Source organism: Micromonospora sp. NPDC001898, assembly GCF_042891255.1.
In the GTDB taxonomy this organism is placed as follows: domain Bacteria; phylum Actinomycetota; class Actinomycetes; order Mycobacteriales; family Micromonosporaceae; genus Micromonospora.
Window position 1 is genome coordinate 25,666 of the sequence record NZ_JBIATC010000008.1, and the last position, 55,188, is coordinate 80,853.

The 55,188-nt window shown below is 71.4% G+C and carries 43 protein-coding genes, 2 tRNA genes and 1 pseudogene; 20 read left to right on the plus strand and 26 right to left on the minus strand.

Annotated elements, in window-relative coordinates:
* A pseudogene (locus ACFYZF_RS18815) lies at positions 1 to 2,053 on the minus strand (hypothetical protein); the annotation flags it as partial.
* A gap of 200 nt (positions 2,054 to 2,253) precedes the next feature.
* On the opposite strand from ACFYZF_RS18815, the gene ACFYZF_RS18820 reads away from it, so the two are divergent.
* On the plus strand, positions 2,254 to 3,066 hold the full coding sequence (locus ACFYZF_RS18820; protein WP_387022244.1) for a tyrosine-type recombinase/integrase: 813 nt from the start codon (positions 2,254 to 2,256) through the stop codon (positions 3,064 to 3,066).
* A gap of 61 nt (positions 3,067 to 3,127) precedes the next feature.
* Here ACFYZF_RS18820 and ACFYZF_RS18825 read toward each other — a convergent pair.
* The 6 genes from ACFYZF_RS18825 to gyrB form a co-directional block, all read right to left on the minus strand.
* Positions 3,128 to 3,203 (minus strand) — tRNA-Ala (locus ACFYZF_RS18825).
* 43 nt (positions 3,204 to 3,246) lie between these two features.
* Complete coding sequence (locus ACFYZF_RS18830; RefSeq protein ID WP_350880278.1) at positions 3,247 to 3,375, minus strand: DLW-39 family protein; 129 nt, start codon at positions 3,373 to 3,375, stop codon at positions 3,247 to 3,249.
* A gap of 43 nt (positions 3,376 to 3,418) precedes the next feature.
* Positions 3,419 to 3,492: transfer RNA gene (locus ACFYZF_RS18835), tRNA-Ile, on the minus strand.
* 152 nt (positions 3,493 to 3,644) lie between these two features.
* Positions 3,645 to 4,565: a DUF3566 domain-containing protein gene (locus tag ACFYZF_RS18840; protein WP_387022247.1), complete on the minus strand. Its 921-nt coding sequence runs from the start codon at positions 4,563 to 4,565 to the stop codon at positions 3,645 to 3,647.
* Positions 4,566 to 4,568: 3 nt separating this feature from the next.
* Positions 4,569 to 8,351 (minus strand): intein-containing DNA gyrase subunit A, encoded by a 3,783-nt coding sequence (gyrA, locus tag ACFYZF_RS18845; RefSeq protein ID WP_387022249.1) that lies wholly within the window; start codon positions 8,349 to 8,351, stop codon positions 4,569 to 4,571.
* 130 nt (positions 8,352 to 8,481) lie between these two features.
* On the minus strand, positions 8,482 to 10,428 hold the full coding sequence (gene gyrB, locus ACFYZF_RS18850; RefSeq protein ID WP_387022252.1) for a DNA topoisomerase (ATP-hydrolyzing) subunit B: 1,947 nt from the start codon (positions 10,426 to 10,428) through the stop codon (positions 8,482 to 8,484).
* Between the two features lie 529 nt (positions 10,429 to 10,957).
* Between gyrB and ACFYZF_RS18855 the strand changes: the two genes are divergently transcribed.
* Positions 10,958 to 11,512 carry a hypothetical protein gene (locus ACFYZF_RS18855; RefSeq protein WP_387022254.1) on the plus strand — a complete coding sequence of 185 codons (555 nt, stop codon included), beginning with the start codon at positions 10,958 to 10,960 and terminating at the stop codon, positions 11,510 to 11,512.
* On the opposite strand, the gene ACFYZF_RS18860 is transcribed toward ACFYZF_RS18855, so the two are convergent.
* Positions 11,497 to 11,979: a MarR family winged helix-turn-helix transcriptional regulator gene (locus ACFYZF_RS18860; RefSeq protein WP_387022256.1), complete on the minus strand. Its 483-nt coding sequence runs from the start codon at positions 11,977 to 11,979 to the stop codon at positions 11,497 to 11,499. The genes ACFYZF_RS18855 and ACFYZF_RS18860 overlap by 16 nt on opposite strands.
* 103 nt (positions 11,980 to 12,082) lie before the next feature.
* On the opposite strand from ACFYZF_RS18860, the gene ACFYZF_RS18865 reads away from it, so the two are divergent.
* Positions 12,083 to 12,310 carry a hypothetical protein gene (locus ACFYZF_RS18865; protein WP_387022259.1) on the plus strand — a complete coding sequence of 76 codons (228 nt, stop codon included), beginning with the start codon at positions 12,083 to 12,085 and terminating at the stop codon, positions 12,308 to 12,310.
* Between the two features lie 3 nt (positions 12,311 to 12,313).
* Here ACFYZF_RS18865 and ACFYZF_RS18870 read toward each other — a convergent pair whose 3' ends face one another.
* From ACFYZF_RS18870 to dnaA, 5 genes are all read right to left on the minus strand, one after another.
* Entirely contained in the window at positions 12,314 to 12,886 is a 573-nt protein-coding gene (locus tag ACFYZF_RS18870) for a DUF721 domain-containing protein (RefSeq protein ID WP_387022262.1), read from the minus strand.
* A 160-nt stretch (positions 12,887 to 13,046) separates the two neighbouring features.
* Complete coding sequence (gene recF, locus ACFYZF_RS18875) at positions 13,047 to 14,180, minus strand: DNA replication/repair protein RecF (protein ID WP_387022263.1); 1,134 nt, start codon at positions 14,178 to 14,180, stop codon at positions 13,047 to 13,049.
* Positions 14,181 to 14,196: 16 nt separating this feature from the next.
* The gene (gene gnd, locus ACFYZF_RS18880; RefSeq protein WP_387022265.1) at positions 14,197 to 15,069 is read right to left on the minus strand and encodes a phosphogluconate dehydrogenase (NAD(+)-dependent, decarboxylating); all 873 of its coding nucleotides are present in this window, start codon (positions 15,067 to 15,069) and stop codon (positions 14,197 to 14,199) included.
* Positions 15,070 to 15,110: 41 nt separating this feature from the next.
* Complete coding sequence (gene dnaN, locus ACFYZF_RS18885; protein ID WP_387022268.1) at positions 15,111 to 16,244, minus strand: DNA polymerase III subunit beta; 1,134 nt, start codon at positions 16,242 to 16,244, stop codon at positions 15,111 to 15,113.
* Between the two features lie 858 nt (positions 16,245 to 17,102).
* Positions 17,103 to 18,974, minus strand: a complete 1,872-nt coding sequence (gene dnaA / locus ACFYZF_RS18890; RefSeq protein ID WP_387022271.1) for a chromosomal replication initiator protein DnaA — start codon at positions 18,972 to 18,974, stop codon at positions 17,103 to 17,105.
* A gap of 584 nt (positions 18,975 to 19,558) precedes the next feature.
* Between dnaA and rpmH the strand changes: the two genes are divergently transcribed.
* The 9 genes from rpmH (at position 19,559) to ACFYZF_RS18935 (ending at position 28,847) form a co-directional block, all read left to right on the plus strand.
* Positions 19,559 to 19,696 (plus strand): 50S ribosomal protein L34, encoded by a 138-nt coding sequence (gene rpmH / locus ACFYZF_RS18895; RefSeq protein WP_088959667.1) that lies wholly within the window; start codon positions 19,559 to 19,561, stop codon positions 19,694 to 19,696.
* Between the two features lie 35 nt (positions 19,697 to 19,731).
* Entirely contained in the window at positions 19,732 to 20,148 is a 417-nt protein-coding gene (rnpA, locus tag ACFYZF_RS18900) for a ribonuclease P protein component (protein ID WP_387022274.1), read from the plus strand.
* A complete protein-coding gene (gene yidD, locus ACFYZF_RS18905) occupies positions 20,145 to 20,432 on the plus strand; it encodes a membrane protein insertion efficiency factor YidD (protein WP_387022277.1) in 288 nt (95 codons plus the stop codon). The genes rnpA and yidD overlap by 4 nt, the downstream gene beginning before the upstream one ends.
* A 3-nt stretch (positions 20,433 to 20,435) precedes the next feature.
* Positions 20,436 to 21,431, plus strand: coding sequence for a membrane protein insertase YidC (gene yidC / locus ACFYZF_RS18910; protein WP_387022280.1), 996 nt, complete (start codon positions 20,436 to 20,438; stop codon positions 21,429 to 21,431).
* A 217-nt stretch (positions 21,432 to 21,648) separates the two neighbouring features.
* Positions 21,649 to 22,242, plus strand: a complete 594-nt coding sequence (locus tag ACFYZF_RS18915; protein WP_387022282.1) for a protein jag — start codon at positions 21,649 to 21,651, stop codon at positions 22,240 to 22,242.
* 244 nt (positions 22,243 to 22,486) lie between these two features.
* Positions 22,487 to 23,239 (plus strand): 16S rRNA (guanine(527)-N(7))-methyltransferase RsmG, encoded by a 753-nt coding sequence (gene rsmG, locus ACFYZF_RS18920; protein WP_387022776.1) that lies wholly within the window; start codon positions 22,487 to 22,489, stop codon positions 23,237 to 23,239.
* Between the two features lie 270 nt (positions 23,240 to 23,509).
* Positions 23,510 to 24,865, plus strand: coding sequence for an AAA family ATPase (locus ACFYZF_RS18925; RefSeq protein WP_387022285.1), 1,356 nt, complete (start codon positions 23,510 to 23,512; stop codon positions 24,863 to 24,865).
* 27 nt (positions 24,866 to 24,892) lie between these two features.
* Positions 24,893 to 25,954 carry a ParB/RepB/Spo0J family partition protein gene (locus ACFYZF_RS18930; protein WP_387022288.1) on the plus strand — a complete coding sequence of 354 codons (1,062 nt, stop codon included), beginning with the start codon at positions 24,893 to 24,895 and terminating at the stop codon, positions 25,952 to 25,954.
* 2,152 nt (positions 25,955 to 28,106) lie between these two features.
* Positions 28,107 to 28,847 (plus strand): hypothetical protein, encoded by a 741-nt coding sequence (locus tag ACFYZF_RS18935; protein WP_387022291.1) that lies wholly within the window; start codon positions 28,107 to 28,109, stop codon positions 28,845 to 28,847.
* A gap of 96 nt (positions 28,848 to 28,943) precedes the next feature.
* Here ACFYZF_RS18935 and ACFYZF_RS18940 read toward each other — a convergent pair whose 3' ends face one another.
* Positions 28,944 to 29,936 carry a D-alanine--D-alanine ligase gene (locus ACFYZF_RS18940; RefSeq protein ID WP_387022293.1) on the minus strand — a complete coding sequence of 331 codons (993 nt, stop codon included), beginning with the start codon at positions 29,934 to 29,936 and terminating at the stop codon, positions 28,944 to 28,946.
* Between the two features lie 7 nt (positions 29,937 to 29,943).
* Complete coding sequence (locus tag ACFYZF_RS18945; RefSeq protein WP_387022296.1) at positions 29,944 to 31,257, minus strand: PLP-dependent aminotransferase family protein; 1,314 nt, start codon at positions 31,255 to 31,257, stop codon at positions 29,944 to 29,946.
* A 299-nt stretch (positions 31,258 to 31,556) separates the two neighbouring features.
* On the opposite strand from ACFYZF_RS18945, the gene ACFYZF_RS18950 reads away from it, so the two are divergent.
* Positions 31,557 to 32,222 (plus strand): GNAT family N-acetyltransferase, encoded by a 666-nt coding sequence (locus tag ACFYZF_RS18950; RefSeq protein ID WP_387022299.1) that lies wholly within the window; start codon positions 31,557 to 31,559, stop codon positions 32,220 to 32,222.
* A 112-nt stretch (positions 32,223 to 32,334) separates the two neighbouring features.
* Here the strand turns inward: ACFYZF_RS18950 and ACFYZF_RS18955 are convergent, their stop codons facing one another.
* From ACFYZF_RS18955 to murJ, 7 genes are all read right to left on the minus strand, one after another.
* Complete coding sequence (locus ACFYZF_RS18955; RefSeq protein WP_387022302.1) at positions 32,335 to 33,504, minus strand: N-acetylmuramoyl-L-alanine amidase; 1,170 nt, start codon at positions 33,502 to 33,504, stop codon at positions 32,335 to 32,337.
* A 221-nt stretch (positions 33,505 to 33,725) separates the two neighbouring features.
* Entirely contained in the window at positions 33,726 to 34,049 is a 324-nt protein-coding gene (trxA, locus tag ACFYZF_RS18960) for a thioredoxin (RefSeq protein ID WP_161688721.1), read from the minus strand.
* A gap of 80 nt (positions 34,050 to 34,129) precedes the next feature.
* Complete coding sequence (gene trxB / locus ACFYZF_RS18965; RefSeq protein ID WP_387022306.1) at positions 34,130 to 35,083, minus strand: thioredoxin-disulfide reductase; 954 nt, start codon at positions 35,081 to 35,083, stop codon at positions 34,130 to 34,132.
* 219 nt (positions 35,084 to 35,302) lie between these two features.
* The gene (locus ACFYZF_RS18970) at positions 35,303 to 36,307 is read right to left on the minus strand and encodes a hypothetical protein (RefSeq protein WP_387022309.1); all 1,005 of its coding nucleotides are present in this window, start codon (positions 36,305 to 36,307) and stop codon (positions 35,303 to 35,305) included.
* Positions 36,304 to 37,185 (minus strand): RNA polymerase sigma factor SigM, encoded by an 882-nt coding sequence (sigM, locus tag ACFYZF_RS18975; RefSeq protein ID WP_387022778.1) that lies wholly within the window; start codon positions 37,183 to 37,185, stop codon positions 36,304 to 36,306. Before sigM ends, ACFYZF_RS18970 begins: the two co-directional genes overlap by 4 nt.
* 43 nt (positions 37,186 to 37,228) lie before the next feature.
* Complete coding sequence (locus ACFYZF_RS18980; protein WP_387022312.1) at positions 37,229 to 38,830, minus strand: protein kinase family protein; 1,602 nt, start codon at positions 38,828 to 38,830, stop codon at positions 37,229 to 37,231.
* Positions 38,831 to 39,291: 461 nt separating this feature from the next.
* Complete coding sequence (gene murJ, locus ACFYZF_RS18985; RefSeq protein ID WP_387022315.1) at positions 39,292 to 41,037, minus strand: murein biosynthesis integral membrane protein MurJ; 1,746 nt, start codon at positions 41,035 to 41,037, stop codon at positions 39,292 to 39,294.
* 128 nt (positions 41,038 to 41,165) lie between these two features.
* On the opposite strand from murJ, the gene ACFYZF_RS18990 reads away from it, so the two are divergent.
* Both ACFYZF_RS18990 and ACFYZF_RS18995 read left to right on the plus strand, forming a co-directional pair.
* Complete coding sequence (locus ACFYZF_RS18990) at positions 41,166 to 42,626, plus strand: CCA tRNA nucleotidyltransferase (protein WP_387022318.1); 1,461 nt, start codon at positions 41,166 to 41,168, stop codon at positions 42,624 to 42,626.
* 232 nt (positions 42,627 to 42,858) lie between these two features.
* Complete coding sequence (locus ACFYZF_RS18995; RefSeq protein ID WP_387022320.1) at positions 42,859 to 44,928, plus strand: S8 family serine peptidase; 2,070 nt, start codon at positions 42,859 to 42,861, stop codon at positions 44,926 to 44,928.
* 135 nt (positions 44,929 to 45,063) lie between these two features.
* Here the strand turns inward: ACFYZF_RS18995 and ACFYZF_RS19000 are convergent, their stop codons facing one another.
* From ACFYZF_RS19000 to ACFYZF_RS19015, 4 genes are all read right to left on the minus strand, one after another.
* Positions 45,064 to 46,590: a flotillin family protein gene (locus ACFYZF_RS19000; RefSeq protein ID WP_387022323.1), complete on the minus strand. Its 1,527-nt coding sequence runs from the start codon at positions 46,588 to 46,590 to the stop codon at positions 45,064 to 45,066.
* Between the two features lie 51 nt (positions 46,591 to 46,641).
* Positions 46,642 to 47,154 (minus strand): NfeD family protein, encoded by a 513-nt coding sequence (locus ACFYZF_RS19005; protein WP_387022325.1) that lies wholly within the window; start codon positions 47,152 to 47,154, stop codon positions 46,642 to 46,644.
* Positions 47,155 to 47,289: 135 nt separating this feature from the next.
* Positions 47,290 to 48,390, minus strand: a complete 1,101-nt coding sequence (locus ACFYZF_RS19010) for a hypothetical protein (protein ID WP_387022328.1) — start codon at positions 48,388 to 48,390, stop codon at positions 47,290 to 47,292.
* A complete protein-coding gene (locus ACFYZF_RS19015; RefSeq protein ID WP_387022331.1) occupies positions 48,387 to 48,908 on the minus strand; it encodes a SigE family RNA polymerase sigma factor in 522 nt (173 codons plus the stop codon). Before ACFYZF_RS19015 ends, ACFYZF_RS19010 begins: the two co-directional genes overlap by 4 nt.
* A 100-nt stretch (positions 48,909 to 49,008) precedes the next feature.
* Here ACFYZF_RS19015 and ACFYZF_RS19020 point away from each other — a divergent pair, with 100 nt between their 5' ends.
* The 5 genes from ACFYZF_RS19020 to ACFYZF_RS19040 all read left to right on the plus strand — a co-directional run bounded on the left by ACFYZF_RS19020 (position 49,009) and on the right by ACFYZF_RS19040 (position 55,006).
* On the plus strand, positions 49,009 to 49,485 hold the full coding sequence (locus ACFYZF_RS19020) for a methylated-DNA--[protein]-cysteine S-methyltransferase (RefSeq protein ID WP_387022334.1): 477 nt from the start codon (positions 49,009 to 49,011) through the stop codon (positions 49,483 to 49,485).
* A gap of 213 nt (positions 49,486 to 49,698) precedes the next feature.
* The gene (locus ACFYZF_RS19025; RefSeq protein ID WP_387022337.1) at positions 49,699 to 50,472 is read left to right on the plus strand and encodes a hypothetical protein; all 774 of its coding nucleotides are present in this window, start codon (positions 49,699 to 49,701) and stop codon (positions 50,470 to 50,472) included.
* A complete protein-coding gene (locus tag ACFYZF_RS19030; RefSeq protein ID WP_387022340.1) occupies positions 50,465 to 52,573 on the plus strand; it encodes a hypothetical protein in 2,109 nt (702 codons plus the stop codon). Before ACFYZF_RS19025 ends, ACFYZF_RS19030 begins: the two co-directional genes overlap by 8 nt.
* A 38-nt stretch (positions 52,574 to 52,611) precedes the next feature.
* Positions 52,612 to 53,610, plus strand: coding sequence for a hypothetical protein (locus ACFYZF_RS19035; protein ID WP_387022342.1), 999 nt, complete (start codon positions 52,612 to 52,614; stop codon positions 53,608 to 53,610).
* A gap of 91 nt (positions 53,611 to 53,701) precedes the next feature.
* The gene (locus tag ACFYZF_RS19040) at positions 53,702 to 55,006 is read left to right on the plus strand and encodes a DUF4407 domain-containing protein (RefSeq protein WP_387022345.1); all 1,305 of its coding nucleotides are present in this window, start codon (positions 53,702 to 53,704) and stop codon (positions 55,004 to 55,006) included.
* Positions 55,007 to 55,188: the final 182 nt, after the last annotated feature.

Below are 55,188 nucleotides of genomic sequence, written 5' to 3' on the forward strand. Positions count from 1 at the left end.
AGGCGTCACGGTTACCAGCGGCCAACTCCCGGTACAGGTCGACGGCCTCCTGACTGGCGGCCAGCGCCTCACCCCGCCGCCCCACCTCCGCCAACTGGACCGCGTGGTTGTTCACCGATCCGGCGAGGTCGGGAAGGTAGGCGTCACGGTTACCAACGGCCAACTCCCGATACAGGTCGACGGCCTCCTGACTGACGGCCAGCGCCTCGACACGCCGCCCCACCTCCCCCAACCGGACCGCGTGGTTGTTCACCGACGCGGCGAGGTTGGGAAGGTAGGCGTCACGGTTACCAGCGGCCAACTCCCGGTACAGGTCGACGGCCTCCTGACTGGCGGCCAGCGCCTCACCCCGCCGCCCCACCTCCGCCAACCGGACCGCGTGGTTGTTCACCGATCCGGCGAGGTCGGGAAGGTAGGCGTCACGGTTACCAACGGCCAACTCCCGGCGCAGGTCGACGGCCTCCTGACTGGCGGCCAGCGCCTCACCCCGCCGCCCCACCTCCGCCAACCGGTTCGCGTGGTTGTTCAGTAAGATCGCTCGGTCATTTGGCTCGGTCGCCCCTGCTGCGGCGTGCAGGGCGTGGGTGGTCAATGCGAGCGCGATCGGGCTGAACTCGATCGACGGGTACGGCACCCGGCGGGCTGTGCGCTGGGCCCAGTCAGGGTCGAGTTCAGCCGTGGTGAGCAGGGCTGTGGCCCGGGGTGCGAGGATTCCGGGGAACTGGAGGCCGACCTGGAGCACCGCCTCGGTCATCACCGGCAGATCCGCGGTCAGCGCCACGTCGATCATCTCCGTGGCGTCAGGCTGGTGGGTTCGGGCACGGCTCAGGACCGTCAACGCCTGCATCACCTGACCGGGAGCCAACCCGTGCAGCATCCTGCTGCGCTCGGCCGAGGTGCTTTCCCGCAGGACCGCGACCGCGAGGTCCTCAGCGAGCAGGTCCGGCTGCAACGTCCCCAACCCACCACCCGTCCCCGCCACCGGGTACAGACCGGACAACCAGTCCACATACCCATCCACCACCTCCGGCAGGGCCCCGCCCAGGCCAGGCACCCGGCGGACCAGGTCCGTGGCCTGCTCACGATCGTCCGCGCCCAGCAGCGCCGCCACGGCGACCAGCCGCCGCAACACGGCGCCGGCAGCGGGCTTACCCGCACCTGGTAGCCCGTCGCAGCGAGCCCGGTGCCGCCAGTACCGGGCCTCATGACCCAGCACCTCAGCCAGCACGTCGTACCGGTCATCACCACGCGGCCCACCCAACACCGCCAGCAAAGCCTGCGCATGCAACCGCAACACCGGAACATCCATACCAACCGGACCCAAGAGAACATCATCCACAGGACGGCGACGCAGCCGACCAGCGAACGCCACCACCGCCTCAGCCACGATCTCCTGCGGGGTGTGATCCTCAATGCGAGCCGGCACCTCGACCACGTTCGATGGCACGGTCAACGCGTCCACCAGATGCGCCTGCGGCGGGTATGCCGCCGACAGCGACGACCACCACAACCCCGCTGACCGGGCCAGCAACAACACCCGCACACCACCGGCCCGCTGCGCGACACACAACAGGTGCGCCAACGCCTGCGGGTCACGGGCCTCGGCGTAATCCACCGTCAGCAGCAACCGGCCCGGCCGGTCACCCGCCTCAAGCAGCCCGACGATCGCCGCCTCCCGGTCGGGTGCCACCGGCCAACACGTCCAGCCCGTCAACCGGCCGGCGAAGTGCCCCGCCAACCGGGTCTTACCCACCCCACCCGCACCCACCAACAGCCGCACCACGCTCGCCGCCGGATCCGCGCACCACCTGTCCAACTCCGCGAGCAGCCACCCACGACCCACGAACCCGACCACCGCCTCCTGCGGACGCAACAGCGACACCACCGACTCCGGCAGCTCCGCCACCAACGCCCCCGCGACCACCCGATCCCGCTGCTCACCCCGCTCCCACGCGGCCCGAGCCCGCTCCAGCACCGACGGCGCGAACGCTGACACCACCGCCGCCGTCGCGCCCGCGACCAAAGTCCACCGCAGCTTGTCATCGGTGACCAACGCCCACACCGCCGCCGCCACGACCACTGCGGGAGCCAATGCCACCCACCAGTAGCGCCGGACCCACCTCACCCCATCCCAAAGCACACCCGCACAATACTGAAGGTGATCGAACCGACACACGGCCGATCGCCCGGGAATGGCATTCGCTCACCGGCATGTGCGTGCGCTGCCACCGCGCGCCGAAATCCTCGTTGAAGTTGTACTTCGAGCTGCTAGACGCCGTCTTGAGCGCGGCGGTGACCGACAAGATCATTCCCGACAATCCCTGTGATGGAGTGAAGCTCGCCCAGGTGCTGCGGGGCGTGTCTCGCGTTCCGAAGTGGGTGCCGACTGAGGATGAGGTGCTTGCACTGCTGGATGCGGTTCCCAACCGGTACAGGGCTGCGGTGTGGTTGGGCGCCGGGCAGGGCTGCCGGTTCGGCGAGATGCTGGGGATGGAGGCCGGCACTCGTTGTGTCGACGGCGGGCGCGGGGAGCTGCACGTCGTCCAGCAGCTGCGCTATGCGCCGCAGGAGTACGGCGGTGTCTACCTGTGCGGACCGAAGTCCGGCTCGTCGGGCACCATCGATCTTGATCCGTTCGTGGGCCAGATGCTGGCCGATCACGTCCGGGACTTCCCACCCGTGCCGGTGGAGATGGTCGACATCACGTCCGGTGAGCCCGTGCGGAGGACAGTGCCGTTGCTGTTCACCACCACGCGGGGCAACGCCTTCACCGACCGCACATGGTCCCGGGAGTGGGCCGGGTGGCGCGATGCCGCTGGTTGGCCCCAGAAGAACGGCGGGTTCCACGCTCTGCGGCACTTCTTCGCCACAACGCTGATCACCAACCACGTCGAGCCGCAGGAGGTGCAGCGGCTGCTTCGACACCGGACGCTGCGGATCACGTTGGAGACCTACGTGCACCGGCTGCCGAAGCGGGACCGGCCCAGCGGGGTCATCGGCTTGGTCCTGAACTCGGCGGCCCAGCGTGCCGACAGGGCCGTCACGCAATGCCAAGATCAAAGGTGACCTGTACCCAGCTTGTACCCGATGATCTTGCGCTTGCATTTGCCCTGGTCAAGGGCGACTTTGGTGGAGCCCAGGGGACTCGAACCCCTAACCCCTGCCTTGCAAAGGCAGTGCTCTGCCAGTTGAGCTAGGGCCCCGAGGGCGGGCGAAGCCGCCGGGAGCTGAGTGTCGGAGAAATGATCAGCGCAGGTCAGGGGCGGTGGTCGCCTCATGCCACAGGGCACGCTCGTCGTTCGAAACCTTGATTTTCCTGACCACCACGGCGGCCACGCCGACAATGCCGGCCAGAATCAGAAGCTTCTTGAACATGGGGCGACCCCTTGCGCTCGACAGCCGTCGGAACCATGTGCGGTGGGGCTAGCTGGAATCGAACCAGCGACCTCAGAGTTATCAGCTCTGCGCTCTAACCGACTGAGCTATAGCCCCGCGTGGCGACGGCCAAGGTTAACGCATCCGCCCGCCGCGCCCCAAATCGGGGGCCGGTGACGAGTCCGTGCTCGCCGTACCCCCCTGAAACTACCCGGACGCACGACGCCGGGGCGACCGCTTTACGCGGCGCGCCCCGGCGTCGGGTGCGATCAGTCCCGCTCGGCGAGCGTCAGCTCGATCCCGCCGACCAGGTCGGCGCAGACGTTGTAGACGAACGCGCCGAGGGTGGCGAGCGCGGTGAACAGGACGACGTTGACCAGACCGATCAGGGCGGAGCTGAGGATCACGCCCTTGGCGGTGATCTGGAAGCCGCTCGTGCTCTGCCCACCGGCGTTGACCAGGTCGCTCAGGCTCTCGTTGACACTCTGGAACACACCCATCGCGTCCAGCGCCAGGTAGAGCACCGAGGTGGCGACCACCACCACGATGAAGAGCACCACGGAGACGGCGAAGGCGAACTTCATCACGGACCAGGGGTCGATCCGCTTGAGGTTCAGCCGGGCCCGCCGCGGCCCGCGGGACGCGGCGGAGCTGACCGAGGTACGCGCGGCACGTACCGCTTCACCGACCCGGGCAGCACCGACGGCCGAGGCCGACGACCCGGCGACCCCCGGCGGCAGCCCGCCGCCGTTGGCGGGGCGCCCCCCCGCGCTCGGACGGGTGCCGTCCGGGCGCGGGTTGGCCGTGCCGCCACCGACACGCGGCAGTGTGCCGGTGGCGGCGCTGCCGGTCGACTGGCCGCTTCCTGTCCGGATCGGCGCTGTCGTCCCCGGGCGGGCGGCGCTGCCTGTCCCCGCGGCCGGAGCGGCCGGAGCGGCCACGGAGGTGGGCGCGTCGACGTCGGATGTCTCCGTCTTGTCACCGGCCCCCGAGTCGTCGCCGGGGGTTTCCGGCGGCGGCGCCATACCCGGAGCCCGGGTGAACTTCGGGGCAGGCGCGTCGGCGGGGACCGTCGCCCGGCCCACGGCCGCGCGGCCGGTCGCTGGTGCGCCGCCCTTCGCGGCGGCCTCCTCGTCGACCGGGTTGGCCGAGGTCCCCTTGTTCCCCGACTTCGCCTGTGTCTCCGTCATCAACTAGTCCTGTTCGTCAGGCTCGTCGGCATTGCGAGCAATCGCCACGATAGTCACGCCGTCCGGGAGGTCCATCAGCTTGACCCCCATTGTGTTCCGGTCACGCGTACGGCGTACAGGCTTCACCGGAGTCCGGATGACGCCACCGTTGCTGGTGATCGCGAACAGCTCGTCGTCCGGGTCGATCACCACAGCGCCGACCAGACCACCGCGTCGCTCGGTGATCTTCGCAGTCAGCACGCCCTTACCTCCCCGGCCCTGGACCGGGTATTCCTCGATCGGGGTACGTTTCGCGTATCCCCCGTTCGTGGCCACCAGCACGTCCAGCCCCTCACGCACGACCTCCATCGCGAGCAGGACGTCGTCGTCGCTGAACCGCATGCCGATCACGCCCGACGTGGCCCGGCCCATCGGCCGCAGCGCCTCGTCGGTGGCGTTGAAGCGGATCGCCTGGGCGTTCTTGGAGACCAGCAGCAAATCGTCGGACGGGGCGACCAGGGCAGCACCGACCAACTCGTCCTCATCGCGCAGGTTGATCGCGATGATTCCGCCGGAACGGTTGGAGTCGAACTCCTCGAGCCGCGTCTTCTTCACCAGGCCGTTCTTCGTGGCCAGTACCAGGTAGGGGGCCACCTGGTAGTTCGGAATTTCAATGATCTGCGCGATCTGCTCGTCCGGTAGGAAAGCGAGCAGATTGGCCACGTGCTGGCCCTTGGCTACCCTACTGGCTTCCGGAAGCTCGTACGCCTTGGCCCGGTACACGCGACCCTTGTTCGTGAGGAACAGGATCCAGTCGTGGGTCGAGCAGACGAAGAAGTGGCTGACGATGTCGTCCTGCCGCAGCGTGGCCCCGCTGACGCCCTTGCCGCCGCGGCGCTGGGAGCGGTACAGATCGACCTTGGTCCGCTTCGCGTACCCGGTGCGGGTGATGGTGACCACCACGTCCTCGCGGGCGATGAGGTCCTCCATCGAGACCTCCCCGTCGAACGGCAGGATCTTCGTCCGCCGCTCGTCGCCCCACTTCGCGATGATCTCGCCGAGCTCCTCCGAGACGATCCGCCGCTGCCGCTCCGGCTTGGCCAGGATGTCCTTGAGATCGGCGATCTCGATCTCGAGCTTGGCCAGGTCGTCGAGGATCCGCTGCCGCTCCAGGGCGGCGAGCCGGCGCAGCTGCATGTCCAGGATCGCGGTGGCCTGGATCTCGTCGATCTCCAGCAGCCGGATCAGGCCCTGCCGGGCGTCCTCGACGGTCGGCGACCGCCGGATCAGGGCGATCACCTCGTCGAGGGCGTCCAGCGCCTTCGACAGGCCGCGCAGGATGTGCGCCCGCTCCTCGGCCTTGCGCAGCCGGAACGCGGTCCGCCGCCGGATCACCTCGATCTGGTGCTCGACGTAGTACCGCAGGAACTGGGCCAGGTTCAGCGTGCGCGGCACGCCGTCGACCAGCGCCAGCATGTTGGCGCCGAAGGTCTCCTGGAGCTGGGTGTGCTTGTAGAGGTTGTTGAGCACCACCTTGGCGACCGCGTCGCGCTTGAGCACGAGCACGATCCGCATTCCGGTACGCCCGGAGGACTCGTCCCGGATGTCGGCGATGCCGGCGAGCTTGCCCTCCTTGATCAGCTCGGCGATCCGCTCGGCGAGGTTGTCGGGGTTGACCTGGTAGGGCAACTCGCTGACCACCAGGCAGGGTCGGCCCCGCTTGTCCTCCTCGACCTCCACCACGGCCCGCATCCGGATCGACCCACGGCCCGTCCGGTACGCGTCCTGGATGGCCTGGGTGCCGACGATCAGGCCATGGGTGGGGAAGTCCGGGCCCTTGACGATCTCGATTAGCGCGTCGAGGGTGGTCGCCTCGTCGACTTCCGGGTTCTCCAGGCACCACTGCACGGCCGCGCCGATCTCGCGCAGGTTGTGCGGCGGGATCTTGGTGGCCATGCCGACCGCGATGCCCTCGGAGCCGTTGATCAGCAGGTTCGGGATGCGGGACGGCAGGATGGTGGGCTCCTTGGCCCGGCCGTCGTAGTTGTCCTGGAGGTCGACGGTGTCCTCGTCGATGTCCCGCAGCATCTCCATCGCCAGCGGGTCGAGCTTGCACTCCGTGTTGTGGCTGACGAAGCCGTCGGAGACGAACGAGTGGTCGTCCGTGTCCACCCGAATGCTGTAGACCGGCCGCACCCCGGCGTCGGTGACGCTGGTCACCTCGGCGTAGTAGAACCGACCGTCGACCAGGGGCTCGACCACGTCGAGCACCTCGGTGTTCGTGATCCGGGCAGCGATCTCCTCGCGGTCCCGCTCCCAACGCTCGATCCGGTCGACGTTGTGCCGGCGCAGCCAGTCGCGCTCGGTCCACCGGCTCGCACCGTGCTCGCGGATGAAGTCGCCGACCAGCGGGACGTGATCGCTGGAGAGCGCGGTGCTGGTGGCCGGGACGGCGGCCAGCTCCGACTCCAGCTTGGCCTGCTTGCGGCCGAGGAAACCGACGTGGGCTGCGAAGATGCGGGCATCCCGCCGGTGGGTGACGACGACCTTGATCTCGCCGTCGTCGTACCGGCACTGCCGGCTGACCACACCGAACTCCAGCAGGAGCTGCTGCACCTCGCGGGCCAGCCGCTCGCTGCGAGTGGAGTACGAGACCTGAATGGTGTTGCGGGGCAGCATCGACGACGACCCGTCGCCCTCGAAGAGCGCCTGGAGGAAGGCCCGCTTGATCGCCGCCGGCCCCTGCCAGACGAACTCCGGCACGAACTTCTCTGCGCTCCGCGCGCCGACCAGTTCACCGAGGATGCTCGCCCGAAGCGCGGAAAGGTTCTGGACGTCGATCTCGTGCAGCAGGCTGCCGGAGGCGATGGTGCGCTGGCTGACGTAGCGCGGGCCGCCGACGGCGAGGTCGTAGGCCGCGAGGACCCGGATGAAGAATTCCCGGTCGACGTTGTTGAAGCCGGCCCGCTCCTCGGACACCCAGCCCTCGCTGACGAAGGCGCCGGCGAGGACGGCGGCCTCGACGTGCTCCAGCATCGGGTAGCCGATCTCGTCCGGCACCGTGCGCTGGAGAACCACCCGGTCGCCCGGGGAAATCTCGGCGAGCAGCTTCCAGAGCAGGGTCGGCACGCCGGCCACGTCCACCAGGCAGAGCACCGGGTGGTTGTGGGTGCCGGCCAGCTCGTACCCCTCGCGGGTGCGCAGCCGCAGCGTGGGGTGCTCGCCGGAGTGGAAGAACTTGGAGGCGCGGACCAGGTCGCCGTTGCGGTCGCGGACCTTGAGCTCGACGTCGGTCTCACTGCCCGGTGTCGCGTCGGGGACGAGGTCGCCGATCCGCACGCTGCCGTTGGCGGCACGAATACGGACATCTCCGGTCAGACAATATCTCATCGCCGCAGCAGGATCGTTACCGGGCGAGCCGAAGTTGCCGTTGCCGTCGACCAGCGGGTAGCGCAGCGACCAGGGCTGCGCCATCCGGACCAGCGCGTCGTAGATGGCCGAGTCGCCGTGCGGGTGGAACTGGCCCATCACGTCGCCGACGACCCGGGAGCACTTGACGTAGCCACGGTCCGGCCGGTAGCCGGAGTCGAACATGGCGTAGAGGATCTTGCGGTGGACCGGCTTGAGCCCGTCCCGGACGTCCGGCAGCGCCCGCCCGACGATGACGCTCATCGCGTAGTCGAGGTAGGAGCGCTGCATCTCCACCTCGAGCCCTACCGGCTCGATGCGGTCATGCGCCACGACTGCGGCGGCAGCGGCCTCGGGGACCTCGGGCTCGCTCGGGGTGGACTCGGGGGTATCGGTCACTGTTAACCCTTATCAGAATCAGAGTCGGTTTCGTGCTGTGGATAACCGCTGTGGAAACCGGCCAGGCTGTGGATAACCCTGTGGATCGGCGGACCGCCCGGTGGACGACCGGGGCGGCCCGCCGAGTCCGTCAGATGTCCAGGAAGCGGACGTCCTTGGCGTTGCGCTGGATGAACGAGCGACGCGCCTCGACGTTCTCACCCATCAGCACGCTGAACAGCTCGTCCGCGGTCGCCGCGTCGTCGAGCGTGACCTGCCGCAGGGTGCGGGTGCCCGGGTTCATCGTGGTCTCCCAGAGCTCGGGATAGTTCATCTCGCCGAGACCCTTGAACCGCTGGATGTCGTCCGGCTTGGCGTTCGGCTTCTTCTGCTGGCGCAGCGCGATCAGCCCGTCCCGCTCCCGGTCCGAGTACGCGTACTGCGCGTCGTCGCCCTTCTTGTTCCACTTGATTTTGTAGAGCGGCGGAGCGGCCAGGTAGACGTTGCCCATCTCGACCAACGGACGCATGAAGCGGAACAGCAGGGTGAGCAGCAACGTCTGGATGTGCTGGCCGTCGACGTCCGCGTCGGCCATGAGCACCACCTTGTGGTACCGCAGCTTCTCCATGTCGAAGTCGTCGTGGATGCCGGTGCCCAGCGCGGTGATCAGCGCCTGGACCTCGTTGTTCTTCAGCACCCGGTCGATCCGGGCCTTCTCCACGTTGAGGATCTTGCCGCGAATCGGCAGGATCGCCTGGGTCCGCGGGTCGCGGCCCTGCTTCGCCGAGCCGCCGGCCGAGTCGCCCTCGACGATGAACACCTCGGACTCGCGCGGGTCGGTGGACTGGCAGTCGGCCAGCTTGCCCGGCATCGAGCCGGACTCCAGCAACGACTTGCGCCGAGCCAGCTTGCGCGCCTGCTGCGCGGCGATCCGGGCTCGGGCCGCCTGGGACGCCTTGGTGATGATCATCTTGGCCTCGGCCGGGTTACGGTCGAACCAGTCGACCAGCCGGTCGTTGCAGACCCGCTGCACGAAGCTCTTCACCGGAGTGTTGCCGAGCTTGGTCTTGGTCTGGCCCTCGAACTGCGGGTTCGCCAGCTTGACCGAGATGATCGCGGCCAGGCCCTCCCGGATGTCCTCGCCGGAGAGCTTCTCATCGCCCTTGAGCAGCTTCTTCTCCGCGCCGTAGCGGTTGACCACGCCGGTCAGCGCGGACCGGAAGCCCTCCTCGTGGGTGCCGCCCTCGTGGGTGTTGATCGTGTTGGCGAAGGTGTAGACCGACTCGCCGTACGACTCGTTCCACTGCATGGCGATCTCGACCGACATGCCCTCCTCCTCGGCACCGAACTCGACCACCGTCTTGTGGATCGGGTTCTTCGAGGCGTTGAGGTGCCGGACGAAGTCGGCGATGCCGCCCTTGTAGCAGAAGGTGACCTCGCGCGGCTTGCCCTCCTCGCCCTCCGGGACCCGCTCGTCGAGCAGGTGGATGGTGAGGCCGCGGTTGAGGAAGGCCATCTCCTGGATGCGGCGGTAGATGGTCTGGAAGTCGAAATCGACGGTCTCGAACACGTCGGGGTCGGGCCAGAAACTGACCGTCGAGCCGGTGCGGTCGGTGGTCTCGCCCTTGTCCAGCGGGCCCGGCTTGGAGTTGGTGTACTTCTGCCGCCAGACGAAGCCGGACTTGTGGATCTCCACCGCCATCCGGCTGGAGAGGGCGTTGACGACGGACACGCCGACGCCGTGCAGACCGCCGGACACGGCGTACGCCTTGCCGTCGAACTTGCCGCCGGCGTGCAGCACGGTCAGCGCCACCTCGACGCCCGGCTTCTTCAACTTGGGGTGCAGGTCGACCGGGAAGCCCCGGCCGTTGTCGGTGACCTGGACCCCGCCGTCGGCCAGCAGCACCACGTCGATGGTGTCGCAGTGTCCGGCCAGCGCCTCGTCGACGGCGTTGTCGACGACCTCCCACACCAGGTGGTGCAGACCGCGCTCACCGGTCGACCCGATGTACATGCCGGGCCGCTTACGGACCGCCTCCAGCCCTTCGAGGACGGTGATCGACTCGGCGCCGTACTCCTGCTTGTCCTGCGCTGCCACCCTCGGCCACTTTCTCGCGCCCCCGAGCCGGCAAGCGGCGCGTCGGACGCGGGTTCGGCGGACAGGACGCGACGTCGGCGCGCGGCCCGAGACCGGTGGAAACCGGGGTACGGGCCGGAACGCCGGTCGCCGCGGTTGCCCGCGGATCGCGATCGGCTAGACCCGACGTGGAACAATGATCTCGGACCTTTGGTGGGCCCGCGCCCGTCGTTCCGTGTCGGGTCTTCGTCTCGCCTCAATCTTACTGTGCGCGGACGACAGAACCGCCACTCGGCACCCCTTTCGCGGCGGCTGAGACCTCCGTAGCCGGCCGAACCGCGCCACCCACGACTCCCCCTACACGCCAAGCTCCGATCGGCGGGCGGCGTCGCCGCCGATCGGGCCGGGACGCTCAGGGGCCGGGGTCGCGTCGGGGCCCGCGACGGGCGTACGTTTGCGGCGCCCAGCGTGGCTGGTCTTGATCTTTTCCGGTCGGAACCGGACGATCGACCCGAACGATCCGACACGTGCTCTCAAGGGGTGACGCCAGATGGGGCTGGACAACGTCGCGGTGCACTGGCCGCGGACCGGCCGCTTCTACGACCCGGTCGCACCGGCCGAGTTCGTCGATTTCGGCGAGATCGTCGACCTGCCGCGGATCTCCGCGCCGACGGCGGCCCTCGCGGAACACATCGCCAAGACCGGGACCGTCCGGGCCACGGCGTACACCGAGCTGGTCGATCTCCTGCTCGGGCTGGAGAATGTGCTCTACGCCACGGACGCCGCCGCCGAGGACGAGGACCCGGTGATCGACCCGGACGGCTGCGCCTGGGTCGCCGGCGGGGTCGAGCGCTTCGTGGCCGGGCACCGCCCGCACGGGGAGACGGTCGACTTCGACTCGGTGAGCGCCGTACTGCGCGGCCTGCTCGCCGACGGTCGCCTCGCCGAGCAGCAGCTGCGCTGGCTGGGCAGCCGGCTGGACGCGCTGCGCGACGAGAACGGCGACCCGCCGCAGTGGGACTTCACCTGCGCCGAGCTGGGCGTGCTGGCGGCCTTCTACCGCCGTTGCGCCGACCGCGGCTTCGCGGTCTACGCCGACGCCTGACCGGGGTTCACACCGCCCCCGCCGGCCCGGTTCGTCGCCGCGATCACCCGGGTCAGGACGGCGTGCAGGTCCCGCAACTCCTCGATCGGCATCCCGAGCCGCCGCACGATCGCCGGCGGGATCTCCTCGGCGCGCGCACGCAGCGCCTCGCCGCCCACGGTGAGCGTCACAGCCAGGCTGCGCTCGTCGGCGGGGTCGCGCTCCCGCCGGACGTACCCGTTGGCCTCCAGGCGCTTGAGCAGCGGTGACAGCGTCCCTGGGTCGAGCTGCAACAGGCGGCTGAGCTCCCGTACGGACAGCGGCGCATGCTGCCACAGCGCGAGCATGACCAGGTACTGCGGATGGGTCAGCCCCATCGGCTCCAGCAGTGGACGGTAGACGGCGACCACGCCCCGCGCCGCCACGGAGAGCGCGAAGCACACCTGCTCCTCCAGGGCCAGGGGATCGCCCTCAAGCTGGTCGGACACCGCAGGCCTCCTCGTCGTCGCCGTTGCGATCCTAGCAACGATTGGTGTACCAATTATTGGTGCACGAAATGTTTCCGGGCGCGGCGCGGGAGAGGCCAGGCGGATGAGCGACGACAAGCAGGTGGGCGACTCCTCGGGCAGGGGCGGCCGCCTCATGGGCTGGGTGTTCCGCAACCTCGCCGGCCCCTCCGAGGTGCAGGGAGCGGTGCAGGGCGGCTCGCGCCATGCCCGGGAGGCGTGGAAGCAGGACCTGGAAAGGCGTAAGCAGTGGAGCCGTGATCAGCGGGAACGTAAACGCGCCGAGCGAGAGGCCCAGCGTCCCGGCCACTGACCGTCAGCCGTAGGTGTCGCGTGGGCCCCGCCCCCGGACCCTGCGCGGCCCCCGCGACCAGGACGGCGCGGCCGGGCCATGAATGTGCAGCTTGCGCACCACGTTGTGGCCCACCTCGCTGGCGATCTTCTTGAGCAGGGAACCGGCGAGCAGCCGTAGTTGGGTCGCCCACGCGGTGGACCGGGCCTCCACGGTCAGCTCGCCGTTCTCCAGCTTTACCGGACGGCTGTTCTGGGCCACCTCGGAGCCGACCACTCGTTCCCACGCGCCAAAGACCGTCGCCTCGGCGGCCGGCTGCTCCCAGCCGCGCGCCTTGACCAGCCGGTTGAGCACGGCGCTCAGCGGCTGAGGGTCACGCGGATCCGGCCCCGGGCCCGAGTAGCCGCGCAGCCGCCGACCGCCCTCGCCGTCGCCGGACACCACGCTGCGCCGGCGGGTCCGGGCCGCCGAGTCACGGCGGGCCTTCGCGGCGTCCAGCACCGCCCGGGCCAGCTCCGGCCCCGCCGCCCCTGCGGAGCCGTCGTTGCCGCCACCGTCACCAGCACCGGTGCCGGCGACCGCTGGACCGTCGGCCACCGGACCGTCGGGCCGCCCGGCACCATCGGCCGGCGGTGCCGACTGGCCGCCGTCGCGCCGCCCGGCCCGGCGCGGCGCGCCCCCACCCCCGGCCGGAGCCCCGCCGGCCGGGGTACGTCCCGGACGCGACGGCCCGAGGCGAGCCGGTGGAAGCTCCCGCTCAGCCGACACGGCGCACCGTCCCCTCGCCGACCTGGTACCGGGCGCCCCGCAGGCCGGTCGGCACGTCGTCGTCCACGGCGCAGGTCACCAGCACCTGGCTGGCCCCGCCGACCAGCTCCGCCAGCCGCTCCCGGCGACCCACGTCCAGCTCGGCGAAGACGTCGTCGAGCACCAGCACCGGCTCGATGCCGTCGGATCGGAGCAGGTCGTACCCGGCCAGCCGCAGCGCCAGCGCGAGCGACCAGGACTCGCCGTGGCTGGCGTACCCCTTCGCGGGCAGCGGGCCGAGGTTGAGCACCAGATCGTCGCGGTGCGGGCCGACCAGGGTGATGCCCCGCTCGACCTCGGCCGACCGGGACTCGGCCAGCGCCGCCGTCAACGCCTCGACCAGCGCCGCCCGGTCGGGCGTCGGGTCGGTCAGCTCCACCGACGGTCGGTACGTGACACCGGCCGCGCCCCGGCCAGCCGCCACCGTGTCGTACGCCTTGGTGACGTGCGGGCCGAGCGCGGCGACCAACTCCAGCCGGCCGGCGAGCAGCTCGGCGCCGTGCCGGGCCAGGTGGGTGTCCCAGACGGCGAGGGTGGCCAGGTCTCCGCCCCGCGACCCGCCGGTCTTGCGGGCCAGGTACGCGGTACGCAACAGGGCGTTGCGCTGCTTGACCACCCGCTCGTAGTCGGCGCGCACCCCGGCGTACCGGGGCTGGCGGTTGACCAGCAGGTCGTCGAGGTAGCGGCGGCGCTCGGCCGGGTCGCCCCGGACGAGTTCCAGGTCCTCCGGAGCGAACAGCACCAGCCGCAGCGCGCCGAGCACGTCGCGGGCCCGCCGGGCCGGCGAGCGCCCCAACCGAGCCCGGTTGGCCTTGCCCGGCACGATCTCAAGCTCGACCAGCAGCTCGCGCCCGTCGTGCACCACGGCGCACCGGATCACCGCGGAGGACGCCCCCATCCGAACCAGGGGGGCGTCCGTGGCGACCCGGTGCGAGTCCAGGGTCGCCACGTAGCCCAGCGCCTCGGCCAGGTTGGTCTTGCCGACGCCGTTGGCGCCGGTCAGGACGTTCGGACCCGGCTCCAGATCGACGCCGACCCGCTCGTACGAGCGGAAGTCGACCAGTTCGAGCCGGCGGACGTACACAGGCTGTGGATACCGCTCAGCGCTTGTGGACGGCGTGCCCGCCGAACTGCTGGCGCAGCGCGGCGACGGCCTTCATCGCGGGCGAGTCGTCCTGCCGCGAGGCGAACCGGGCGAACAGCGACGCGGTGATGACGTTCAACGGCACAGCCAGCCGGACTGCCTCGTCGACCGTCCACCGGCCCTCGCCGGTGTCCTCGGTGTAGCCGCTCAGCTCGGCCAGCTCCGGGTCCTCGTCGAGGGCGCGGTCGAGCAGGTCGAGCAGCCAGGAGCGGACGACGGTGCCCTCGCGCCAGGACTTGAACACGCCCGGCACGTTGGTCACGATCTCCGACTTGGCAAGCAGCTCGTAGCCCTCGGCGTAGGCGTGCATCAGGCCGTACTCGATGCCGTTGTGCACCATCTTGGCGTAGTGGCCGGCACCGACCGGGCCGGCGTGCACGAAGCCGAACTCGCCGGCCGGCTTGAGCGCCTCGAAGATCGGCAGCAGCCGGTCGACGTGCTCCTGCGCGCCGCCGACCATCAGGCCGTACCCGTTCTGCTTGCCCCAGACGCCGCCGGAGACGCCGACGTCGAGGTAGCCGATGCCCTGCTCCGCGAGCCGCTCGGCGCGGGGCCCGTCGTCGCTGAACCGGGAGTTGCCGCCGTCGATGATGATGTCGCCCGCGCCGAGCACGCCGGCGAGGTCGTCGATGGTCGTGTCGGTGACGCCGGCCGGGACCATCACCCAGACGGCGCGGGGCGCGTCGAGCTTGTCGACCAGCTCGGCCAGGCTCGCGGCGTCGCTCAGCTCCGCGTTGCGGTCGTAGCCGACCACCTCGTGCCCGGCGGCGCGCAAACGCTCACGCATGTTGCCGCCCATCCGGCCGAGTCCTACCAGGCCGAGCTGCATCTGTTCCTACCTCCGGTGCGTCTGGATCAAGAAGTGTGCGATCAGCGGGAGACGCGGATCGGCATGATCAGGTACCGGTACCCCGAGACGACCTCACCATCCTCGCCTGCGGGGGAAATCACCGCCGGCTTGAACGCGTCGACGAACGTGAGCAGCGCGAACTGGGCACCCAGGTTGTTCAGGCCGTCGATCAGGTACTGCGGGTTGAAGCCGATGGTCAGCGCCTCACCGGTGAAGGTGGCGTCCATGGCCTCGCTTGCCCGGGCCTCCTCGGTGCCGCCTGCCTCGACGACGAGCCCGTCGGAGCTGAAGCTGAGCAGCACCGGGGTGGTGCGCTCGGCGACCAGGGCCACCCGCTTCACGACCTCGATCAGGGTGCTCACCGCCACCCGGGCCTCGGCGTTGTGGCTGCTCGGGAACAGCGAGCGGACCGGCGGGTAGTTCGCGCCGTCGAGCAGCCGGCTGGTGGTGCGCCGGGTGCCGCCGGAGAAACCGATCATGCCCTCGCCGGCTGCGCCCTGGGAAAGCGCCATGGTGACCTGGCCGCCGAGCGGGCCGAGGGCCTTGGCGGTGTCGTGCAGGGTCCGGGCCGGCACGAGGGCGTTGATGCTCACCTCGGGGTTGTCCGGGTTCCACTCCATCTCGCGTAGGGCGAGGCGGTACCGGTCGGTGGCGAGCATGGCCAGGTTGCCGCCGGAGAGCTCGATCCGGACACCGGTCATCATCGGCAGGGTCTCGTCCCGGCCGGCGGCCACGGCGACCTGGGCAACGGCGGCGGCGAACGCCGCAGCGTCGACAGTGCCGGCGCTCTCCGGCATCTCCGGGAGGGCGGGGTAGTCCTCCACCGGCATGGTGGGCAGGGTGAACCGGGCACTGCCGCAAACCAGTTCCAGATGCGCGCCTACTGCGGCGATGTCGACCGGCTTGGCCGGAAGCGCCTTGGTGATCTCGGCGAGCAGCCGCCCGGAGACCAGCGCGGCACCGTCGGCGTCGCCCTGCACCTCGACGGTCACCTGGCTGGAGACCTCGTAGTCGAAGCCGGAGACCTGCAGGTTGCCGTCGGTGACCCGGAGCATCACGCCGGCCAGCACCGGTACGGACGGCCTGCTGGGCAGGCTCTTCGCGGTCCACGCCACGGCCTCGGCGAGCGCGTCGCGCTCTACTCGGAACTTCATCAATGCCTCCGCGTCGACGTCAGCGACAACTCTCTCATGCCGACCGCTGCCTACCGTCCCGCCCGACCGTGCGGGTACCCATCGCACCTTAGGGCGCGGGGGCATCGGCTGTGCGCCCGACCCCGCGGATCGTGTCGGTGCCGGACGGGCTGTCCCCGGCCGTTCCGACCCGATCCACAGGAAGTCCAACGGTGATGATTGGTTTTTGTTCTCTTAGAAGAAGAAACTCATCGTCTTCATCGCACCTGTGGAAACTGTGGAAAACCGACGTCTGGGCAGGTCAGGTAGGTTATCCACCGGTGGATTGGCTGTGGAGAACCGGGGGTACAACCGGCCCCGCGATCCACAGGCCGTCCGGGAGCGCCCAGTTCTCCACAGCCGTCCACCGGTTATCCACCGGTTATCCACCGACTTTCTCCCCAGACCTGTGGACGGCCCGACCCGCTCGGACCGCCGTCGTCCCCAGAACCTTCAACAGGAAATCCACAGGGCCTCTCAGATCGGTGGACAACGTCTGCGTTGTCCCCAGGCGTCCACAGCCTCGTCCCCAGGGTTTTCCACAGCCTGTGGGTAACCGGCTCGGGGCGGACGGTAGTTTTCCACCGGCTGTGGAAAACCGGCTGTGGAAAACCGGCGGCGGCTGTGGACAACGAGCAGCGCTGGTGGACGGGCATCGCCCGATTCTGTGGCCTCAACCCGGTCGAGGGTCCAGCCCGAACCGCACGGGGACGCCCTGTGGACAACGGAACCGTCGGGCGGAATGTGTCCGGGGTCACCCGCCTCCGAACGCGCGAACGCCCGGCCGGGTCCGGCCGGGCGTCGGATGCTCACGCCGCGGGTAGGCGGCGGGCGTACGGCTCAGGTGGTCTGCTTGATCCGGTTGGTCAGCTCGGCGATCTGGTTGTAGAGCGAGCGGCGCTCCGCCATCTGCTGACGGATCTTCCGGTCGGCGTGCATGACGGTGGTGTGGTCCCGGCCCCCGAACGCCTGCCCGATCCGGGGCAACGACAGGTCGGTCAGCTCGCGGCACAGGTACATGGCCACCTGGCGGGCGTTGACCAGCACCCGGGACCGGGAGTGCCCGCGCAGGTCCTCCAGGCTGACCCCGAAGTAGTCGGCGGTGGAGACCATGATCTGGTCAGCGGTGATCTCGGGGCCGGCACCGTCGGGGATGAAGTCCCGCAGCACCTCCTCGGCCAGCGAGAGTTCCACGGTCGACCGGGTGAGGCTGGCGAACGCGGTGACCCGGATCAGCGCACCCTCCAACTCCCGGATCGAGTTCGACACCCGCGAGGCGATGAACTCCAGCACGTCCGGCGGGGCGTACAGCCGCTCCTGGGCCGCCTTCTTCTGCAGGATCGCGATCCGGGTCTCCAGGTCCGGTGGCTGGATGTCAGCCAGCAACCCCCACTCGAACCGGGTCCGCAGCCGGTCCTCCAGCGTGGCGAGCTGCTTCGGTGACCGGTCTGAGGTGATCACGATCTGCTTGTTGGCGTTGTGCAGGGTGTTGAAGGTGTGGAAGAACTCCTCCTGGGTCCGCTCGCGGTTCTCCAGGAACTGGATGTCGTCGATCAGCAGGATGTCGACGTCGCGGTAGCGGCGCTGGAACGCGCTGGTCTTGTCGTCCCGCAGCGAGTTGATGAAGTCGTTGGTGAACTCCTCGGTCGAGACGTACCGGACCGAGCGTGCGTTGCCGAGCGTGGTGGCGTAATGCCCGATGGCGTGCAGCAGGTGGGTCTTCCCCAGCCCGGAACTGCCGTAGATGAACAGCGGGTTGTACGCCTTCGCGGGCGACTCGGCCACCGCGACCGAGGCGGCGTGCGCGAACCGGTTGGACGAGCCGATGACGAACGTCTCGAACATGTACTTCGGGTTGAGCCGGTTCCCGCCGGCCTCCGCGCCGCCGGGCCGCCGGTCGTCCCGGCCGCCGGGCCGGTGATCCGCGACGCTGCGCCCCGGACCGCTGTCCGTCGCGCCGTCGCGGGGCAGCCGTGGGCCGCTCGCCGGTCCGGCGTCGCGGTACCGGGGCTCGTAGGGCCGGCTGTCGGCACCCGAGCGCCCCTCGTAGCCGCGCCGGCCCGGCGAAGGTGGTTCGGCGAAAGCGGCGCTGAACAGCGGTTCCTGGGCGTCCCGGCTGGCCGGCACCAGCCCCGGCCGGTGACCGTCGGAGCGCGCGGGGGCGTCATCCTCCGACGGGTGCTCCGACGTGTCGCGCTCCGGGTAGCCGGTGTCCTCGCGCCCGGAACCGGCCGGTCGGCCGCGGCCGGCGTGGGCCTGCTCACCCCGGTCCGGGTACCCGGGGGCGGGGAAGCCGGGCTCCGGCTCGTGCCGGTCCGCTCCCTGCCCGTCGTAGCCGCGGGCGTCGAAGCCGGGCGGGCCGTCGAAGCCGGGCGGGCCGTCGAAGCCGGGCGGGCCGTCGGCATCGGGGGCGCTGCGGTAGACCGTGCCCGCCGGGCGTCCGCCCGCGTCCTCGGCCACCCGAACGGTGACGGCCACCTGGATCGGCCGGCCGAGCCGCCGGGTCAGCGCCTCGGTGATGGCGGGCCGCAGCCGGGACTCGATCACGTCGCGGGTGAACGCGTCCGGGACGGAGAGCAGTGCGGTGTCCTCCACGATCGCGCGGAGGCGGGTGAGCCGCAGGTACGCGCGTTGCTGCGCGGAGATGATCTCATCGGCGAGCTCGTCCGTGGTCGCGGTCCACACCGCGGCAAGGTCGGTAGTACCGGCCACCGTCGTGCCACCCCCTCGCCTCTGCTCCCGACCGCCGCTGGTCCAGCCCGAACGGCTGACCGGTCGTCGTTATCCACAAGTTATCCACAGCCTGTGTACCGACCGATTGTGGCCTCCCGCCGGACGCGGGTCGGACCTGCCCCCTGTCTGGGCGGGCGCTGAAGCGGGTTCCACCGTGCCGAACGATTCACTACCTTGTCCGGTCTTGCCTGCCGACGCCAATCGGCTGCCGGCGCGGACCGCAAACGCGCACGCTAACAGCGGGGGGCGGGGCCCATCAACCGTCACCGCGTGGCACCCTTGTCGGCATCAGTGAAAACCACCGCTTCGGTCGCGCTCGCGGCCTGGCGGGGCCGTCGTACGAGGTGTTTGACGGTCATTGCCCCCCTGCGTAGGCTGGAGCGGCTGCTCTACCGCCCTCTGCTAGGGTGGTGCGTGCTTGCTGTCCGCGGTCGTCCTCCCCGCATAATCGGGGTCCCGCGCCCTCGGGCAGCACCGATCGGGGCCACCGCCGAGGGTGGCCTGGACCACCACACGACCCCTGCGGGCCTACGCGCGGGGCGTATGAAAACGGAGAGCCTGACGTGAGCAAGCGCACCTACCAGCCGAACAACCGCCGGCGCGCGAAGACCCACGGCTTCCGGCTGCGCATGCGCACCCGGGCCGGCCGCGCCATCCTCTCGACCCGTCGTTCCAAGGGCCGCACCCGCCTGTCGGCCTGAGGCCGACCGGTCCGGTCCGGGGGACGTGGGCAGTCGTGCTGGCGGCCGCGCAACGACTGCGGCGCAGCAGCGACTTCGCCGCAGCGGTCCGGGCTGGCCGTCGAGCCGGCCGAGGCTCGCTCGTCGTCCACCTGACGCTGCCCGCCACACCCGGCCCCACCATCGATACCTCGCCGAAGCCGGCGCGGACCCCCGGTGCGGAGGAAACCTCCGTACCGACCCGCGCCGGCTTCGTCGTGTCCAAGGCCGTCGGCCCCGCCGTGGTACGTAACACGGTGCGGCGTCGGCTGCGGCATCTGGTCCGCGAGCGGCTGTCGGCCCTGCCGGCCGGCAGCATCCTGGTGGTACGCGCGTTGCCGGCCGCAGCCGAGGCGTCGTACGCCCGGCTCGGGGCCGACCTCGACGGGGCGCTCGCCACCGCCCGCACACCCCGGGGGCGGCGGTCCCGATGAGCAGCGGTTCCGCCGCGCCACGGCCGACGAGCCCGGGTGCCCGGGTGCTGACCTGGCCCATCGTCGCGTACCGTCGTTGGATCAGCCCGGCGCTGCCGGCCCGCTGTCGGTTCTACCCATCGTGCAGTGCATACGCCCTCGAGGCGGTCTCCCGGCACGGCGCGCTCCGGGGAGTCGGCCTGACGGTCCTGCGGTTGTCGCGCTGTCACCCCTTTCACCCAGGTGGATACGACCCGGTGCCCGAGCCGGGCGGTCGCCGCCGTGCCGATGTGACTGGAGCCTGAGAATTGTTCAGTCTGGACTGGATCTACTACGCGATCTCGTGGATCCTGCTGACCTGGCACTCGGCCTGGGATGCCATCGGCGTGCCGGTCAACTCGGTGATCGGTACGAACTGGTCCTGGATCCTGGCCATCGTCTTCCTGGTGGTCACCGTCCGGGTGATCCTGTTCCCCGTCTTCGTCAAGCAGATCAAGTCCCAGCGGGCCATGCAGGCGCTCCAGCCCAAGGTGAAGGAGCTCCAGGAGAAGCACAAGGGTGACCGGGAGACGCTCCAGAAAGAGATGATGGAGCTCTATCGGAAGGAAAAGGCCAACCCGCTCATGGGCTGCCTTCCGATGTTCCTCCAGATCCCGGTCTTCCTCGGTCTCTTCCACGTGCTGCGCCGCCTCGACCCGGGGAAGAGCGAGAACAACAAGACCCTCTACGGCTGGGCGGTCGAACAGTTCAACAGCGCCTCCAGCGCCAAGATCTTCACCGCCCCGATCGCCGGCAAGTTCGGATCCACCGCTGACGAGCTGGCGGCGCTGAACGCCAACGGCACCACCGTGAAGGTGATCGCCGGCATCCTGGTTCTGATCATGATGGGCACCACCTACCTCACCAGCCGGCAGATGATCCTCAAGACCGGCTGGGCGGAGGACCCGCAGCAGAAGATGATCCAGCGCCTGATGCTCTACGGCATCCCGCTGTCGCTGCTCGTCTCGGGTGCGATCTTCCCGATCGGTGTGATCATCTACTGGGTCACCAACAACATGTTCACCCTCGGCCAGCAGCAGTGGGTGCTGCGCAAGTACCCGCCGCCGCCCACCCCGGGCCGCCCCGGTGCCCCCGCGTCCCGCGGGCCGGTCCAGCCGGCCAAGAAGACCGGCGGGCTGCTCGGCCGCAAGGCCGCCCCGGCCCCGGTCAAGCAGGCCCCGTCCGCCCCGAAGGTCGCCGGCCCCAAGCCGGGCGCCAAGCCGGCCAACCCGAAGAAGGGCGGCCCGGCCAAGCGTCAGGGCTGATCCTCCCGCCGTCCGTCGCCGGCCCGGCCGGCGACGGACGGAACCGGCCCCCTGGCAGCCGCCCCCAAGGCAGGCGCCGGGCCGGAACCGCCGCGCCCAGCGCGGACACGGGCGAGAGTGGCCCGTACAGACGTGCCCAGGGCACCGGCGATCTCCCGCCGGACCCGGGAAACCAGCGGACCCGACGGTCCGGCCGAGCGAGTACGGAGATGAGACCGTGACCGAGACCAGCATCCCCAGCGCTGACCAGTCCGTGGACGAGGAGAGCGCACCGATCGAGGCCACCGACGACACCGAGGCGGAGGAGGGCGAGGCCGGCTCGGGCACGCGGGAGAAGAAGGCACCGGCCGAGAGCGAGCTGTTCCGGCAGAGCGAGATCGCGGCCGACTACGTCGAGGGGCTGCTCGACATCCTCGACTACGACGGGGACATCGACGAGCTGGTGTCCGGTGGCCGCCCGGTAGTCGAGGTGGTCGGCGACGGGCTGCAGAGCCTGGTCGGTCAGCGCGGTGCCACTGTGGAGGCGCTCCAGGAGCTGGCCCGGCTGGCGGTGTTCCGGCAGACCGGCACCCCGAGCCGGCTGTTGCTCGACGTCGGTGGCTACCGGGCCAACCGCCGCAAGGAGCTCGCCGCCGTCGCCAAGAACGCGGTGGAGAAGGTCAAGGAGTACGGCGAGCCGGTGCGGCTGGAGCCGATGTCCGCGTTCGAGCGTAAGTGCGTCCACGACGTCGTCAACGCGATGAGCGGGGTGGAGAGCGAGTCCGAGGGCGTCGAGCCGAACCGCCGCATCATCGTCCAGCCGGCGGACTGATCGGGTGACACACGACGACACCACGGCTGAGGCCGTGACCGGCCCGGGTGGCACGCCGCCCGGGCCGTCGCCTGTCGGGTCCCGTCGACACGCCGACGTGCCGGACCCTAACGACGTGCCGGGCCCAAGCGACGTGTCAGATCGGACCGAAGTGCCGGACCCTGGCAAAGTGCTGGACCCGAGCGACGTGTCAGATCGGAACGACGTGTCGGAACCGAGCGACGCGCCGGGCGCGGACGTCGGGCTGGATTTCACCGACGGGTCGGACCCGGCCGTTGCGGCGTTGCCGCCGGAGTTGGCCGAGGCGGCGCGCTCTCTCTTCGGCGACCGGCTCGACCTCGCCGCCGCGTATGCGGAGGTGCTCGCCACCGATGGCGTGCTCCGGGGCCTGATCGGGCCGCGCGAGGCACCACGGATCTGGGAACGGCACCTGCTGAACTGCGCCGCGGTCGCGGAGCGCATCCCGGAGGGCGCGTCGGTGCTGGACGTCGGTTCCGGCGCTGGTCTGCCCGGCCTGGTACTCGCGATCGCGCGCCCCGACCTGACCGTGACGCTGGTGGAGCCGCTGGCCCGGCGTACCTCGTTCCTCGTCGAGGTTGTCGAAAGGCTGGGTCTGACGAAGGCCGTTCGGGTGTTCCGGGGCCGGGCGGAGGAGGCGTCAACGGGATCCACCGGTGTCGGGCCGTTCCGCGCGGAGATCGTCACCGCGCGAGCGGTGGCCCCACTCGATCGGCTCTCCGCCTGGTGTCTGCCGCTGGTGGTGCCCGGCGGACGCCTGTTGGCGGTGAAGGGATCGTCCGCCGGCGACGAGATCGCCGAGCATGCCAAGGCGGTTGCCAAACTGGGCGGGGGCGAGCCCAAGGTGCACCACTGCGGGGTCGGGGTGATCGAGCCGCCCGCGACGGTGGTGGAGATCGTCCGGGAGCGGGTCGTGAACCAGGCGAGGGCCAAGCCTGCGGCGAAGCGGACGCGTGGTGGGTCGCGCCGGGGTCGCTGATCCGACTCCCCTGAATCTCCGCCGGCTTCCCACCGCAGGTCGCGTCGTTGATAGTGAGACGGGCGTGCGGTGGTTCTGAAGAACCCGACGTGGACCGGCCGCGCCTGTCCGCCGTAGGCTGGCCGCGCGTCGACAGTGATGGTGCGGGCGGCATCTGCGCCCCGGGGGACCCCGGCCGCCTCCGCCGGGCCGTAGGCTCTCTGTGGTGCGACGAGCGTGGCCAAGACGACGGGGTGCGGACCGACCATCCGGAGCGGGCAGGGATGACAGGTGCATGACGACGGCAGGTACGACGATCCACGGGTGACGACCGGTCGCGGGGAACACTCCGCGGCCGACCCCGTTTCACGTGAAACCGACCAGCGTGATCGGGCCACCCACCGCTCGGACCCGGGCTCGCCGTCAGCCGACTGCGGTCCAGCGGCTCGCCGCGACGCGCCGACCGGCTCGGGCGGCACCCCGCATTCCGTGGGAAGGGCCGGCACGGTCTACGGTGCGAGCCACCCCGATGACCTGGCCGTCGCCAAGCGCGCCGCGGCGGAACAGCGCGACACCGCCGTGCCCGTCCGGTTCGAGCCGTCGCCCTCGGCCGTAGCTGCTGTCCCCCGACATCCCGCACCCGGTGCGGTGCCCGATGCGACCCCTGGAGTCGCTGTTTCTGCCGACACGCCGGTGCCGCCGGCCGGGGCCTTCGGGGCCGATCCGGCGGATGCCGCGTACGTTTCACGTGAAACCCCGACGCGCGAAGAGGATGACCCACCGTTGGCTATGGAGGCTATGCGCGCCGTGCAGATCCTTAATCCGAGTGGCGAGGTGACCATGCCCCGCCCCGAGCGGACCCGGGTGATGTGCGTCGCCAACCAGAAGGGCGGCGTGGGTAAGACCACGACCACGGTGAACCTGGCGGTGGCGCTCGCCCTGCACGGAAACCGGGTCCTCGTGGTCGACCTCGACCCGCAGGGCAACGCGTCGACCGGGCTGAGCGTCCCGCACCATACCGGGGTCCCGGACGTCTACGACTGCTTGATCAACAGCGTGCCGCTGGAGGAGGTGGCCCAGGGCGTCGAGGGCATCCCCAACCTGTGGTGCGTGCCGGCCACGATCGACCTGGCCGGCGCCGAAATCGAGCTGGTGTCGGTGGTTGCCCGGGAGTCTCGCCTGGTCCGGGCAATCGCCGCCTACCCCGGGCACTTCGACTACGTCTTTATCGACTGCCCGCCTTCGCTCGGCCTGCTCACCGTCAACGCGCTGGTGGCCGCGCAGGAGGTGCTGATCCCGATCCAGTGCGAGTACTACGCGCTGGAAGGGCTCAACCAGTTGATCAACAACATCAATCTGGTCCGCCAGCACCTCAACCCGAGGCTGGAGGTTTCCACCATCCTGCTCACCATGTACGACCGGCGTACCCGGCTGGCCGACGCGGTGGAGCAGGACGTCCGGAACCACTTCGGCGACAAGGTGCTCCAGGCGGTCATCCCCCGGAACGTCCGCGTCTCGGAGGCTCCGAGCTACGGCCAGTCGGTGGTGACCTACGATCCCGGTTCACGGGGGGCGACGAGCTATTTCGAGGCCGCCCAGGAAATCGCCGAGCGTGGGGTCAAGGCACCGGTGAGCCGGAATGTGTAGTGCGGACGAGTCGCTGGGAGGCGTCGTATGAAGAACCGTCCTCGGGGCGGTCTGGGTCGGGGTCTCGGTGCCCTGATTCCCACCGGTCCGGTCCAGCCCGCCGGAACGATGACGGCGACGCCTGAGGTCGGTGAACGCGCCGCCCAGGTTCCGCCTGCGATCGCCGGGCCCACAGCGACCGAACCGATGGCGGTACCGGAGCCGGTGGTGACCGAGTCCGAACTGACAGGGCCCGAGTCGACGGAGCCCGAGCTTCAGCTCAGCCCGGTGCCGGGCGCCCGGTTCGCCGAGATCCCGGTCGACGCGATCATGCCCAATCCGAAGCAGCCCCGCCAGGTCTTCGACGAGGAGGCGCTGGAGGAACTGAAGACCTCCATCCAGGAGGTCGGTTTCCTCCAGCCGATCGTGGTGCGGGCGCTGGACGGCGAGAAGTACGAACTCGTCATGGGCGAGCGCCGGTGGCGGGCCGCACAAGCGGTCGGTCGGGAGAACATCCCGGCGATCATCCGGGACACCCGCGATGACGCCATGCTCCGGGACGCGCTGTTGGAGAACATCCATCGGGCCAACCTCAACCCCCTGGAGGAGGCCGCCGCCTACCAGCAACTGCTGGAGGAGTTCGGCGCGACCCACGAGGAACTGGCCCGGCGGATCGGCCGCAGCCGACCGCAGATCTCCAACACCATCCGGCTGCTGAACCTGCCCGCCCCGGTGCAGCGGCGGGTCGCTGCCGGGGTGCTCTCCGCCGGTCACGCCCGGGCACTGCTGAGCCTGGACGAGGCGGAGGCCCAGGAGCAGCTGGCGCTGCGTATCGTCGCCGAAGGGCTGTCCGTCCGGGCCACCGAGGAGATCGTTGCGCTCGCGCTGGCGGAGGGCCCGGCCAAGAGCCCCGCCGCGAAGCGGCGGACCAAGCCGCACGCTCCCGCCCTGAACGATCTTGCGGACCGGCTCTCCGACCGGTTCGACACCCGCGTGAAGGTGGACATCGGGCGCAACAAGGGCAAGATCACGATCGAGTTCGCCACGGTCGACGACCTCGAAAGGATCGTCGGCATGATCGGGGTCGGCCAGGAGGAAGCCGAGGACTGACCCGGATTGGACCCCGGCCGCGCCATCCGTGCAGGACGGCGCGGCCGGATTGTTTTTCGGCCCCTCCCGGTACGGGAGGCGCCACCGTAAGCACAGGCCCCGCAACAACCGCAGCAGGCGGCCGGCTACGGTCATTCTCGCCGCAGCGGCTCCGGGTCGACTCGAACCTGCCCGTCCGGTGGTACTCGGCGTGGACCGAGGCGAGCATGTGGATTCCTGAGGAGAAGCCGGTGCGCGTGTTGCGGGGCTGAGCCTCGCGATGGCGGGACCAGGTGGCCGGTGAACGAGGCAACGCGGGGTTCCGAACGCGGACGGCAGATCAGCCCTCTGTACGGGCTCCTGCGGGCATGATCGGTGTGACGCGGCTCCGGGGTGGCCGGGCTCAATCACGAGGCCCCAGGACCGGCAGGAAGCCCGCCCTGACGGTAGGGGTGACGACGCGGCGGCTCAGATCCAATCGTGGCCCGGTAGCGCCCCGGGGCGACGTTCCACGTGAAACGTCTACTCCGCCCAACGGGTTGCCGTCAGGCATCCGGCCAGGGGGAGCCCGCCGGAGCCTGCGACCACACCGCCCTCTCGCCCTCTCCAAGCGCGGCCTGTATGCCGCCCGCCAACGCGCCCACACCCGTGGCTCCGCTGCCATCGATGTGCGGACTGAAGGGCGCGAACGGGCGTCCCGGCGACCGCCACCGTCCCACGCCATCCCGTTCACGACGAGGCAGCCCGCCGCGGACGGAGCCAATCTTCGCCGCCGCGACCGCCCAGGCCCTGCCACTGGACGCAGGTTCGCCTGCGGGAACAAGCGCCGCCCGCGAGAAGGAGGGCCCGTTTCACGTGAAACGGGCTCCTACGGTGCGCCTTCGACGGGTGAGTCGCATCGGTCGACGGCGGCGCGGTGGTGCCACGCAGCCGGACCCGGCGGCGGAGGCGACCGGAAGCGGGCGGGACGCGCTGCCGTGGCTCCGGGCCGGACCGGCCGAGGGCGAGAAGCGACAACATGTTGTTTGCCAAGGAGCAGAACTCGCAGCAGAGCGAGCATGGCCGAGGGGGCCGGACCGGGGGGCCGGAATGAGGGGGCCGGACCGAGGGGGCCGGACTGAGGGATAGAGCTGGGCGCCGGCGGTGGAGCGGAGATCGGGACCAGAGCCGAAGGCCCGGCGTCCGGCCAGTACGGGCGGCCACGAGAGGGCGAGAGTCGGCGGCGCCGGCGCGCTCGGTTCCGTCAGCCCGTGCAGACCGGCGCTAATCGGATCGCCACCGTCCGGTTTCACGTGGAACCGGACGGGGCCGACGAACAGGAAGCAGGGCGGGCGGAACGCAGCGGACGCCCGGCGCGGTGTGCGTCCGGGCGGCGTACACAGCCGGTCCGGTCCCTGGGAGCTGCGCTAGGTCGGACGGGCGCACCGTGTGGTGCCATGTCATCGGGCTCGCTCGTGGGCCCCGGCCGGCTCGACGCCCGCCGCGGTGCCGGACTTCTAGTTCGCTGTCGCGCCGGGCTCTGCCCGGCCGCCGGAGGCGACGCGGTGGTATTCCGGCCGACCCTGCCCTCCCCTCCAGCGACCTGTTCCTTCGGGGAGTAGCCACCGAGCCGGGACCAAGCCACGAAGGTCAGCGTGTCGGGGCGGAGCGGGTCACGGCGGGCGGCACCTATGGGGCCAGCGGAGGCCGGAGGGTCGACCGGTCGCGAGGTAGCGTCGTGGCGGCCCGGTCCCGCGCCCGGCCGCAGCACCGCGATAGACCTCGCCCACCAGAACACCCCCTCTACTCGTCCCGCGCGCCCCCGACTGGGCCTCGAAGTGCTCACATTCTGGTGGCTGGGACAGCGACCCATCGCTCCCCGGTTCGTTAGGTACGAGGGAACTGGTGGGCTGTGTACAACTTTGCTGCCGAGCCGCCAAGTTATCCACAGCGGTTTTCCACAGGCACCCCCCGTTTCACGTGAAACCCCGCGTGAAACGCGGTGCCAGCCTGTGGATGACGGGGGGTGGTGATGGCCTCGGGGGCCTGTGGATAACGTGTGGATAGCCGATGCGTTGTCGAGCCGGAGCGGGCTGACCGGAGCGGGGGCGAGCGGCTGTGGCCGGCCCGGCGTACCCGAGGGTGGGCGAATCAGGTAGGGACAGCCGTGGCTCGCTCGGTTAGGGTCAGCGTCGTGCACGACACCCCTCCCTCAGTTCCCGATTTCACCTCCTGGCCCTCTTTCCCCTTCGAAGGCGACCTTCAGGTCAAGCACCTCGACGCCCCGGTCGAGGTGGAACCCCCGCGCAAGGGCGAGGGAGCTCAGGAATGCGCGGCGTGTGGTGCGCCGGACGACGCGTACATCTGGGTCGGCGAGCGTTGGCGGGTTCGGGCCATGGACCGGCCGACCGGGCTACCGATGGTGCTGATCCTGGAGGCCCGTTCCCATCTCGACCTCGGCGACCTGCCCAACCTCCTCGCCGCCGAACTGGGCGTGATGACGGTCCGGCTGGAACGGGCCATCCGCTCCCTCGACGGCGTCGCGCGGGTCCACGTCAACCGTTGGGGTGATGGGTCCGCCCACCTGCACCTGTGGTTCCTGGCCCGGCCGTACGGGCGACTCCAGCTTCGGGGCACGTTCCTGTCGCTGTGGGACTCGATCCTTCCGCCCATCTCCGAGGAACAGTGGCGGGAGAACCTGGCCCTGGTGGCCGCCTGGCTGGCCGATTTCGGCGGCCGCCCGCTGGCCGAGCCGCCCCGCATCCAGTGGCAGGCGCCGTCGAGTATCGCCGCGCAGTCGTCCGCCCCCGCCCCGGTCGAGGACGACACGATCGGGGTGATCGAAGCGGCCGAGGAGATCCCGGAGCCGGTCGGCGGGGAGGATGCCGCCGCCCCGTCGACCGACAAGCCGACCGGTGAGCCCGGACACCACTGACACCGCACAGCGGACCGACGCGAGGGAAGGCCAGGTGTGGGCAAGGCCCAGGCGCGCGCGAAAGCCAGGTGCGGGAAGGTCAGGCGCGCGGGAAGGTCAGGCGGGACGGGCGGCGGCCCGGCTCACCAGCGACCCGAGCAGCCGGCCGAAGTCCAGCCCGGCGGCCTGCACCGCGAGCGGCAGCAGTGACGTCTCCGTCATCCCCGGCGAGACGTTGACCTCCAGAACGTGCGGCTGGCCTTTCGCGTCCACGATGAGGTCAACCCGGGACAGGTCGCGCAGCCCGAGCGCGGTGTGCGCGGCCACGGCCACCTCGGCCACCGCAGCCGCGACCTCCGGGCCCAGCCGGGCAGGAGCGTGCCAGGTGGTCCGGCCGGCGGTGTACCGGGCCGCGTAGTCGTACACGCCGTTGCGGGGCACGATCTCCACGGCGGGCAGCGCCTGCGGCCCCTCCCCGAGGTCGACCACCGAGACGGCCACGTCCATCCCGGGGACGTACCGCTCGACGAGCGCCGTCGAGTCGTACGCGAAACAGCCGACCATCGCGGCCGGCAGCGACGCCGCCTCCCGGACCACGGCGGCGCCCAGCCCGGAACCGCCCTGCGCCGGCTTCACCATCAGCGGCAGGCCCAGCCGGTCGACGATCCTGTCCAGCACCGCCACCGCGCCCAGCTCGGAGAATCGGTCGTGCGGCAGCGCCACCCAGTCGGGGGTGGGGATGCCGGCCTCCCGAAGCACCGCCTTGGCCGACGGCTTGTCCCACGCCAGCCGGGACGCGCGGGCGTCACAGCCGACGTACGGGACGTCGCAGAGGTCGAGCACGCCGCGCAGCGAGCCGTCCTCGCCGGTGGCGCCGTGCAGGGCGATCACCACGGCGTCGGGCGGGTCGGCGACCAGCGCCGGCAGCAGGGCGATGTCGGCGTCCCGCAGCTCCGCCTCCACCCCGACGGCCCGGAGCGCGTCGAGCACCCGGCGGCCGGACCGGAGGGAGACGTCCCGCTCGTAGGAGAGCCCACCGGCGAGCACCAGCACGTGAGGCTCGGCGGCGGGGTCGGTCACGGTGATGCGCTCGGCAGGGGTCGAAGCCATGCCGGAATCATGCCAAGTCGGGTCCCGGCGCGTCCGCGCCGGCCTGCCCGCGTCGCACCTCGGGACGGTTGACCGTGCCGAACACCCGGCGCATGGCGATGTCCTGCTCCATCACGCCGGCCAGCCGCCGTACGCCCTCCCGGATCCGCTCGGGTGACGGGAAGGAGAAGTTCAGCCGCATGTTGCCGGTGCCGGTGCCGTCGGCGTAGAAGCCGGTGCCGGGCACGTACGCCACCCGGGCCGCGATGGCCCGTGGCATCATCGCCTTCGAGTCGAGGCCCTCGGGCAGCGTCGCCCAGACGAACAGGCCCCCGGCGGGCTTGGTCCAGGTGGTGCCGGCGGGCATCAGGTCGTCCAGGGCCGCCAGCATCGCGTCCCGGCGCTCTCGGTAGACCTCCCGGTAGACCTTGAGCTGCTCCCGCCACGGCATCGTGCCCAGGTAGGTCGAGACGGCGGCCTGGGCGTACCCGCTGGGGCAGAGGATCTGTGCCTCGTTGGCGATCACCAGCTTGTCGCGCACGGCGTGCGGGGCCAGGATCCAGCCCACCCGCAACCCCGGGGCGAAGGTCTTGGAGAAGGTGCTCAGGTAGAACACCCCGTCGCGGCGGCGGGCCCGCAGCGGGCGCGGGGCGTCGCCCTCGAAACCGAGCTGACCGTACGGGTCGTCCTCGACCACCAGCAGGCCGGCGCGTTCGCAGATGTCGAGCACCCGTTCGCGTCGTTCCTCGCTGAGCGTCACGCCCGTCGGGTTCTGGTACGTCGGGATCGTGTAGAGGAACTTCACCCGCCGGCCGGCGCGGGCCAACTCCGCGACGGCGGCCTCCAGCGCCTCCGGGATCAGCCCGTCGTCGTCCATCGGCACGTGCACCACCTGGGCCTGGGCGGCCTGGAACACCCCGAGCGCGCCGACGTAGGTCGGCCCCTCGGCGAGCACCACGTCACCCGGGTCGAGGAAGAGCCGGGCCACCAGGTCGAGCGCCTGCTGGCCGCCGACGGTGACCACCACGTCCTCCGGCGACGCCCCGCAGGCCGCGTCGATGCCGGAGAGGGTCATCACCTCGCAGATCCGTTCGCGCAGCTCCAGGGTGCCCTGGCCGATGCCGTACTGGAGGGTGGTGGCCCCGTGTTCGGAGCCGAGCCGGCCGAGCATCTCGCCCACCGCGTCCAGCGGCAGGGCGGCGATGTAGGGTGCGCCTCCGGCGAGGGAGACCACCTCCGGCCGGCTGGCCACCGCGAACAGCGCACGGATCTCCGAGGCGGTCATGCCCCGGACGCGCCGGGCGTACCGGTCGGTGTAGTCGTCGAGCGTCGTGCCGGTCATGACATCACCTCGATCGCGTGTCGGGCGGCTCCCGCCTGCCCGGATTACCCGGGACGCCGCAGACCATGGCGGCACGGGACGCAGATGCCCGATGGTAGTCCGGTTGGCGACGATCGGTGCCACGACGTGACCCCCGAGTCCACATCCCGGACCGGTGGACCGGCCGGCGGGACACCCCGGGTGCATTCGCGCGTCCCCTCCCGTAGCGTCGTCAGTCGGCGTACGATCGCTCGTCGGGGGCCCGAGGCGGCGTCGTTGCGCGCCGGTCTCGCCTCCGAGCCTATTGTGGGGATGCGCCAATGTCGCGACGTCTGGTCAGCTTGACCCTCGACACCCTCGAAGACCTGCCCCGCACCTGCCGGCAGTGCGTCTACTGGGAGCTTGATCCGGTGTCCGCCGACCGAGCCTGCGCGGCTGGTGACCCGGGGCTGGAGAAGGAGGCCTGGGTCTCCCAGACACTGCTGGAGTGGGGCTCCTGCGGCAAGCTCGCGTACGTCGACGGCATGCCCGCCGGCTTCGTCATGTACGCGCCGCCGGCGTACGTGCCCCGCGCGATGGCGTTCCCGACCTCGCCCGTCTCCGCCGACGCGGCGCTGCTGATGACCGCGTACGTGGTCGCTCCCTTCGCCGGTGGCGGGCTCGGCCGGATGCTCGTACAGGGCGTGGCCCGGGACCTCACCAAGCGGGGGATCAAGGCGATCGAGGCGTTCGGCGACGCGAAGTACGGCGACGACGGCGACCCGCCCGGCAGCTGTGTCGCCCCCGCCGACTACTTCCTCTCGGTGGGCTTCAAGACGGTTCGCCCGCACCCGCGCTATCCCCGGCTGCGGTTGGAACTGCGGACCGCGCTGAGCTGGAAGTCCGACGTCGAGTACGCCCTGGAGAAGCTGCTCGGCTCGATGAGCCCGGAGACCCTGCTCCGGCCGGTCCGGCCCGCCCCGGCCACCCGTTCCACCAGCGGCTGACGCCGCACCAACGCGGTCACCGCCGCGCGGACGTCCCGGCCGGTCGGGAATCGTGCAGGCGGACGTCCGGGGCCGGCCCCGCTCAAGTGCTCGGGCAGCGGATCGGCCGGGATCAGGCAGTCGCCACCCGGCCGGCCGCGACCGCCGCCCGCAGCTCGCTGACGTCGATCGAGCCGGTGGGCACGTCCCGTTCGACCGGGAAGTACATCCGCTGGACGGCGGCCACGATCGCCTCGACGATCCGGTCCCGGAAGCACGGGTCGATCAGCCGCCCACGGTCCGCCGGGGAGGTCAGGTAGCCCACCTCCACCCGTACCGCCGGCATCCGGGTCAGCCGGAGCAGGTCCCACGTCTTGGCGTGGGTCCGGCAGTCCCGCAGCCCCGTCCGGGCCACGATCTCCCGCTGTACCAGCCCGGCCAGCCGCTCACCGGTGGCCGAGGTGACCCCGTTGTCGGTGCCGTAGTGGTAGGTCGCCACGCCCTCGGCCTCCGGATTGGCGTGCCCGTCGGTGTGCAGCGAGATGAACACGTCCGCGCCCAGGGAGTTGGCCAGCTGCGCCCGTTCCACGTCGGGCAGGCAGCTCCCCGGCGCCGGCCCCCGGGTCAGCTGCACCCGCACCCCGGAAGCGGCGAGCCGCCCCTCCAGCCTGCTGGCCAGGTCGTGTACCAGGTCGGACTCGGTCCAGCGCAGTGGTCCGTCCGGCACCACCACCCCCGGATCGGTGCCGCCGTGCCCCGGGTCGATGACCACGATCCGGCCGACCAGGGCCGGGCCGGTCTGCCGGATCGCGTCGGACTCGCGCAGCCACTGCGGCCGTCCGCCCACCACCTTGCGCCCCAGGCGACGCAGCGCCCCCATGGTGTACGGGCCGCAGGAGCCGTCGGGCTTGAGCCCCATCTCCCGCTGGAACTGGGCCACCGCCCGGGAGGTGCGCACGCCGTAGATGGCGTCGGCGCGACCCACGTCGTACCCCATCTCCAGCAGGCGTTCCTGCAACGATCGGACGTCCTCGCCGATCAGTGGCTCCGGCACCGCGTGGTACAGGGTCCGCGCGCCGAGCCGCCAGCGGGCGGCGTCCAGAGCGCGCCACGTCTCCGCGCCGACCCGCCCGTCCACGCTGAGCCCCCGGGACTGCTGGAACGCCCGGACCGCGCGCTCGGTCGCGGCGTCGAAATCGTCGTCGTCGCCCGTGGGCGCCGAGGGGAGCAGGTCGAGGCCGGTCAGCACACCGCGGATCTCGGTCACCGCCGGTCCCCGGTCACCGGGTCGGATCGGACGCACGCTCGACCCCCTTCGCACGGTTGCCGGCCGGTCGTCCCGCGACGCCGGAGGCGGGCCTACGACCCGGACGGCGACGGGGCGCGGCGTGGCCGACCACCGGACGCCCCCTGGTTGAGGCTATGCGGTCCGGCCCGTCGAGGTGCCGTGTCCGCGCAGGTCAAGGGCCGGAAACCCGAAACCCCCGCACCCGGGAGGGGTGCGGGGGTTTCGGAACGCGTCGGTCAGAGCGCGGACTGGATCAGCTTGACCAGCTCGCCCTTCGGCTTGGCGCCGGCGATGGACCGGACCGGCTCGCCGTCCTTGAAGACGGTCAGGGTCGGCACGGACATCACCCGGTAGGCGCGGGCCGTCTCCGGGTTCTCGTCGATGTTGAGCTTCACGATGCTGATCTGGTCGCCCATCTCGCCGGCGATCTCCTCCAGCAGCGGCGAAACCTTGCGGCACGGCGCGCACCACTCGGCCCAGAAGTCGACGAGCACCGGTTTGTCAGACTTCAACACGTCGACGGCGAAGCTCGCGTCGGTGACCGCCTTTGTCGCTCCCACTATGACTCTCCTCCAGAACTGCGGTTCGACTCATTCGTCGTTCGGTGCAACGCCGCGCCGGCGTCGCTGGTGCTGCCGGCTCAGGGCTGGATCGTGGCGATGAAGCGCTCGGCGTCCAGGGCGGCGGCGCAGCCCGTGCCGGCGGCGGTGATCGCCTGCCGGTAGGTGTGGTCGACCACGTCACCGGCCGCGAACACGCCCGGGATGCTGGTCCGGGTGCTCGGGGCCTGCACCTTCACGTAGCCCTCGTCGTCCAGCTCGACCTGGTCGCGGAACAGCTCGCTGCGCGGGTCGTGACCGATCGCCACGAAGACGCCGGTCACGTCGAGAACCTTGCTCTCCCCGCTGTGCACGTTGCGGACCCGTACGCCGGTGACCTTGCCGTCGGCGCCGAGGACCTCCTCGACCACCGAGTTCCACTCGGTCTTGATCTTGTCGTTGCTTAGCGCCCGATCGGCCATGATCTTGCTGGCCCGGAACGAGTCGCGCCGGTGGATGATGGTGACCGACTCGGCGAACCGGGTGAGGAAGCTGGCCTCCTCCATCGCCGAGTCACCGCCGCCAACCACCACGATGTGCTGGTTGCGGAAGAAGAAGCCGTCACAGGTGGCACAGGACGAGACGCCGTGGCCGAGGTACTCCTGCTCACCCGGCACGCCCAGAGGACGCCAGGCCGAACCGGTGGAGAGGATGACAGCCTTGGCCCGGTATGCGGTCTCGCCGACCCAGACGGTGCTCACCGCGTCGGAGCCGACGCTGCCGGTGTCCTTCAGCTCGACCCGGGTCACGTCGTCGGTGAGGAACTCGGCCCCGAACCGCTCGGCCTGCTTGCGCATGTTGTCCATCAGCTCGGGGCCGAGGATGCCGTCGGCGAACCCGGGGAAGTTCTCCACCTCGGTCGTCGTCATCAGTGCGCCACCGGACTGCACGCCCTCGATGATCAGGGGCTTGAGGTTGGCGCGCGCGGCATAGACCGCCGCCGTGTAGCCGGCCGGCCCGGAGCCGATGATGATCAGGTTGCGGACCTCGTCCACTGCCGTCTCCCGATGTGTGTGGTCGCCATCGGCGCGCACACCGATGTCGGTCTGAGTGCCGCCGCCACGCGGACGCCGGCTCCTGACTTGCAGAACGCCATCGTACGAAGTGGGGATTCCCGAGCCGGTCATCCGGTGGGTCAGGTCACGTGGAAGGACGGCAACGCCGATTCCGGCTCGCCGGGCCCGGCCGGTCACGCCGGCCGGCGCACCGCGACCTCACCCTACCCGCGCCCGGTAGCGGGTGTCGGCCCCGGATCCGGGTACGCCGCACTCCGGGCCGCTGACCCACGCCCAGCTCGCCCCGGAGGGGTCGACGAAGCGCACCACCAGCGCCGGGTCGCCCCGGAAACGGGCGTAGTCGACCAGGTCGACGGTGAGCGGACCGGCCCCGTGCTCGGTGCTGACCGCCGCGAGGCAGGAGTCCAGGGCGCTCCGTGTGGTGAGCCGGTAGAGGCCATCAACCGCCGGGAGGCGTCCCCCCTCGACGGCCGGCGGCCCCGCCGATCCCTGCCCCAACGACTTGGCCGGCCCGGTCGGCGGCCCGCCGGGGGCCCCGGCGGCCAGGGCCTCCGGCGTCCAGTCGGTGCCGCTGCGCTGCGGGGTGCCGGCCGCACGGAACGATTCTTGCGCGCCCCGCACAGCCCCGGCGGGTTCGCTCGCCGCGGTGGTCGACGCGCTGTCGGACTGCGTGGTTTCGGTGACGAACCGGTTGAGCCCCAGCCCGATGGCGAACACCGACGCCGTGGCCAGCGCCACCGGCCCGGCGATCCGGGCCCAGCGTCGTCCGCGCCGGCCGGGACCGGCGGTCCCGGTACGCCCGGTCGTCGGCCCTGACCCGCCGGCGGGCCGGCGTGAGCCGCCCGACGGCTGGGTCGGGACCAGCGCGGGCAGCACGCCGGTCGCGCGGTCGGGGTCGGCCCGGTCCGTGGCGTCCGGCACGGTGGAGGGGGCGGTGGGCGTGCCCGGGCCGGCGCCGGCCAGCGCGGCGGCGATCCGGTCGGCGACCGCGAGCGGCATCTCGGGGGTCGGACCGGCCCAGGCCGCGAGGTCCTCACCGACCCGGGCCAGGGCCGGCACCAACGCGTCGTGGGCCTCGGCCCAGGCCGGGTCCTGCTCGACCAGCCGGGCCACGACCGCCTCGTCCGGCGTGCTGTCGAGCGCACCGCCGAGGTAGTCGGCGAGCAGGTCGTGGTCGACCTCCCTGAACCCCCCGGCCGTCACGATTCCTCCTGGTTGGCGTCGCGCCGGGAGTGCCCCGACCCAGATCGGACGCCCCCCGCCTGCCGAGGGTTCCCCCGGGTGACGACGGGCACGTCCGGCCCGGCCACGCTCCCGCCGTCGGGTGCGGCGGCGTCCCGGCCGCGCGTCCCCGCCCGCCCGTCCTGCGGCGGGGCGACCCGCCCGGACCGGAGGTTCGGGCGCTCGTCGGTCGTCCCACTGGGGACGACGCCCGTTCGCAGGTGGCCGAGGGCCACGGCGAGGCGGGCGCGACCCCGGGCGCAGCGGCTCTTGACCGTTCCTTCGGCGACGTCGAGGATCCGGGCCACCTCGGCGACGGGGTAGCCCTGCACGTCCACCAGCACCAACGCGGCCCGCTGCTCGACCGGCAGTTCGGCGAGGGCCTGGCGGACCACCAGAGCGGTGTCGTGGTCCTGGACTGGGGCGGCCGGCTCCACCCCGCCGGTCGACGGGCCGTCGTCGGGGCCGTACGTCCCGTCCGGCAGCGGAACGGTCGGGTGCGCCTGCCGGCGACGGATCCGGTCCAGGCAGGCGTTCACCACGATCCGGTGCAGCCAGGTGGTGACAGCGGAATCGCCCCGGAAACGGGCTGCCGCGCGATGGGCGGAGAGCAGCGCGTCCTGGAGCGCGTCGGCGGCCTCCTCTCGGTCGCCGATCGTCCGCAGGGCCACCGCCCAGAGCCGGTCCCGGTGCCGGTGGAAGAGCTCGGTGAAGGCGTACCTGTCTCCGGCGACGTGGGCGCGGAGCAGTTCCACGTCGCTCGGCCCGATGCCCGGGACGGAGCCGGTCGGAACAGCGACCGGCGGACGGCGCTGGCCGTCCACCGGTACGTCTGTGGTCCGCTCGCCGTGGCCGTCCATCACCACGCCCGCCCCGGGCGGCGACCCGTCGACGGTCGTCGGTTCACGACCCCTGGACCGTGATCTCCTGGACCTCGACCTGGTAGCCCCGGTCGTTCGAGGGCAGCTCGGTGAGCCAGAACAGCAGGAAGCGGTACTTCGCGTCGGCGTCGAATCCGTTGAAGGTCATGGTGGTGCCGTCGTGCTCCTCGAACGGCTGCCCGACCGGATTCTTCTTGTAGCTCGTGAACAGCGACTTGTCGCCGGCCGAGGTGGAGGGCGGGTCGGTCGTGCCGGCGAAGAGCTGGGCGGATGCCCCGGTGGCGGAGAGGTTCACCTGCACCGACTTGACCGTGCGCTCCTCGCCGAGGTCGATCCATACCCCCATGCCGCTCTTGCGGTTGCCAAACTTCGACTGGGTGTAGGTGTCGGTCTCCCAGCCCTCGTCCTGGTTGCCGTCGATCACCTTCTCGGCGCCGCCCAGCTCGTCGCGGAGCTTGCTGTCCGGGTCGATGATGCGCACGTCGCTCGGCGAGAGCTTGCGCGTGGCGGCGGGGGCCGCCTCGCTGGGCGGGGCGCTGCTGGACGGCCGGGCCACCGGCTCGGTCTGCGGGGGCTCGTCGTCCCCGCCCAGGGCGCTGATCCCGATGAGCAGGCCGACCAGGGCGACCGCCAGCAGGCCGGCGATGCCGATGGCGACCTTCCGGCCGCCCACCGACGCCAGCGGGGACGGCTCGTCGCCGGTCTCCGCGGCGAACCGCAGCGGCCCGGCCGGCTCCAGGTACGACTCCTCCTCGATCGGAATGTCGAGCCGGCCCAGTTCGGCCGCGAGCACGTCCGATGGGGGTGGGGCGATCCCGGCGTCGAGCAGATCCATCGTCAGGTCGTCGAGGTAGGCCGGCACGCCGGCGCGGACCTGCCTCGGCGCGGCGATCGCTCCGCTGGCGTCGCGGACGGCGTCCGGGATGGCGGCCCGGCCGTGCCCGGCGGTGGCGCCGTGCAGCGGAGCCTCGGCGTGCGGCCAGTGTCCGGTCAGGGCGAAGTAGAGGATGCCGCCGATCGCCCGGACATCGTTGTTCTGGCTGTCGGCGCCGTCGGTGCGGGCGTCGGCCAGCACCACCCGGCCCTCTTCGCTGATCATCACGGTGCCGGGGTGCATGTTGCCGTGCACCATGCCGGTGGCGTGCACGGCGGCCAGCGCACTGGCCACCGCGTTGCCGATCGCGGTCGTCCGGCCCGGGTCGAGGGGGCCGTCCGCGACCATCTCCCGAAGGGACTGCCCGTCCACCCACTCGCGGACCACGTACGCCCGCTCGGCCTCGTCGATGGCGTCGTAGACGCCGACCAGATTCGGGTGGATCACCCGGCTGGCCGCGACGGCTGCCTGGAGCATCTCGGTGGCCGAGTCGCCGCCTGGGTAGCGCAGCACGACCGCGACGGGACGGCGCAGCACGACGTCGACTCCGCGCCACACCAGCCGGCCGGCGCTGTCATTGTTGATGTGCTCGACCAGCTCGTACCGCTCGGCGAGGATTTCACCCGCCGTGGGAGCACCGAAGGTCATGATCGGCGGCGCGCTCTCCGCTGCCTCCTGACCCTCGCCGACCTGGGTCACCCGTCCTCCCTCGGTGATCGTGTCGATCGATGGACCCGCGCTGCTGGGCATGTGGCTTCCCGCTCTGCCTGTTGAGGAACCGGCCGACGGTGCCGACGTGGAACGCCTGGCTCAGCCGTACCCGTCGAGAGCGACCTTACCCGGGTTGCCCGTCTCGCCGACATGTCATCTTCCCGCCGTACCCGGCGGAGGTGCCGGGACATGCCGGACTCGTCCGGTTACGGCCGTTGTCGGCCGCGTTGCTGGCACATGTACTGGCCAATCTAGAGGTTGACCGCAAGTAGTCGTCGCAGGGGCCATGCCGGTGTGGCGGGCCGGTTCCGCCGCCCGGATTCCCCACCCAACGGCTCGCCATGCTCAACCTTTCGGCTGGTTGTCCACAGGCACTTACGGTCGCTGACCCGCGAATCGCTGAGTTATCCACAGGTGTATCCCCAGCCTGGTGATCCCCAGTCACCCTGCGTGCCAGCCGGGGCCGGGCACCTGCCGGTCGGACCCGGCGTGGCCCCGGGTCAGCGCCCGATCCGGCTGCGGACCATCCCGATCACCTCGGTGATCTCCCTGATCCGCAGCACCATGGCCAGCCCCAGGTACGTCCCACCGATGGCCGCGCCGCCGACCACGATCTGCACCGCCGACTGGACCAGGGTGGGTGCGTCGTCGCCCGGCAGCAGCTTCACTACCAGCAACCCGACGACGGTGGCCCCGGCGGCGGCGACGGCCACCCGCACGAACGTGCCGCTGATCTGCCCCATCCCGATCCGCCCCACCCGGCCGCGCAGCAGCCACGCCGAGATGACGGCTGCCGCCACGTACGAGAAGGCGTTGCCGAGCATCATCCCGGCGGCGGCGAAGCTCGCCGCGAAGAGCGAAAAGAGGCCGATCTGTACGGCCACCCGCAGCCCCACCACCGGGATGTTGGTCAGGGCCGGGGTCCGGGTGTCCGGCAGCGCGTAGAAGGCGAAGGTGAAGAGCTGGCTGATCGCGAACGGCACCAGCGCGATGCCCGCCACGACCAGCACCGGGACGGTGTCCCGGGCGTTCTGCTCGGTGAACGCGCCGTGCTGGAACAGGGCGAAGGCGATCGGGGCGGCGAGCACCGCGTAGCAGACCCCGATCGGGGCGAGGACCGCCGTGACCGTCCGGGTGCCCCGGGACAGGTCGGCGGCGAGGTCGGCGTACCGGCCGTCGGCGGCGGCGGCGCTCATCCGGGGCATCAGCGCCGTGATGATCGATACGGCGATGATGCCGTGCGCCATCATCAACAGCAGGAAGACGTTGTTGTAGATCAGCGGGCCGGCCGCCTTCTCGCCGCTGGCCCGGCTGAGCAGGTTGAACACCACGATCAGGCCGATCTGGCTGACCGCGACGTAGCAGAACATCCAGGCACCGAGCCGGCCCAGCTCGGCGAGGCCGAGCTTGCCGAAGTCGAAGCGGAACCGCCAGCGGAAGCCGACCTTGCGCAGCGCCGGCAGCAGGCCGGCCGCCTGGATCGCCACGCCGAGCAGGGTGCCCCCGCCGACCAACAGGATGCGTCCGAACGTCATCTCGTCCGGCTCGACGATCTTCGCACCGAAGATCGCGATGTAGAGGCCGCCGGTCGCGATCACCACGATGTTGTTGAGGATCGGCGCCCACATCGGGGCGGCGAAGTGGCCCCGGGTGTTGAGGACCGCGCTGATCAGCGCGCTCAGGCCGGTGAAGAAGATCATCGGCAGCATCAGTCGGGACAGCGCGTTGACCAGGCCGCGATAGTCGCCGGTCTGCTGGTCGCTGGCGTACAGCCAGGTCAGCACCGGGGCGATCGCGACCGCGATCACCGCCGCGACGGCCAGCGCGATCACCGCCAGGGTGAGTAGCCGCTGGGCGTACGCCTGGCCCCGGTCGTCGTCGGTCTTGCGCCGGCGCACCAGCACCGGGACCAGGACGCTGGTCAGGATGCCGCCGAGCAGGAACTCGTAGACCATCCCCGGGAAGATCTGCGCCGTGGTGTAGGCGTCGCCGACCAGGGCACCACCCAGCGCAGCGGTGAGCACGAGCGTGCGCAGAAAGCCGGTGCCCCGGCTGACCAGGCTGCCGATCGCCATCACCGCGCTGTTCGTCGCGGCGCTGGTCTCCGCGACCACCTCCTGCGGGGGTGCGGTCGCCTCCACAGCGGGCTGGTTCAACGGCTCCGCGGAGATGAAGGTGGCGTCGTCGCCCGGGGGCCGGCCGCCGCCCTGCGCGGCGTTCGCGCTGCGGTACAGACCGCCGCTCATCTTCCAGCCTCCATGGGGTACGTCTCGGAGCCGGGCACCGGCCCGCACCACATGACCATAGTCAACCCCACCGCTGACCCGCGCCCGGCGGATCAGTTCCTCCACCGGCCCGATACGCTGGCGATCCCATGTCCGAAGCCTCCGCTCCCCACGCCGCTGACCGCCGCGAGCTCACCGCCGCGCAGCACAACGCCGTCGCCGAACTGCTCCGCGTCTCCCCCGTCGCCGACGAGCTGGGTCGCCGGTTCGCCAAGGCGGGCCACGAGCTGCACCTGGTGGGGGGGTCGGTACGCGACGCCCTGCTCGGTCGACTCGGCGACGACCTGGACTTCTGCACCGATGCCCACCCCGACCAGACCCTGCGGATCATCAAGGGCTGGGCCGAGTCGGTCTGGGAGACGGGCCGCGACTTCGGCACCATCGGCTGCCAGCGCGACGGGTTGCGGCTGGAGATCACCACCTTCCGCGCCGAGGCGTACGACCAGGTCAGCCGGAACCCCGTCGTCGAGTACGGCACCAACCTCGCCGACGACCTGAAGCGCCGCGACTTCACGATCAACGCGATGGCGGTCAGCCTGCCCGAACACCGGTTCACCGACCCGCACGGCGGCCTCGACGACCTCGCCGCCAAGGTGGTCCGCACCCCCGGCACCCCCGCCGAGTCGTTCGGCGACGACCCGCTGCGGATGCTGCGGGCGGCCCGGTTCGCCGCCCAGCTCCGCTTCGCCGTCCACCCGGACGTGCGCGCCGCGATGGCCCGGATGGCCGCCGACCTCGACCGGATCACCGCCGAGCGGATCCGCGACGAGTTCACCAAGCTGCTCTGCGGCGCGGACCCGATCACCGGGCTGCGGCTGCTGGTCGACACCGAGTTGGCCGACCGCTTCCTGCCCGAGCTGACCGGGCTGAAGCTGGAGATCGACGAGCACGCCCAGCACAAGGACGTCTACGAGCACACCCTCACCGTGGTCAGCAACGCCGTGTCGTACGAGACCGGCGGCTGCGACTTCGTGCTGCGGATGGCCGCGCTGATGCACGACGTCGGCAAGCCGGCCACCAAGGCGGTCGGGCCGGACGGCCGGGTCAGCTTCCACCACCACGAGGTGGTCGGCGCCCGGCTGACCAAGGCCCGGATGAAGGCCATGAAGTACCCGAAGGACGTCATCACGCAGGTGGTCAAGCTGGTCAACCTGCACCTGCGTTTCTACGGGTACGGCCGGGGCGAGTGGACGGACTCGGCGGTGCGCCGCTACGTCACCGACGCCGAAGGGCTGCTGCCCCGGCTGCACAAGCTGACCCGCTCGGACTGCACCACCCGCAACCGGCGCAAGGCCGCCGCCCTGGCGGCGGACTACGACGCGCTGGAGGAGCGGATCGCCCGGATCGAGGCCGAGGAGGACCTGGCCCGGGTCCGCCCCGACCTGGACGGCAACGCGATCATGGAACTGCTCGGCGTGCCACCGGGGCCGGTCGTCGGCCGGGCCTGGAAGCATCTGAAGGAGCTGCGCCTGGAGCGCGGCCCGCTGGACCGCGACGAGGCGGAGGCGGAGCTGCTGCGCTGGGCCCGCGAGCAGGGCATCGCCGGCTGACCGAGGGCTCCGCCGAGGGTTCCGATGGTCCATACAGTCGGGAAATTGACGCCGAGTCGGCACCGTATCGACCGATCGGCTGAGGTAATTCCCTTTGACGACCGTCCATGATGGTGCAACATCATCCAGGCCTCCTGTCCATCAGTGTGAGGCCGGAATCATCATTCCTCGGCCATCCGAGCTGGATGGTTGATGCTGCAACGGGGAGTTTTCTTTGAGAAATCGTGGCGTAATGCGCCGCTCTACGGTGGCCGGCTTCGCGCTTGCCTCCGTGACCTCCATCGTCTGCGCCACCACAGGTGGCACCGCGGTGGCCAACCCGACCACCCCGAACCCACAGGCCAGCCCGGGCGCGGTCAGCCCGGACGCCGCCGGGGGTCCGGTGCGGCCGGCCCTGACCGCTCCGAAGCGCCCGCAGGCCGGTAAAGCCGACAAGAGCGTCGTGCCGGGCCGCTACATCGTGAAGCTCAAGAACGGCAAGGCCAGCCCGAGCGTCACCCGCAGCACGGTGAAGGCCCTGGCGGAGGCCAACGGCGGTACGGTCCGGAAGGTCTTCACCGGTGCCCTGCGCGGCTACTCCGCGCAGCTCACCCCCGCCCAGGCGAGGCGCCTGGCGGCGGATCCGGGCGTCGCGTACGTCGAGCCGGTCCGCAAGTACTCCGCGAGCGACACCCAGGCCAACCCGCCCTCCTGGGGCCTGGACCGGATCGACCAGACCACCCCCGCGCTGAACAACTCGTACACGTACCCGGGGTCGGCCAGCGGCGTCACCGCGTACGTCATCGACTCCGGCATCAACATCGACCACCAGGACTTCGGTGGCCGGGCGAGCTTCGGGTTCAACGCCGTCGCCGACGGGATCGAGTCCGACTGCCTCGGGCACGGCACGCACGTGGCGGGCACCGTGGGCGGCACCACGTACGGCGTCGCCAAGGACGTCGACCTCGTCGCGGTGCGAGTGCTCAACTGCGATGGCTACGGCACGACCGAGGAGGTCGTCGCCGGAATCGACTGGGTGACCAACAACGCCCAGAAGCCGGCGGTGGCGAACATGAGCCTCGGCGGCCCGGCGGACCTGGCGCTGGACGACGCGGTCGCCGCCTCCATCGCCTCCGGCATCAGCTACACCGTCGCCGCCGGGAACGAGGCGGACGACGCCTGCTCGTACTCGCCGGCCCGGGCTGGAGCCGCGATCACCGTGGGCGCCACCGACCGGGTGGACATGATGGCCGCCTTCTCGAACTACGGCTCCTGCCTGGACACGTTCGCCCCCGGCGTCGGCATCACCTCCGCCTGGATCGGCGGCACCGACGCGCAGGAGACGATCAACGGCACGTCGATGGCCGCCCCGCACGTGGCCGGCGCCGCCGCCCTGCTCCTCGGCCAGCATTCGGGCTGGACCCCGCAGCAGGTGCGCGACGCCATCGTCACCAACGGGATCTCCGGCGCGGTGCTCGGCCCGACGGGCAGCATCGACCGGCTGCTGCACGTGAATGCGGCCCCGGTCAGCCGCAGCTCCGTCGGCCTCCGGGCCCGGGTCAACGACCTCCTCGTCTCGGCGGAGAGCAGCGGCACCAAGCCGCTGATCGCCCGTAGCGCGCTGCTCGGCGCGTGGGAGAAGTTCGACGTCGTCTCCGCCGGCAGCGGGCTGGTCGCCCTCAAGGCGAAGACCAACGGCAAGTACGTCGTGGCGGAGAGCGCCGGCACCAAGCCGCTGATCGCCCGCAGCACCGCGATCGGCCCGTGGGAGACGTTCCAGCTGTTCAACAACACCGACGGCAGCATCAGCCTCAAGGCGCAGATCAACGGCAAGTACGTCGTGGCGGAGAGCGGCGGCAACCAGCCGCTGATCGCCCGCGGCACCTCGATCGGCGCGTGGGAGAAGTTCGACTTCGAGGCACCGAACCCGATCGTCAGCATGCAGGCCAAGGTGAACGGCAAATTCGTCACGGCGGAGACCAGCGGCACCAAGCCGCTGATCGCCCGCGGCACCTCCGCCGGCGCCTGGGAGAAGTACGAGCTCGTCGACCTCGGCGGCGGGTGGGTCGCCCTCCGCGCGCTGGTCAACAACAAGTACGTGGTCGCACAGAACGGCGGCGCTGCGCCGCTGCTGGCCAATAGCACCGAGGTCATCGACGGGGAAGCCTTCTTCGTCGGCTGGCACCACCCGGACGGCACCGTCCACCTGTACTCGAACGCCAACAGCATGATCGTCACGGCCGAGGCCGGTGGCACCAAGCCGCTGATCGCCAAGAGCACCTCGGTCACCTCCGCGGAGCAGTTCACCATCGCTCTCGCCTGACAACCCCCGCACCGACCCGGCGCCCGTCGGTACCGCCCCACACCGGGGAGGTCCGGCGGGCGCCGGTTTTTCTCCCGTGCCCCGCAAACGAGGCCGGGCGGACCCGCTTGCGGGTCCGCCCGGCCTCGGCGTGACTCAGCGGTCGCCGGTGCTTCCGTCCACAGCGGCCCGGCCGCCGTGGTCGGCCGCCGCAGTGGCGTTCTGCCCTCCGCCCAGCTTGGCGAGCAGGCCGGCCAGGTCGATGCCGGTCAGGTCGGTGCCGAGCTGGAGCCCCTGCGCCACGTTGCTCGCCACCGACTTCGTCAGCGAGGACGCCCCGTCGGTGGAGATCACCGTCAGCTTGTCGATCGCGCCGATCGGCGCGCTGGCCGCCTCGACCACCTGCGGCAGCACCCGGACCAGCAGGTCCAGCACCGCCGCCTCGCCGTACGCGGCGAACGCCTCGGCCTTGCGGGCCATCGCGTCGGCCTCGGCCTGCCCCCTGGCCAGGATGGCCGCGGCCTCGGCCTGTCCCTCCCGCTCGACCGCCTCGGCGATCGCGGAGCGCCGGCGCTGCTCGGCCTCGCCCTCCTTGGCGCCCTCGATCGCGTTCGCCTCGGCCAGGGCGGCCCGGCGGGCCCGCTCGCCCTCACCGGTGAGCCGGGACTGCTCGGCGACGGCCTGCGCGGCGGCGATGGTGGCCTGCCGCTGGGCGTCGGCGTTCAGCACGGCCGCGTTGCGGGCCGCCTCGGCCTCCTGCTCCACCTTGTAACGGGCTGCGTCGGCCGGCTTGCGCACCTCGGTGTCGAGCTGGCGCTGCTTCAGCTCGGCGTTGCGCTCGGCCACCTTCTGCTGCTCGGAGAGGATCGCCTGGTCCCGTTCGGCCTGGGCGAGCGGGCCGGCTGCCGCCGACTTCGCCTTCGCGGCGTCGATCTCGGCCTGGATGGCGGCCTGCTTCAGCGACAGGTTCCGGTTCGCCTCGGCGATGGCCTCCTCGGCCAGCAGCCGCTCCTGCTCGGCCTGCTGCCGGGCCCGGGCCTCGGCGATCGAGGCGTCCTTGAGCACCCGGGCCGCCTCCGGGCGTCCCAGGTCCTGCAGGTACGACCCCTCGGCGACGATGTCCTGGAGCTGGAAGGTGTCCAGCACCAGGCCCTGGTTGGTCATCGAGTGCTCGGCCTCCTCGGCCACCGCGCTGGCGAACGCCGCCCGGTCCCGGATGACCTCCTCGACGGTGAGCCGGCCGACGATCGAGCGCAGCGCGCCGGCCAGCACCTCGCGGGTGAAGTTGTCGATCTCGTCCTGCTGGTGCAGGAAACGCTGAGCGGCGGCGCGGATCGCGTCCTCGGTGCCGCCGACCTTGACGATGGCGACGCCGTGCAGGTCGGCTCGGATGCCCTGCTTGCTCACCGCGCCCTTGATGCCGACGTCGATGCGACGGCTGGACAGGTCCAGCGACTGGATCTTCTGCACCACCGGCAGGACGAAGACCGACGCGCCGAGGACGACCTTCTGCCCGGAGTTGTCAGTGGAGCGGCCGCCGTCGGCGGTGTGCGTGGTCCGGCCCCTGCGGCCGGTGACGATGAACGCCTCGTTGGGCCCGGCGACCTTGATCCGGGAGAGCACGAAGAGGAGGAGGAAGACGACGAGGAGAACCACGCCGCCGATGGCGATGAGAAGGGGCATGCGACTTCCGCTCCGAGGGGTTAGAGGTTTCGTGGGTCCCTGCGGCAGGGCTCAGTAGGTTTCGACGTACACGCTGGTTTCACTCAGGGCCTCCACCACGAAGACCCGGGCGCCGACCGGGATCGGTTCGTCCGCGCGGGCGTTGAGCTTCACCGGCTGGCCGGCGACGCGGACCCGGACCTCGCCGTACCCGTCGACCGGAACCGGGGTCACCACCAGGCCGAGCGCGCCGATCAGGTCGTTGCGGGTCGGGGTGGGGTCGGTCCGCATGGTACGGGCCGCCCGGCTGAGCCGGACCGCGACCCAGGCCGTGGGCACCGCCGCCAGCGCGCCGCCGGCCACCGCCGCCGTGATCATCCCGGGGGTACGCCCGCCGAGCAGTTCGTTGACGATCGCGGCGCCGAAGCCGAACGCGCCGGTGAAGCCGGCGACCGCCTCGACGGACACCGGCCCGTCGACGTCGGGATGGCCGAACTGGAACAGTTCCGCGCCGAGCAGGGCCAGCGCCAGCACGGCGACGCCCGCCCCGCCGATGATCAGGAAGATGAGCGTCCCCGAGGCCATGAGCTGCACGGTAGCGCCGCCGCGCAAGGTCACCCGGCGGCCGTGGCCCACGCCTGGCGGGGGCGGTGGGGCAGGGCGCGTCAGGTGGAGGCCACGGGGCAGGGGCGCACCGCCGGAGGCGGGGCCGGTGCACGCTCAGCGCGGGGTGGCGGAGAGTTCCAGGGTGGCCACCTCGCGCGGCACGGGCTGCCGGGCCAACTCGCGTCCGGTCGGATCGGCGAGCACGTAGTCCCGGTAGCCGTACGGACGCCGGTAGAGGAGACGGTCGTCGGAGACGAAGGCGACGTCGGCCGTCGGCAGGGCCCGGAGCACCCGGCCGGTGGCAGTCTCCACCAGCAGTGGTTCGGTCTGGCCCTGCACCACCACCAGCCGGCTGTCCGGCGACCAGGCCCACGGGCCGACCGGGTCGCCGGGCACGGCCACGAACCGGGTCGGCCGGCCGTCGTCGGCGGAGAAGAGTTGCACGCCCCGGCGGGGGTGCCGCGCCGACTCGGACCGGGGGGCGAACGCGTCGGTCTGTTGGAGTGCCAACTCCCGGCCGCCCCGGGTCCAGGTGAAGAAGCAGTAGTCGGTGCAGAAGTAGCGCACGGTGTCGACGGGGTAGCGACGGAACCCGCCGTCCGTGGAGAGGACGCCGATGAACCGTCCCCCGGTCTCCTTGTCGCTGATCGTCACCACCAGCCGCCGACCGTCCGGCGACCACTGCGGCGGCCCGACGGTGAGGCCGACGCGGATCCAACTGGTCCGGCCCCGGGCCGTGTCGCCCAGTCCGATCTCCAGGGGCCGGCCGGCGTCGACGAGGGCGGCGAACGCGCCCCTCGGTGCCGGCCACACCCCGGCGTAGCCGTCGGCGCGCTGGTAGCGGTTCCGGCTCCGGTCCAGCACCCAGCCGGTGCCGTCGCGCAGGGCACTGCCGACCACCCAGTCTCCCGGCAGGACCAGTGGCGACGCCGTCCAGTTCCGACCCGGGGTCGGGAGCAGGTCCGGGCCGGGAGTCGCGCTGGCGGTCGGCTCGGGCACCGCCGGCAGGACCGGCGGGCGGTGCCGCAGCAGCACGAACGGCAGGATCACGGCGGCGACGGCGAGCAATGAGACGCTCACCACCATCGCCCGACGGCGGGTCCGCACCCGCCGGCCGCGCCGCAACGCACCGGCCGCCAGGTCTGGGACCGCACGGGCCTCGCCCGCGAGTCCGTGTAGGGCGGCCCGCAGCGCCTCCTCGGCGGACGAGTTCATCGGTTCACCTCCGGCCGGTCGGCGTGGTCGACGAAGTCGGGCACCAACTGCCGGAGCTTGGCCAGCGCCCTGGACGCCTGGCTGGCCACCGTCCCGGTCCGGCAGCCGAGCAGGGCGGCGGTCTGCTCCACGCTCAGGTCCTCCAGGTACCGCAGGGTCAGCACCGCCCGCTGCCGGGGCGGCAGCGTCAGCAGTGCGTCCCGCAGCAGCATCCGCAGATCGACGTCGTGCCCACTGTCCCGCTCAGCCGGGGGCTCGGGCAGCACGTCGACCGGCACCTCGGGCCGCCGGGAGCGGCGCCGCCAGCCGGAGACCTGGTCGTGGTACAGGATCTTCTTCACGTACGGCTCTGCGTCGCCCCGGATCCGCGGCCAGCGCGCGTACGCCTTGGCCAGCGCGTTCTGGAGCAGGTCCTCCGCGCCGTGCTGGCTGCCGGCCAGGGCGTACGCGAAGCGCAGCAGGGCCGGGCCCCGCTCGTTGACGAACGCGGTGAACTCCCCGTCGGTCACCTCAGTCACCGCCCACCTCCGATGGTCAAGACGCCCACCGGAGCCGGAATCTTGCCTCGTCGGGCGGCCTGGTCGCGGCGAGGTCGGACCGGGAGGGAAGAATGGGGGTGTGCGCTGGACCGTCCTCGACTCGCCGATCGGCGAGTTCTCCGTGGCCACCGACGACGCCGGGGTGTGCGGCGCGCACTTCGGGCGGGTGGCGGCGGCCGAGACGCCCGGTGACGAGTTGTCCGGGCGGGCTGTGGCGGAGCTGCGGGCGTACTTCGCCGGCGAGCTGACCGAGTTCACGGTGCCGGTGGCGGTGCGCCGGGGCTCCGAGTTCGAGCGGGCGGTGTGGCGGGAGATGACCCGCATCCCGTACGGGGAGACGATGACGTACGGGGCGGTGGCCAAGGCCGTGGGGGACCAGGGCGCGGCGCGGGCCGTCGGGGTGGCCTGCAACCGCAATCCGATCCCGGTGATCGTGCCCTGCCACCGGATCGTCGGCGCGGGGGCACGGCTGGTCGGCTTCGGCGGCGGCCTGCCGCGCAAGGTGAAGCTGCTGGAGCTGGAGGCCGGGGTCGCGCTGCGTCGGCTCTGGAGCTGACCGCTCGGCACCGCTCGACACTATTGCCCTTGGTGATGGCCTGACTACAATTCGGTGATCCGCTGTCGGGCGCTCGTCGCCCCGCGGGTGAACCCTGCCCTGATCGCGTAGCTGACAGTCCGAACCCGTATTTGTGAGGGGTCTGGACAGCTGATCCCACGAACAGTGGGTGGGCAGAAATCACACCACCCACCGTTACGGGAGCGCTGGTTCATGCAGCTTCACGAGCAGTTCGGCCGAAGGCTCTGCGTCTCTGTCGATGCGGAGGGCTACGGCGGGCGCGACGATCGCGCCCAGCACGACATGCAGAGGACGCTGGTCCAGCTCCTGGACGAGGCTGCCGCCCGGGCGCAGCTGGACCGGACCACCTGGATTCGGCAGGGCGTGGGGGACGAGGAACTGTCCCTCGTGCCGCTCGGACCGGACGAGCCCCGGGTGGTCGACGACTTCCCCCGGCAGTTGGACGCCGAATTGGCCCGGTTCAACCGGTCCCGGGATCCGGCGGAGCGGCTACGCCTGCGGATGGCCCTGCACACGGGCGTCGCGTACCGGGCCGACAACGGGTTCGCCGGTCAGGGCGTGGTCGTGGTGAGCAGGTTGCTGAACTCCGCGCCGATCCGCAGCGCGCTCAAGCTCGCCCGGTCGGTGAACCTGGCGCTGATCGTCTCGGACGGGGTGTTCACCGACGTGATCGGCCAGGGGCACACGACGTTGGGCGCGGACGACTTCCGTCGGGTAGAGGTGTCCGAGAAGGAGTACCGGGCCGTCGCCTGGCTCCGGGTGCTCGGTGCCGATGTGCACCGGCTCGACCTCGACGGCGCCAGCGGCGGGGCGGCCGACCAGGCCACCAACGCGAGGCCGGAAGCCCCGCGCCACCGCCCGGCGCGATCCGGCGGGGACCGCGCCGGCCTGGTGACGAACGTGTTCAACGACGAGGTGCACGCCACACACGCCACCTTCGGCATCTCCGGGGGTGTCCATGGATGACGAGGGGACAGCACCCGCCGGACCGGCCGACACCGACGACCCAGCTCCCCCGGACGGGCCGGTGGTGTCCCCGCCGGTTCCCTCCGCCGCCGGGGACGACGAGGTGGGACTCGACGACCAGCGGTACGGCGCACGCGTCATCAACAAGTTCTACGGGCAGGTGCACGCGGCACACGCCACCTTCGGGGTCTCCGGGGGCACCCTCGCGACCCCGGCGTTGGTGGGCCGGCTCCGGCCGGCGGACATCGGGCACGCGCTGCGGTACTACGCGCGGCCTTCCTGCTTCGCCACCGCGCTGGACGCGCTCCGCGGGAGCCACCTGGTCGTTCTCACGGGGGAGGAGGGCATCGGCCGGCGCGCCTCCGCCTTCGCCCTGTTGCAGGAGGCGACCGGGCTGGTCGGTGAGGTGACCGGCCTGTCGCCGGCCATGGCGCTGGCGCAGCTCGTCGAGTACGACTACCTGCGCGACCGTGGCTACGCTCTGCTGGACTGGATGGGCGAGCGCCGCGACGGCGTGGTGCAGGAGTTCGACCTGGCGCGGCTCAGCGACCGCCTGGAGAAGGCCGGCGCCTTCCTGGTGATCACCACCGAACCGCGGGCCGCCCTGCTGCGGGTGCGGGCTGGTCACGTCGTCGCCTGGCACCGCCCGGACCCGGTCACCATCCTCGAAGGCCGCCTACGGGACGGGTCCGGGTGCCCGCTGCCGGAGGCCGACCGGGCGCGGATCCGGCAGCACGCCATCGAACTCGGCCGTCCCGCCGAGGTGGTCCGGCTGCTCGACCGGCTGCCGCAGGGGGTGGAGGCGGCGCTCGACGAGGTCGAGAGGACCGCCCGACACCGGGTTGAGGAGTGGTTTAACCAGGCGTCGGGGTGGGACGAACTGCTCACCGTGGCGGCGCTGGCGTTCGCGTACGAGCTGCCGGAGCGCACGTTCGAGCGCGCGTACGCCAGGCTTCGGGAGATCGACCGCGCGGAGGCCCTCCGGACGGTGACCGTCGACACCGGGTCCGCGCGGACGCCGGCGGTGGTGATCCAGGGCCGGCGAGGGCTGCACCGCGAGGGCGGCCTCATCACCCGCCAGGACGGCACCACCCTCGACGACGACCTGGGGGACGAGCGGCGGATCGTGTTCGTCGCCGACTCGATGCGCGAGCACGTGCTGGGGGAGCTGTACGAGTGCGACTACCAGCTCTGGCAGCCGCTGCGCCTGTGGATGCACGAACTCGCCGCCATCCGGGACCTGGACACCCGGCTCCAGCTCGCGCTCGGAGTCACTCTGCTCGCGCGTAACCGGAGCGCCGCCGGGGAGGCCCGTGACCTCCTGGGCTCGTGGGCCGCCGGCAGCGCCGCCACCCGGTTCACGGCCGTGTCGACGGTGTCGTTCATGGCCGGCGACGACGTCCTCGCCCCGATGGCCCTCCGAACGGTGCTCAGCTGGACGGACGGGGCCGGCCAGAACTGCGCCGTGACGGCGGCCATGGCGCTCGGCGGGCCGCTCGGCATCCGCTACCCGACCGAGGCCGAACGCTGGCTGTGGCACCTGTCCACCCGAGGGCAGCGGATCCGGGTGATGGCGGTCCGCTCGCTCGGTCTGCTCTTCTGCGCCACCGCGGCCGACCTGGACGGCTCGATTGCCCTGCTCAAACGCCTGCTCCTCCGGCTGCGCCGAACCCTGACCGCAGCGTTCGACCTGCGCCAGCACGGCCACGCGATCGAGGCGGTGCTGGAGGTGCTCAGCGTCGCGCACCTCGACCGCGAGGAGCCGATGGTGGCGTACCTGCTCCGGCTGCGGCCCACGGCCGCCACGACGGTCGGGGCGCTCTGGGCCGAGGCGCTGCGCAGCCTGCCGCACCGGGGGCTCGCCATCGACGCGTTGCGCGCCACGTTGGAAGCGCTCGCGCGGGAGCCCGCCGCCGAGGACGCCGTCGGCCAGCTCGGCGACGCCGTACGGGCGGAACTCTCCCCCGAGGAGTGCGCGCTGCTGCGCCGCGACCTGGCGTGGGCGCTGCGGGGCCCGTTCGGGGAGGCCGACGCCTTCCGTCCGGTGGTGACCGCCCTGCTGACCGCCCTCGCCCGCACCACCCGACCTGCCCTGCGCTGATCCGTTCGTGTCGACCCTGAGGAAGGGCCAAGACTGAAATGCTCTACCCGGTCCTGAGTGAGAAGACCCTGCCCCCCGTACCCCGGCGGCTGTTCCTGTCGGCCCGCCGCAACGAAGCCGACCTGCCGCCAGTGCCGCCCGGCGGCGTCTATGTCTTCGAGGTGGGCGGCCGCCAGCGGCTCTACGGAGACCGCCACATCGACCTCACCGACGACGTGGTGGTGCACGCCGTCGCCGTCAGCGTCGTGCAGCGGCGCGCCTCCATGGTCACCTGCGAGTTCGTCATCCCCTCGATCAGCGCGGCCGACGACTTCACCATCGCGGCGACGTTCCGCTGTCAGGTGCTCGCGCCGGAGACCGTGGCCGAGTCCGGCCTGATGGATCTCTCCGCCGTGCTGTACAACCACCTGGCTCAGGACCGGGACCTGAAGAGCCTGGGCCTCAACTACCGGATCGACGACATCAACGAGGTTCGTCGGCTGGTCGACGCGCAGATCACCGCGTACTGCACCCTGGTGCCGCCGGCGGTGCGGGGGATGTCGATCGGCTTCTCCTCGGTTCTGGTGCATCCCTCGGCGGACCTGCGGGACCAGCGCCGCCGGATCCGGGACAAGGAGTGGGAGCACGAGGTCGGGCGGATCGACGTGGCCTGGGAGAACGGAGAGGTCAACCGGTACGCCGACCTGCTCTCCGCCGGGCCGGCCTCCGCCGAGGCCCTCGGGGTGGTCCGGCACGAGGTCAACGTCGGGCAGGTGGCCGAGCGGATGCGGGAGGACGAGCGGGACCGCCGCCGTCAGCTCGGCGAGACGCTCCAGATGATGGTCGACCGCGGGTACTTCGACCGCATGCCCGTCGACCCGATGCAACTGCTCGACGAGGTGGCCGGGCGCCGCATGGGGGCGAGCGAGGCGCCCGCGGTCACCGAGGGCGGACAGACCATCCCGCTCGGCGCCGGTCGGGCCGGCGGTCGCGGCGTCAGCCCCGGCGGGGACCGGTCGGAGCCGGACGCCATTCCGAGCGAGGAAGACATTGCCTGAGCACCGGAAGCGGCCAGGTCGGGAGGAGGCCGACCGGGTAAGCCGCCCCCACGGTGTCGAACCGCCCCGCCTCCTGCGTGCGCTCGCCGGAGTGGACGAGCCCCTGCTTCGCGAGGTCTGGCACGAACGTGCCCGCCACACGGCGCTGGGTGGTGTCGTGCTGGGCACCGCCCTGGTCGCCGGGTTCTCGATGTTGATGGCGATCAACCAGTCGCTGGGCGCATTCTCCGCTATGCACCTGGTGCCCGCCCTGCTCTGGGCCGTGTTCGTGCTGAACCTCGACCGGCTGCTGGTCACCAGCATGGCGGGCAACGCCCGGCGGGTCGGCTCGCTGGTGATGCGGCTCACCGTGGCGCTGATGTTCGGCTTCATCATCGCCGAGCCGCTCATCATGCGGATCTTCGAGACCGCCATCGTGCAGCACGTCCAGGACGAGCGCGGCAGGCAGCTCGACGCGCTTCGGACCAACCTGGTCAAGTGCAACGGCGAGGAGCGGGCGACCGCCGAGCGGGACGTCGTCACCGCAGAGTGCCGGGGCTTCACGCTGGCCTTCGCCGCCACGCCCGCGTCGGTCACGCGTGAGCTGGCCGGGCTGCGTGGCGAGGCGGCGGCGCTGGAGAAGACCGTCAAGCGGGACACCGACGCGCTCGCCCGGCTCCGCTCCGACGCGGTCAAGGAGTGCGTCGGGGGCGGGAGCGAGCGCGACGGCTTCACCGGACGCCGCGGGGCGGGGCCGCTGTGCCGGCAGCGCAACGCCGACGCCGAGGAGTTCGCCCGGACCCACCCGGTGGCCCAGAACGCCGCGAAGCTGGCCACCCTGCGGGGGCGCGTCGCGGACCTGGAGACCCGGCTCGGCAGGGCGGTGGCCACGTTCGAGAGGAGCCGTGAGGAGCAGATCAACGGGCGCGTCGAGGAGGAGCGCAGCCACCAGGGGGCGATCGGGTTCCTGGAGCGGCTCGACGCGCTGCACACCCTCTCCGGGCAGAGCTTCGCCCTCTTCGTCGGCACCTGGGCCATCCGGCTGTTCTTCGTGGCGATCGACTGCCTGCCGGTGGTGGTGAAGTTCTTCGGTGGAACGACCGGCTACGACGAGCTGTTCAAGATGCGCGCCGCGTCCGCCCAACGGGTCTTCGCCGAGCGCGTGGACACCGAGGAGCGGCGGGCCGTCGAGGAGTACGCGAAGGAGAGGGACGAGATCGAGCGCCGGACCCGGATGCGGCGCGACGAGCACGACCTCTCACTTCAGGAGCATCAGGTGGGCCTGACGGCCCGCCGCGGTGACGCGGTGAGTGCGTACGCGGCGGAGCTGCTGCGTGGCGGACGGGGGGTTCTGCCGCCGGAGGCTGACCGCGGCGGCGTCAACGGCCGCGCCGTGTCGGACGCCGGGCTGGTCTGACCGGTCCGACCGGCACGCGCACCGGCCGGTGACAGCACGCACGGAAGGGGGGGGGGGGGCGGCGCCCCCCCCCCCCGGGGGGGGGGGGGGGGGGGGGGCGCCCCCCCCCCCCCCCCAGTTGGGTGGCAGCTCCGCCGGGGGGGGGGCGGGGGGGGGGGGCATTCAACCCGGGGGGCTCAGTA

Bases quoted from the DNA above. Each gene is read 5' to 3' on its own strand.
- ACFYZF_RS18950 (WP_387022299.1), top strand. From the start codon at position 31,557: ATGTCGCGACGTCTGGTCAGCTTGACCCTCGACACCCTCGAAGACCTG.
- sigM (WP_387022778.1), bottom strand. From the start codon at position 37,185: ATGGACGGCCACGGCGAGCGGACCACAGACGTACCGGTGGACGGCCAG.
- ACFYZF_RS18980 (WP_387022312.1), bottom strand. From the start codon at position 38,830: ATGCCCAGCAGCGCGGGTCCATCGATCGACACGATCACCGAGGGAGGA.
- ACFYZF_RS18830 (WP_350880278.1), bottom strand. From the start codon at position 3,375: ATGTTCAAGAAGCTTCTGATTCTGGCCGGCATTGTCGGCGTGGCCGCC.
- gnd (WP_387022265.1), bottom strand. From the start codon at position 15,069: ATGCAGCTCGGCCTGGTAGGACTCGGCCGGATGGGCGGCAACATGCGT.
- ACFYZF_RS19025 (WP_387022337.1), top strand. From the start codon at position 49,699: ATGCAGCTTCACGAGCAGTTCGGCCGAAGGCTCTGCGTCTCTGTCGAT.
- ACFYZF_RS19000 (WP_387022323.1), bottom strand. From the start codon at position 46,590: ATGCCCCTTCTCATCGCCATCGGCGGCGTGGTTCTCCTCGTCGTCTTC.
- ACFYZF_RS19010 (WP_387022328.1), bottom strand. From the start codon at position 48,390: ATGAACTCGTCCGCCGAGGAGGCGCTGCGGGCCGCCCTACACGGACTC.
- ACFYZF_RS19005 (WP_387022325.1), bottom strand. From the start codon at position 47,154: ATGGCCTCGGGGACGCTCATCTTCCTGATCATCGGCGGGGCGGGCGTC.
- murJ (WP_387022315.1), bottom strand. From the start codon at position 41,037: ATGAGCGGCGGTCTGTACCGCAGCGCGAACGCCGCGCAGGGCGGCGGC.
- ACFYZF_RS18945 (WP_387022296.1), bottom strand. From the start codon at position 31,257: ATGACCGGCACGACGCTCGACGACTACACCGACCGGTACGCCCGGCGC.
- ACFYZF_RS18995 (WP_387022320.1), top strand. From the start codon at position 42,859: ATGCGCCGCTCTACGGTGGCCGGCTTCGCGCTTGCCTCCGTGACCTCC.
- ACFYZF_RS18855 (WP_387022254.1), top strand. From the start codon at position 10,958: ATGGGGCTGGACAACGTCGCGGTGCACTGGCCGCGGACCGGCCGCTTC.
- ACFYZF_RS18930 (WP_387022288.1), top strand. From the start codon at position 24,893: ATGAAGAACCGTCCTCGGGGCGGTCTGGGTCGGGGTCTCGGTGCCCTG.
- ACFYZF_RS18865 (WP_387022259.1), top strand. From the start codon at position 12,083: ATGAGCGACGACAAGCAGGTGGGCGACTCCTCGGGCAGGGGCGGCCGC.
- ACFYZF_RS19030 (WP_387022340.1), top strand. From the start codon at position 50,465: ATGGATGACGAGGGGACAGCACCCGCCGGACCGGCCGACACCGACGAC.
- ACFYZF_RS18840 (WP_387022247.1), bottom strand. From the start codon at position 4,565: ATGACGGAGACACAGGCGAAGTCGGGGAACAAGGGGACCTCGGCCAAC.
- dnaN (WP_387022268.1), bottom strand. From the start codon at position 16,244: ATGAAGTTCCGAGTAGAGCGCGACGCGCTCGCCGAGGCCGTGGCGTGG.
- yidD (WP_387022277.1), top strand. From the start codon at position 20,145: ATGAGCAGCGGTTCCGCCGCGCCACGGCCGACGAGCCCGGGTGCCCGG.
- ACFYZF_RS18990 (WP_387022318.1), top strand. From the start codon at position 41,166: ATGTCCGAAGCCTCCGCTCCCCACGCCGCTGACCGCCGCGAGCTCACC.
- ACFYZF_RS19035 (WP_387022342.1), top strand. From the start codon at position 52,612: ATGCTCTACCCGGTCCTGAGTGAGAAGACCCTGCCCCCCGTACCCCGG.
- ACFYZF_RS18940 (WP_387022293.1), bottom strand. From the start codon at position 29,936: ATGGCTTCGACCCCTGCCGAGCGCATCACCGTGACCGACCCCGCCGCC.